Below are 57,671 nucleotides of genomic sequence, written 5' to 3' on the forward strand. Positions count from 1 at the left end.
CCAGTCACAAACGTCTTCAACAACACCGTGCGGCTGATTACCTACGAACCGAAAGGCAAAGATACCCTTGCCAAATTGGTACGCGGGGAACTCTCGGCGACTGCTGCTCGCGGGATTGTAAACCCCAACTACAGTGGTAAGACGCCAGTGCCGACAGCAACCCCTGAGCCATCTTTCACGCCGACGCCGACGCCGACACCGGAACCGTTAGCGCCTCCTGCCGTTGAAGAAACACCAGCGCCGCAGCTGAGTAAAGAAGAACCGACGTCCTCTGAAGTTGAGCCAGCCAAGCCAGCCGAGGCACCCCCAGCGACAAAACAGTTAGAAAAACCCCAAGGCGGATTCTTTAATCGTTTTCGGCGTTCAGAGGCTCCAGTTAGCCCACCACCTGCACTGCCAGTGCCTGAGGCAATTGAGGAGCCTTCTTCCTTAGCCATACCCCCAGAAAAGATTCCTCAACCAGGGACTTTACCAGAGATAACGCCAAGTCCAGAAGCAAGTCCTGAAGTAGAAACGGTTCCATCTACGCCCCCAGCGTCCCCAGCGCCAAAGCAGGTAGAGAAACCCAAAGGCGGATTCTTCAATCGCTTCCGGCGTCCAGATGCAGGTGTTGATACTCCTACGCGCAATTTACCGCCAGCCTTACCGGAAATAGTCCCATCGCCAGCGCCAGAAGAGCCGCTTCAGGTAGTACCTGCTCAACCAGATTTGCTACAACCACCGTCCTCGCCTCAGCCAACAGATTCTGTACAGCAGAAGACTGAAGAGACAACCCAATCAGCTCAATCATCCCCAACCTTCGCTCAAGCAAAACCAAAAGCCGATATCAAGGACGTATTGATTCCTAAACCTGCTGCGGCTCCACCGTTGCGGATTATCCAAGCTCCATCTGAGCCAGATATCCCCAGCCGTTTCTTCCAAAAATCAAAACCGGCAACACCGGAACTAGAAGTCCCAACAGCGGAAAATCCAGAGGATGCTCAGCTAGGGGAAGCTGCAACGCCTTAGAGATTGCTCAGGAATCCATAAATCGGTCTCAACAACAGATGTAGGGGCACGGGCTTTGTCCTTGCCCCTAGTAGCATAGATGGATATTGATTCTCTGAAAGCCCCAGGCTTACCGTGCTGCTTCGCGAATGCGTCTCTAAATATCTAAAATTCCCACCGATTCATCTTTAACCGAACAGTATCGGCTTTACAACATCCTTCTTGAGGAGCGCTCTGTTCCCATCGCGGTTAGTGAAAAAGGAGACATGATGACGCCCCGTGTTAGAGCGCCAGAATTTCCCCAAAACCAAACCTGGTTCAATACAGATCGTCCCCTTTCCTTACGTGAATTAAAAGGGAGAGTGGTAATTCTTGACTTTTGGACGTATTGCTGCATCAACTGTCTGCACGTCCTGCCAAAGTTGAAGTACCTGGAGCAGAAATACAAAGACAGCCTCACGGTGATTGGCGTCCACTCCGCCAAATTTGACAACGAAAAAGAAGTTGAAAACATTCGTCAGGCAGTTCTGCGCTACGACATTGAGCATCCAGTCGTCGTCGATAGCAATTTTGCTATTTGGAGTCAGTATGCTGTCCGTGCATGGCCCACTTTGACGATGATTGACCCCCAAGGTTACGTCATCGGCTATGTATCTGGGGAAGGAAATCGGGATGTCGTAGAGAAGCTGATTTTGCAGCTGATTCAACAACACAAAGAGAGAGGAACGATTAATTTTCAAGAACTCAGCCTTACTTTAGAAAAACAGCGGCAACCGTTGGTAACACCCCTGGCTTTTCCCGGTAAAGTGTTAGCGGATGAAACACGCGATCGCCTGTTCATCGCCGACTCCGGACATCACCGGATTGCGATCGCTACCCTTGCCGGTCAAGTGCTACAGATCGTTGGTACTGGCAAACAAGGCTTAACCGATGGTTCCTTTACAGATGCCCAATTTTTCGCTCCCCAAGGTATGGCACTCGACGCAGAAAATGACATTCTCTATGTTGCCGATACCGAAAATCATGCCCTGCGACAGATCGATCTAAAGAATCAAAAGGTTGACACAATTGCCGGTACTGGCGAACAAAGCCATCACCTTCGCTCCTACAGGGGTACGGCACGAGAAACTCCTCTTAATTCTCCTTGGGATTTAGAAAAAGTAGGAAATCGCTTGTTTATTGCGATGGCAGGAGTCCACCAAATCTGGGAAATGCAGCTGGAAAACGGCATCATTGGTACCTACGCAGGGATTGGAGCAGAATCATGCGTTGATGGGAATCTAGACGAATCTGCCTTTTCTCAACCCAGCGGCATTACCACCGACGGACAAGAGTTATACATTGCCGACAGCGAAATTAGCTCAATCCGTGGCGTCGGATTGGGTGAAAAGGCTCAGGTGCGAACAATTTGTGGCAGTGGTGAGCTATTTGGGTTTGGGGATATTGATGGTAAAAGCTTTGAGGTTCGACTCCAACATTGTTTAGGCGTTGAATACGCCCAAAAATACCTCTGGATCGCTGATAGCTACAACCACAAAATTAAGCGAGTTGACCCGAAGACCGGCATTTGTAACACGGTTTTGGGAGATGGGACGGCAGGAAACCAAGATGGTCAAGGCACCAGCACCCAATTTTTTGAGCCATCAGGAGTGAGTGCGATTAGCTCTTATTTATACATTGCCGATACTAATAACCATGCTATCCGTCGTGTCGATCTCGCCACGATGGAAGTGACAACCTTGAAGTTTCCGGGGTTGTGTGCGCCAGAGGTCTGTATTCCTACGGCTGATTAAAATAAGAGGCGAGACATGGAGAGTTTAGATTTTGGATTGTAGAAGACTTATATCGATCGCATTTTGTCAGCAGCCACTTCCAGCAATATATTTGTAGCGACCTTCAGGTGAAATAGTATTACACGGCACTCGTGTGCCTCTACTCAGTAATCTACAGCCCCAAGTACCTGCAAGACTCTCTCAATATTGTCCAAATCTCCCACAATCCGTCGCACAGGTTCGGGCCAAACTCTAACAAGGGTGGGTGTAGCAGAGATATGATTTGACTCCGCCTGTTCTGGATGTTTGAAGATGTCAATCACTTTCAAAGTGTAAGGATGACCCAGAGATTGCTCTAACAACTGATGCAGGCTTTGGAGTGTGTGTTCGGTAGAGCCATTATGACCGGAAACAAACAGGCGCAGAACATACCCAGGCGTCGAAACTGGGCGGAATGAAGGCTGGAAACCCGTGCGTTCTAAGCGCACAATCAAATCGTGATTTTCCCAAAGTTGGGGAAATTGGTGACGATAAGTTTCTAATACGATAGGATCGCCTAATTCTGAAGGCCAAGGAGCAACTTGCCAATTTTGCAAGTTGCTATTCTGGAAAATCCCATTCAGCAATGCCTGATGCCGTCGTACCGGCAAATAAACCTCAGCGGCAATTCGTAACTGCTGGGTGTAAGGATCGAGCCACCGATCGATCGTCGCGGTATAAGCTGGCACTAAAAAATGGGGAGGTTCGGGTAATCCCAGCATTTCTTGAAGTCCAGCACACAGATGTAGGTGCCAGTGGCTCTGCTTATTGGGATCGATGCAATAAATTAAGTCTCCCCCTGGCGTAAACAGGGCAATACCTTTAAAGAGCTGGGGAAGAGAGAGTGGATCTTGAGTCAAGAAAAAGCGCCAAAATAATAAAAATGAAAGAAGAAACCCTTCTTCCATTTTTAATTTTTAATTTTACATTTTTAATTGTTACACCCGACCTCGGAGGAACTGAGCCATCTCATTCGGAGTGGGCGACATTTCCAGAGCAGTCTCTTCGGTGATTCGACCCTCATGGTAGAGGTCGAGGAGGGCTTTGTTCATTGTCATCATGCCGTCAAAGCTGGAGCCTAGCATGATTCCCGTAATTTCTTCGTACTTACCCTCCTTAATGTAGTCCTTGATTGCTTCGGTATTAATCAGGATGTCGTGGAAAGCCGCACGCTTGCCATCGGTCGTTTTGCATAATCCTTGGGAAATGATCGCCACCAGAGATTCAGCGATCGCTATTTTCATCGAATGCTGCTCTTCTGCTGAATACAGATTGAGAATCCGCTCAATCGTTTTCACAGCGCTATTGGTGTGCAGCGTCCCCATCACCAAGTGACCCGTTTGCGCCGCTTTGAGAGCAGTGTTAACCGTTTCTTTATCTCGCATTTCCCCAACCAGAATCAGATCGGGATCTTCCCGCAAAGCGGCTTTCAGCGCATTGTCGAACTTTAAGGTGTTCAACCCTACTTCCCGGTGCTTAATCAGCGACTTGCGACTCGTATGAACAAATTCAATCGGGTCTTCAATCGTGATGATGTGCTTTGCCATCTCCTTATTGATGTAGTCAATCATGGCAGCCATCGTGGTGGATTTACCCGAACCCGTTGGACCTGTGACCAAAATCAATCCCTTATGGTAATGGGAAATATCCTTAAACACCTCTGGCAACCGCAGTTGCTCCAAAGTCAGAATATTGTTTGGAATCAATCGCATCACCATCGCTGGACCGCGCATCGAACCAAACACGTTAATCCGGGCGCGAGAGAATTCATACTGGGTAACGCCGTCAAAGTCTAAGCGCTCTTCAAATTCCCGAATCTGAGCATCAGTCATCACCTCTCGCAACCAGCTCATGAATGTCGCTTCATCCGTCTGCGGATAATCGGTCATCTCCATGTCGCCCCGTTTGCGGTAGCGAGGAATTTCACCGACACCTGCATGAATGTCGGAAATTCCGTTTTCATGAGCTTTGACGACGATTTCCTTCAAGGTGGGCTGTCCGGGACTAGGACCTGGACCCCTTGCAGCCGTTCGAGCCACCACCGTTGCTGCTGTTGCTGATGCTGCCGAGGCAGCTGTGGCAGGGGATCGAACTCCTGTCCCGGCGGCTGGAGGAGCTGCTTTGGGTGGAGGAGATACAGAAGCTGCCCCTGCACTTGCCGCTGCATGGGGAGAGGGCGGCGCAGTCATCTGCATCGTTTGCATGGGCTGCTGCTGAGTGGAAACGGTGGCAGCTGTATCCCTAGCCGGAGGTCGCATTCCTGGCGGGGGTGGTGGGGGAACGCGGGGTGGAGGCGGTGGTGACATGGGCGGACGCTGCGGTTCTGTCATCTTTCAACTACCACTGATTGAAAATTTGTAGGAATCGTTACAAAAAAAGCTAAGGATAGCCCGCGAATACGTTCTTTTAAGATGCAAAGCGATTCGGTGGAACACGCCACAGCTTTTATTTGAGGAGCCTTAAAAACTCCTATTCCTAGTTTTCCCAAAACTTTTGGTTCGCTAACATTCAACACCAAAAATTCTCTTACCAGCTCAAAACAGCAGCAGTGGCAACTTAGCCGTCTGGCGGCGGTTTACCCGTTAGCCCTAGATGAGCTGGTTTATGAGAATACCCGTTGAAAGTTATAAGATATGTTAAGCGTACTGAAAGCGGCTTTGGTCGTTTCCCTATGCCACTGCTTGGGCTACAAAATTGCTCGATTGGTGGAAAAGACTGAAACCTAGAACCTCTTCAAATTTCTATCTTTTGGATGATGGTCGTTTTATAAGGCAGTCTAATATAGAGCATTTGGAAAAGTTTCGCATCCATAAATCTTCTGGATTGACTGTAAATTTTGGTTAAGAACGGCTCATCTAAAGAAAAGGATTAACTATACTGATTTTCACTTAGTCGATACTAGGGGATCGATTAAAAGTCATTTTCCGCATATAAATTTGTTCTTTGACTATCAGGAGAAAAAATCGTGCAATTAAGTCACAATCAAGGTTTGGCAAAAGTGTATTCATTGTCTATGGTCAAGAGCTTTTTGATCTGGACTTTTACTTTAGGGGTTTGCTTGCTGGTGGTGGGTTTCCCCTTAGTTGTTTTGATGGTTACGGTTGGCGCTTTGTTAGCGATCGCTTTACAATCTGTACTGCCGGTTAGCGCAGTTTTGTTGGTCGCTGGAGCTTTAATTGGCGGAAATATTTTGGCAGTTGTCGCTGGTGCCGCATTGCTAACCCTAAAGGGTGTTAATCCTCAAGAAGTTCGTTGGTTGCACTGGCTGCATGGTGAAGCCAATCCGCTACATACCTCTGTCTATGCAGCTTGCCCACTAACCTGCGATCTAGATTCTTGAATGGCCTGTGAACGCTTTTAAAAAGTTAGTCTATTGTCTGCAAGAGTTCTGCGACCCGGCACCTGCCGGGTCTTTTCGTAGGAAAATGGCAAGCGTAGGATGGGAAGAGAAGCGCGATCGCGCTTCTCTCCCGATTATTCCCAATTAAGCTAAATTTCCATGCCGCCATCTCCTATCAAAGTTTGCATCACACTGGGAACCCGTCCGGAAGCTATTAAGCTAGCACCTGTTATCCAACAGTTTCAGGATTCGCTAACTTTTCAAACTCACGTAATATTGACGGGTCAACATCGAGAGATGGTCGAGCAAGTCATGCAGCTATTTGGGCTGAATGCCGACCAAAATTTAGAAATTATGCAACATCAACAAACTCTGACAGATATTACTTGTCGTAGTTTGCGAGGATTGGAAACTGTATTTAAACAGTTACAGCCTCATTTGGTAGTAGTTCAAGGAGATACAACCACAGCCTTTGCAGCAGCTTTAGCAGCGTTTTATCAAAAAATTCCGGTCGGTCATGTAGAAGCAGGATTACGCACCGACGAGCTTTTTAATCCTTACCCAGAAGAAGCCAATCGGCGATTAATTTCTCAGCTAACTCAGCTGCATTTTGCCCCCACAACCCTAGCGGTAGAAAATCTGCAACGTTCTGGCGTCACTGGCGAAGTTCACCACACTGGGAATACAGTCATCGATGCTTTATTAACCGTGGCGAAAAGTCAGCCGGATTGCCCGATTCCCGGTTTGGACTGGAGTGGATATCGCACGCTACTGGCAACAGTCCACCGACGCGAGAACTGGGGAGAACCCCTGCGGGGAATTGCGGAGGGATTTCTCCAAATATTAGATAAATTTTCGGATACTGCATTACTGTTGCCGCTCCATCGCAACCCGACTGTGAGAGAACCGCTACAAGAACTTCTCGGTAATCATCCCAGAATCTTCTTAACAGAACCGTTAGATTACGCCGAACTGGTGGGGGCGATTCAACGCTGTTATTTGGTCTTGACTGATTCTGGAGGATTGCAGGAGGAAGCACCGAGTTTGGGGAAGCCGGTACTGGTATTGAGGGAAACCACCGAACGACCAGAGGCGGTAGCCGCGGGAACTGCAAAATTAGTAGGAACAGAACCCAATCAAATTCTAGCGGCGGCAACAGAACTCCTCAGCGATCGCAGTGCTTATCAAGCAATGGCAACGGCAATTAATCCCTTTGGCGATGGTCGTTCTGCTGAGAGAATATTGCAAGTTGTTGAGAAACATTTCCAAAGCTGTTAACAAGTCGCGAATTCTTAAGGAAACAGAGCATCGCCCGTGGTGGGGTCAAAGACAAATAACTGGTTGAGGTCGAGCTGTACAGAAATGCGATCGCCGGAATGACCCCGCCAATCTGAAGCTGCCTGGATATTGATCGGTACCCCAGACGCCGGTAAATTCGCCCGAATCAGTGTCTCCCGTCCCAGCGGTTCTACAACCTTCACCTCAACCATCAGCAGTGAGTGCTGTAGAGGCAAGACCCCGTCCCGACCAAAGGCTTCGGGTTCTTGTTCGTTTTTAATCTTTAATTTTTCATTTTTAGTTGTTATATGCTCTGGGCGAATCCCTAACTCTATGCCCTGTCCCTGTCTGAGTTGCAACTTGTCCTGAAGCGCTGGAGGACAAGATAAAGCCTGATCCCCCACCTGAAAAACTTCACCCGTATAAGTCGCGTGGAGAATATTCATCGGTGGATTGCCTAAGAATGTGGCAACCATCAAATTTGCCGGTCGCGCATAAATTGTTTGCGGGTCGCCAATTTGTTGAATCCGACCGCGATTGAGTACCACAATTCGATCCGCTAGGGTCATCGCCTCTACCTGATCGTGAGTGACGTAGATCGTGGTAATTCCCACTTGTTGGTGCAATTGCTTGAGTTCTGCCCTGGTATCGTCTCGCAGCTGGGCATCCAGGTTAGAGAGGGGTTCATCTAGTAAGAATACTTGGGGTTGACGAGCGATCGCTCTCCCTAATGCCACCCGTTGCTGTTGTCCCCCCGATAGCTGCTTGGGTTTGCGGTCGAGGAGATGGACGATATCGAGCGATCGCGCGACCGTCTCTACTCGTTCCTGCATCGTTTTCGCGTCAGTTCCACGCATCCGTAGACCAAAAGCTAAATTTTTAGCAACGGTCATGTGCGGGTAGAGGGCGTAATTTTGGAACACCATCGCCACATCTCTTGCCCTAGCAGGAATCTCATTCATCAGGACATTCCCAATGTAGAGATTGCCGCTACTTTGCGTGTCCAAACCCGCAATTGTCCGCAAAATCGTGGATTTGCCACAACCGGAAGGTCCCACCATCACCCAGAACTGCCCATCCGGCACCTCGAAGGAAATATCCTCAATCGCAGTAGCATTATTAAATTTTCGGGTAATTCCTTCTAAGCGAACGTTTGCCATTGTTGTTAGAGATGAGTCAATTAGTCATTAGTTTATAGTTCAAAGCCCTAGTTTCTACTGCCCACGTTCCTCTAGCAATCTTCGTTCGCGTGGGGTACACCAAAACTCTTACTCATTAAGCATTTCAGCTTGTTATTTAGCAATTCTCATTTATTTATAAACTTCTTTCATTTTTCTTCCTTGGCGCTCTCTCCGCCAACGCGGTTCATCATAGAATGACCCAAAACCACTAATTATCACAAAGTAGGCGATCGCTTTCTCGGACTTTGGGATTGTTTTCTAAATAGTCCTGCACCCAACTACAACTGCGTGCCAGGAGATTATCGAGATCCAGATTCCACAACATCACGGTTTTGTCCTTACTGGCAGAAGCTAGAATCTTGCCATCTGGACTGAAACTCACACTGGTAACGCGATCGCTATGACCTGGGAGCGTTTTAATTAACGTGTCATCCAGTCGCCACAATTGCACCGTGTTTTCCCAGGTCGTCGTGGCTAGAATTTGACCATCCGGGCTAAAACTAACGTGAGCAACGCTATCCGTATGCCCTTTCAAAGTTCGATATAAAGAACCATCGCGCCGCCAAAGTTTAACCGTATTGTCATAACTCGCGGATGCGATTAGCTGACTATCCGGGCTAAAAGCGACATCCAAAACCCAACCACTATGTCCCGGTAAGGTTTGCAGATATTTTCCCTCGGCAGTCCAGAGTTTGACCGTATGATCGTCGCTAGCAGTCGCCAGTAATTCCCCGTCGGGGCTAAAAGCCACTGCATTAACGCGATCGCGATGCCCGGTTAAAGTTTTAATCAAATTGCCCGAAGTATCCCAAAGTTTTACCGTCTTATCACGAGAAGCCGAAGCAATCATTTTGGCATTGGGACTAAACGCCACATCTAAAACCCAATCGCTGTGCTTATTTGGCTCATTCAGGGGGTTGAGAAGCGTACCCGAGCGATTCCAGAGTTTCAGCGTCTTGTCACGAGAAGCAGAAGCAATCAACTGAGAGTCGGGGCTAAAACTCACGCTATTTACCCGATCTTTATGTCCATTCAACGTAGCGATCAAAGAACCGCTTCTGTCCCACAACTTCACTGAATTATCTTGACTGGCAGAGGCAGCCATCTGACCATCGGGACTGAAACTCACATCATATATCTGATCCGTATGTCCTCTTAAAACAGTGCGCGACATATCATTAAGTCGCCAGAATTTGACAGTTTTATCGTAACTACTAGAAGCAATCGTCTGACCATCGGAGCTAAAACTAACACTTGTCACCCCATCACTATGTCCCCGCAGGATTTTCAGCAGCTTCCCGTTGCGATGCCAGAGTCTCATTGTATTGTCATTACTGGCAGAGGCAATCATCTGGCTATTCGGACTAAAACTCGCTCCAAACACCCAGTCACTGTGTCCCTGAAGAACCCGGATCGTTTGTCCAGTTTGGTAGTTCCAAAGCCTGACTGTTTTGTCATCGCTTGCTGAAGCTAACAACTGCTTATCGGGACTGAAATTGAGGTTGGTTACTTTGCCAGTATGTCCCTTGAGGATTTTGTAGGGTTGCTCGACCGTCATGGAAGCCATGTTCCAGATTGTCACTGTTTTGTCGTCACTCGCCGATGCTAAAAATCGACCATCCGGGCTAAAAGTGGCGCTGGTAACTTTTCCGTTGTGTTTCAATGTTTTCAGCAACTTGCCGGTGCGATAGTTCCAAAGCTTTACCGTTTTGTCATCGCTTGCCGAAACTAATATTTGACCGTTTGGGCTAAAGCTGACGTGATTAACCAAACTACCGTGTGCTTTGTCAATCGTTCTTAGTAAAGTACCGTCTGTTTGCCAAAGTTTTATTGTCTTGTCAGAACCAGTCGAAGCTAAGAGGCGACCGTTAGGGCTAAAACTGACGCTGGTGACGCTCTCACGATGACCTGACAAGGTTTTCAGGATCTTGCCATCGCGCCGCCAAAGTTTTACCGTTTTATCGACGCTGGCAGAGGCAATTGTCTGACCATCGGGGCTAAAGCTGACGCTCCAAACGACATCACGATGTCCTTCCAAGCGATTGCGTTCTTGTACTCCGTAGATTGCCTGCTGCATCGCCGTAACGACGCGCATTTGGGTATCGGGTTCTACCCCAACTGCACTTTCGAGGCTTTTCCCTGCCCTCAAGGCTTCAATTAAGGCATCAAATTCTTTGTAGGAGACAAAGAGCGTTTCGGAAGAAGCACTTAGGGCGGTGAGTTGAGCATTGGTTTGCGCGATCGCTGCCAGCTTTCTTTGAGCTTCGGCTCGCAGCGCAAATCCCCCGGCAGAAACTGCCAGGATTGTCATCATAATGCCGACGCCGATCGTTCGCAATTGTTGTTTCCGTGCCTGATACAGCTTTTCCTCACTTTGTGCTAATTGGGCTTTCAAGTTCAGATCGGATTTTTGACGAATCCGATCGACTAGATAATCATGAACCAATTGGTAACGGGCTTCTGACCCTTCCCAAATTACGAAAACCAAACCAGATCCTACAAGAATTTCTAAAATTAAGTCTAGTAGAGGCATTTCCCCGCCCACTGCTCTTTCCGCCTCAAGCTGCAATACGGTTGCCAGCTCTTGCTTCGTCTTCAGGGGTCGCGTTCCTTTCTCGTTCGTCAATAAAAATAAAACGTTCCAAGCCAAAGCTTCATTTTCGATACCACAATCAGCAATGACTTTTTTCAGAAATCGCTCAACCAGTTCGGCTTTCGGATTCGCTCCCAATTGCTGATACTGTTGCATCGTGGTGATTTTGTCTTCTTCTTCCTGCAATTGGGCACCCACTAATTGCAATTCAATGGGGCGCACCTCTCCCAGTTCTTCAGCCAAATCTTCCACTAACCGATTAATTAACTGTGGCTCTAAATAAAAAAATGGAGAGCGTTCGGTTAAGCTTTTAACAATCTGCCGCGCATCCGGCTTAGAAAAATTCCCCAAATAGTAGCGAATATCTTGGTTTAAAATGTCGTTATTTATGACATCTAAATACTGGAGTCGTTCGCACTCTAGTAAATAATGCAGATAGTCTTCTCGCAGAGACAAAATAACTTTTACAAAGGGAATGTTGAGGCAGTCGCGCAAAAATTCATAAAACTGCCGCCGCATCGCTGGATTAGTACAGACGAAAAAGAATTCTTCAAACTGGTCAAAAATCAGAACGGTTAACAGATTGCGATCGCTATTGTGTCGCAACTGTTCTAGGAGGTTGGCAGCAAGTAGTGTCGGCGGAACCGCAGACATTGGCATTTCTTCAGCGCGATCGCTTTCTTCTAAGATTTCCTGTAAAGATAAAGTTTCTCCGCCCGTTCTCACTTCGCTGCTATCTTCTGACTCCTGTCCGGACGCGATCGGGACGGGAAGGTGTTGGGCGTCTTCCTCCTCTAAAGGGAGTTCTGATTCCTGGTTTCTGACTCTGAGTTCCTTCGATAATTGTCTTGCCAGCGTCCCTACCCAATCTTTATAAACTTCGATAACGACAGGTAAAACATCACGTGCGCCGATGCTTTTGAGCTGGAGTGCTGGAACTAAACCAGCAGTGATAATTGAGCTTTTACCAACTCCAGAAGGACCGTGAATCACAATCAATTTGTAGTCATTGCGGCCAATCCGGTCAATGAGGCGAGTGACATCCTGCTGCCGACCAGAAGCAGCAATTTCCTGGGGAATCGACCCTCCCAAGCGCATATCTCCTCCAGATGTGACGCCTGGGTTCAGAGCCTGCCGGTAAGGCTGTAGGCGTCCGGCACCTGTAAAAGAACGGAACCCGTATTGATGCTCCAGGGAACGCTGCTCTTGCTTCAGTTGAAAGGCTTGCAGATAATCACCCTGCTGAAAGTAGAGCGATCGCAGTGCCTTGAGAATCCGCAAACATAAATGGGGATCGTACTGATGGTTACACTTGTTGAGCGCCTGTTCCAAGTTTTGAATCGCGGCGGCAGCTTGCCGCTGTCCCAAATGTTTCTGAGACTGTGCCAGCAGCAACAAATATAAACTTTCATACTGAGATTGCGGGATTGAGGCAGAAGTTGTCTGGAACGTTTCTTCCGCCAGCGTTGAAAGTGCCAGAGTCGCTTGCTGATACGCTTCTATCCAATTGGACTGGTTAAGCGCCACCTCCGCCAGAAAGCCAAAATCTTGAGCCTGCTGGAGGTTTGCATCATAAGTTTGATGCAGGATCAAAGCTTTTTCTGCCAGCTCCTGCAAATCCGCCCACGCTTCCAAACGCCGCAGCACTTCACAAAGGAATGAAATAAACTTAGCAACCAGTTCTGGACGTTGAGCTTCCTCAAAAACTTCAATGCACTGCTGAAAATAATCTCTCGCTTGCTTCCAGTGCTGGCGGCTCATTTCCGGTCGCAAGTTAGCCAAACGGGTATAGCATTGCCCCAAATGAAACAGCAGCAAACCCACTTTTAGGACTGAGTGCTGAGGACTAACGACACACAAAGAATCGGAAATCGTGGTGCTTGCCTCTTGACCCTCATTTCTGATGTTTTCCCCAGTCCGTACTTCGTGGCGCTTTGCTAACAGTTCTGAGTCTTCAGTCCTGAAATAAGCCAGACTTCGTTGATAATGGGCGATGCTTGACTGGATTTGATCGGTGGCGTAGTCATTGCGCCCCCGCACAAATTCGAGACTTGCCTGTAGTTGAGGCTCCAATTGTTGCCCGCGACGCCGCAAATCTGTTAAGGCCGACTCCAGTTCTAGGCGATGCTGGGAACCAACAACTAAATCGAGAGCGGAATGGTGCAACAACTCAAAATTGCTAGAATCTAGCTCTCTGGCAAATAGAGAGTCCGCTTTCTGCCGCAATAATTCGATTAACTCATCCCCTGACATCACAAACCGGATCGAAGAAGCTGCCCAGCTTTTGAAATCTGGCGCAAACCGAATCAGCTTTTGTAGCACCGCGTCGGAGAGCCACAACACGAGGGGGAAAGGAAACTGAGCGCGAAATTCATCGCGTACTTGATTGGTTGAGGTCAGCAGCTGATCGAGAGCGATTACCGACTCCAGCCCTAAGATCATCGCGGCGGACAATATTTCTGTTTGTCGAGACGTATTCCCTGGCTCTTCCAGCGCTTCCAAGATGGGGTTGTAAAGCGTCTTGACCGAATCTGCTAATATCACCTCGCGCACGGGAAACGGATTTTGTTCCCGTACCTGCTGCACCATCCGCTGTTGCAACAAGCTATAGTTGCAGCGCACCAAAATTAGCGAGAATTGCCCCTGAGAAAGGGCGATCGCTCTCAAGAGCGTCTTTAATGAGCGTTGGTTGTATGCATCTGCCTCTTCTGGTCGGCTCAGATCGGTCATTGCTTCTACGTTTGGCCTGCGCGTTCGATAGACAATATTCCTCTGCCAATGCTTTAGCAGTAGCGGTATTTTAAAAACGAATAGGCACAAATACTATTTTTAATCAGATGAACCGGCTTCGGAGCTGCTTAGGTTTTGCATTTGCAATTGACTGATAATTCGCCAGAATTATCGTCAGGCAGCTTTGTTATACGTGAGTTTTATGATTCCCAGAAATCGTTGATTAAAATGAGTTCCTCCACTCATTTCTGCCAAGATGTCTCTTTTCCTAGGGGCTTAAGCCAAGAGTCTTATAAAGAATCCAGATAGGGAACCATCTGGAACTGCGTACCCAGCAGGAATTTTCGGTATTGCTCCCAGCATTGGCATCCAGGAATGGTTTGCGAACCAACCAGGTTCGCAACTCCCCCTTTAGCAGAGGTTCTTGACGGCTGTTTCGGCAACTCACATCTTATTATGTAGTTATCAGAGAATAAACGATTTTTCTGATAAAAGAAAATAGTATCTGTCCTGAGCAAGAACTGAACTCTAACCGCTCCTGATATAGTCGAGTTCCTCTAATCCGAGGTAGGCATCAGCTCATCCGGAAACTTTTGCGAATGTTTAGGACAAAGTTGTACTCAAGGGGATTCCTTGCCTACTCCGGGAAGGGAACCTCTAATCTCACGCTTCTATAGCTATGCCAGTCTTTGGCTACACAGGGCAAGTAGGAAGCCAGGGAATAAGAGCGATTGGGTAGATTTCCTGGAAAGTCGTTTGGAGTACCTTACTAAAAAAAGCTCCGAGCCAGACTCAGTAGACTGGAGACTCGGAGAAAATAAGCGCGAATAGAAGAGAAGAACAGATGATAAAAAGCGCGATCGCCGAGCGAGGAAAATTGATGCTTCTCTCTACTTCCCGCATCAGCAAGCTGAAAAATTCCCTTACCTCGATTAAAGCTTAGCTTCCAGAGACTTGAGAAACTCTGTGTTAACACCCGACTCGCGGGTAAGGGCAATTTTGCCGGTGCGAGCAATTTCACGCAAACCAAATTTATTCAGCACTTGAACAATCGCCACCAATTTGCCTGGATCTCCCACCACTTCTAAAGTGAGCGCATCCTCCGCAATGTCTACTACCCTAGCGCGGAAAACCTGAGCCAGTTCAATCACTTCCGAGCGATTGGAGCTGGTAGCATTCACCTTCAGCAACATCAGCTCTCGTTCTACACACGGAGTATCCGTTATATCCTGGACTTTTAGTACATTCACCAGCTTGTAGAGCTGCTTGGTGAGTTGCTCGATCACCCGGTCATCTCCCGGCACGACCATCGTAATCCGGGAGATTCCGAGCTGTTCAGCTGGTCCAACAGCAAGGCTTTCAATATTAAATCCCCGACGGGCAAACAAACCGGCAATCCGAGTCAGGACTCCAGCTTCATCTTCAACCAAAACTGAAAGGGTATGTTTCATTTTATACAAAACAGGCGGAGGCGCGATGTTGCTTTCAACACGCTAAGCAATATTTTGCTTCCCTACAAGAAGCTACGTGGGTTGTAAGCAGTACGTTAGCAAAGACTTACTACCTACACGGTATGCGAAGGCAATGTTAACAGAAATTACGTTAACGAAGCTACATCTTAATGTTACTGTATAGCACCCCTTGGCTACAAAAAACGGCTATCTCTGTATATTTAGGGATTTTTAGCCCCCGGAAAACCTTAAATCTTTTCATTGATAGATGTCTTGATTTAGCAATTTCATAATAATGGTGTAGTTCAGCTTAATTTGGAGCAAAAATACCTATGGGTTGGTTAAAAAGACTTTTTGGCATGGAAAAGCCGCAAAATGCACAAACTAATGCGGTACCAGCACCGACAGCTCAAGCTCCTGCCTCAACCGGCACTGCAAGTAGCAGCGAGACGATTCCGCCAGAGCGAGTGGGATTAACTGGAGAATATGACCAAAGCGGACTTGCCAAGCGGGTTGCTCTAGCTTTCGATCAAGATCCGGATCTGGATGACATTAATACGCTCTATGTAGCCCAAACCGGCGGCACAGTTGTGCTAAAAGGACAAGTTCCCAGCCAGCAAATTCTCAATCAGATGGTCTCGGTCGCCCGGAGTGTGGAGGGTGCCACGGGTGTCCAAACCGATCAAGTCACCATTGGCTAGAAGTTAGAGGCCTAGAAATTCGAGGCTAGAAGAAAAAATCGATAGGGTGGGAAGTGCCCACCCTACTTGGCGAAAAGCTAATCACTCACTGCTAACTGTTTTTGGGGTGTAGCAGAGCTATCTACCTGGTCTTCAGGCATCGTTTCAAGCCAGTTGAGGATAATCTGGTTAACTTCATCTGGACATTCGTCATGGGGACAGTGACCTGCATCCAGCTCAACCAACTGAAGCTTAGGGTTGATATCCCTAAATCGAGCCAGTACGCTAAAAGGAATCATTTTATCTTGCCGACCCCAAATCAAGAGCATGGGCGTGTTCAAGGTTGGCAGTAAGGTTTTGACACTGGGGCTAAATTTAGCACTGGTCATCGCTTTAAGGATGGCACCGAATGCTGCTGCCGAACCCCGATCTTGAGCGGGACCTGCCAGAATATCTACCAGTTCGTCGGTGACAGCATTTGGGTTAGCGTAAGCGATCGCAGCCCACTTGCGGACGAAGGACGGACGCCTGACTAGATAAAAAACATTCTGGAGAATCACGGGTGAAGCCACAACACCTTTGACCCCTGCCACAACGGGTCGCAACCAAGCGGGAATTGCCTCTTCCTCCACGGAGGGATCGGGCAAACTCATCATCACAAAACCTTTCACCATCTCTGGATGCGCGGCTGCCACTGCCAGACACACCAGCGATCCTATCGAATTTCCAACTAATACCACTGGCTGCTGAATAAAAGTCCGCCAGAAATCATAAACTTGCTCTACCCAAAGATCGACTTTGTAGTCTGCCTGCGCCTTCCGGGATGCCCCAAATCCCAGCATATCTAGCGCATAAACCGTATGAGACTGACCAAGTACCGCTAGATTGTGTCGCCAGTGTCCAATGGAAGTCCCAAATCCATGCAGCAGCAACAAGGGGGTCGTCTTTTGTGTCGGTTGAGACGTCCGGATGTACGTATAGCGAGTCTGCCAACCCCGCCAAACCCAGTCTCTTTGACTGCCAATTCGATGCTGCCAATGCTGGGTCACGATCGCTTTTGCCTCAAATTAATAAGTTTTATAAACTTTATCTTTGTCTGTTGACTTCTATTTTAGTGGTTTGCTGCTAGAGCGTGTCTCATCACGGTTTCTGAGAAGTTAAGTTAACAAACCTAGACAAAACCGATACTGTATGGCTGCACAGAAAAAGTCCCTACCCCGAACACCAGACTTGCATCGTCTGCGTAAATTGCCAATCAGCAGTCGTTGAGGGGGAGATGGGAGCGATCGCTTTTTGGAAGTTACGTGAACAACTATAGACAGAAACTCTCCCATACTCAGTAGAATGGCAGATACAAGGAAAGAAAAACTTGGTTTCTTTGGGAATGAAATTGAGAACGCCAGGAAGCAGCCTGTAGCCCTAGTGCGATCGCTCAAACATTCAATAACCCACTGCTATCAAAATTAACCTTATCAACTAACCGAGCAAACATAACCCTAATGCCTGTGATTGAGAAAAGACGCACTCGCGATCTACCCCAAATTAACGAACGTATTCGTTTTCCCCAAATTCGTGTCATTGACACCGATGGCACGCAGCTGGGAATTATGACGCCAAACGAGGCTATCCGCATCGCTGAAGAAAAAGAGCTGGATCTTGTCCTGCTCAGCGATAAGGCAGAACCCCCCGTTTGCCGGATTATGAACTATGGCAAGTATAAATTTGAACAGGAGAAAAAAGCGCGGGAAGCTCGGAAAAATCAGCATACCGCTGATGTCAAGGAAGTGAAGATGCGCTACAAGATTGAAGAGCATGACTATCAGGTGCGAGTTAATCAAGCCGAGCGCTTTCTGAAGTCGGGAGATAAGGTCAAAGCCACGATTACGTTCCGAGGTCGCGAAATTCAACACAGCGATTTAGCCGAGGACTTGCTCAAGCGGATGGCGACGGATTTACAGGAACTAGCGGAAGTGCAGCAAGCTCCTAAAAAAGAAGGTCGCAACATGATGATGCTGCTGTCTCCGAAAAAATAGCTCAGTAGTCGGCGGTCAGTAGTCAGTGGTCAGTGGTGTGGGGAAGACCAGGCGTCGCCCGAACAGTGGTCAGTGGCAAAAAAGAAACAACTGACCACTGACTACTGACAACGGACAAAATACCAATGAAACTGAACAATCGCGCTTGGTCTTGGTCCGATTGGGGTCGGGGATTACTCCAGTGGGTCAATCTTCGTCCAGAAGAAGGAGAGCGAACACTATTCATGTTCGCTTTCTATACCACAACTTCCATCGGCATCATCTGGGCAGAAGCTAGTACTGTAGCCCTCTTTCTGAAAGAGTATGGCGCAGAGCAATTGCCCCTGTTCTATATCCTCTCAGCGGGTATCGGTTCGAGCCTGGGCTTTGTCTACTCTTGGATGCAAAAGATTTTGCCTTTGCGCTGGGTAGTTGTCCTAGTAGCCTCCCTTGCAGTCATCCCCCTTGTCCTATTCCGCCTGGGATTAGATATTGTCTATTTGGCTGGCGTCACAGTCTTTCTGATGCGGCTGTGGGTGGAAGCGATTAACGTCCTCAATGACCTCAACACTTCCATTACTGCTAATCAACTTTTCAATATCCGGGAAATTAAGCGCACCTACCCCCTCATTAGTAGTGGCATCCTCGTTGCAGATGTTGTCAGTGGTTTTTCCCTCCCCCTAATCCTCGCCACCGTTGGACTGAATAACGTTTCCCTGGTTGCTGTCGTGATGATGGGGTTGGGAGCTTGTAGCCTTTTTTATCTCACCCAGCAGTACAAGCAAGCCTTTCCGGATTCTCCCGTCAGAGCCAACTTAAATCAAGAAAGCGACTTCACATCCAGGCGTCTGAGAGGCCCCTTACAGCGCTACGTCATCCCCTTATTTGGCTTCTTCATCGTCGGGCAGATTCTGTTTTTGTTAATTGATTTTCAGTATCTGAGTCAATTAGAGCTGAACTTTGACAGCAAGGAAATTGCCAGTTTCCTCGGTTTGTTTAGCGGCATCGTGGGTTTATGCGAACTAGCAACCCAGTGGTTTATCTCCAGTCGAGCCATCGAACGGCTGGGAGTATTTGTTGCCGCTATGTTGTTGCCTGTGGCAATTATTATTCTTAGCTTGGTTGCTCTCACCGGGGTTACAGGCTTTTTTCTAGGTCTGATCTTCCTCAAATTTATAGATGAACTGCTACGCTATACCCTCATGGCTGCCCTTGGGCCGGTTCTATTCCAACCGCTCCCCGATAACATTCGCAGCTCAATCATGGCTCAGGTGCGGGGCATCGCCGAATCCCTCTCAACAGGATTTACTGGAGCGGGGATTTTAGGCATCATCAGCTTGTTAGCCTTTACCTTTCACAACCTGTCGGAGAACTCGCTGCGATCGCTCCAAAGTTGGGTGTTTGTCGCCGTTATTATTATTTTTGCCCTCCTCTGGCTGTTAATTGTTTTCCTGCTTCGGTCGAGCTATGTCGGCTTGCTGGTTCAGAGCGCTCAAGGAGAACGGCTAAGCGTTTCAGATGTCGATCTGCGAGTCCTCAAGCGTGCTGTTGTCGAAACACTGGAGAAACCAGGTACGGAAGCAGATAAACGCTCTTGCATCGAACTCCTGTGCCAAATCGACTTGGAGGATGTGGGCGAAATCCTTGCTCCGCTGCTCACTCATCTCACTCCAGCCTTGCAGCGCCAGAGCCTAGAAGCAATGCTGCTGACGCCGAATCCCACTTATTTAGACCAAGTTCAGGGGCTGATTGCTCAAAAACTCAATCCAGAAGTTCTTGCTGTCGCTCTACGCTATATCTGGCTAACTCAGGAAACCCCTGATATTAGCCAGTTACAGCCCTACCTCCGCCCAAACGTAGACCCGGTGGTGCGGGGAACCGCCGCCGCTTTAATATTGCGCCGGGGCACCCCGACGGAGAAAGCCGAAGCGACCAATACCTTGCGCCGGATGCTGACTCATCAACGGGAACGGGAACGAGTCATGGGTTGTCGAGCGCTGGGAGAGGCAGATTATTTGCAGGCACTGCGACTTTATATTCCTAGTTTGTTACAAGATGAGTCTTTGCGCGTGCGCTGCGCCTTGCTAGAGGTAATTTCCTCAACCCGTTTACACGAATACTATCCGGCTCTGGTGCGAGGGCTTTACTACAAATCTACCCGCGAAGCGGCTCTCGGTGCGATTGTGCGTTTAGGAGATGAAGCGATTCCGATGCTGGTCGAGTTAGCACAAGATATCCACAAACCAGATTTGGTAAGGCTACAGGCTTGGAGTGCGATGGGTCAAATTGGCACGCCGGAAGCCCTCAATCAGTTGGTGGCTCATCTAAAAACCGGCTGGGGGACTACGCGACGCAACATCCTGCGGATTCTGCTCAAAATGTCCCACGAAACCGGAATCGAGGGGGTTCTCGACCGCTTAGGTCGCAGCGGCGTTGAAATGTTGATTGAGCAGGAAATGCTGTTTGTCGGACACTTGTATGCGGCTTTAGTAGATTTGTCGGCGGATGAGCCAATTGAGTCTTTTTTCGCCTCAACACGAGAAGCGAACCAGTCAGCGCTTTCATTGCTACAACGGGCACTTCTGGAAGAGCAGTCGGATGTGATTGAGCGGTGTTTTTTGCTGATGAAGTTTCTTTATCCGGCTAGCTCGATTCAAGCAGCAGCGTTTAATCTCCAATCTGATTCGCCATCGAATATCGCGCTGGGGTTGGAAATTTTGGATAATACTCTAGATATCGCTAAGAAGCGATCGCTCGTGGGAATTCTCGACCGGCGACCGGAGAAAGAAAAACTGCAAAACTTAGCAGAGATGTTTCCTTATCAACCGATGATTCAGAGCGATCGCCTGCGTCGGTTGCTGGATTTACGTCATTTTCTGTCAGACTGGCCTTTAGCATGTTGTTTTCATGCAGCACGTCAGGCGAAATGGAGTTTGACGCCGGAACAGACGCTGGTGTGTCTGCGCCATCCCACCGGCTTTGTGCGGGAAGCGGTTTTGGCTTATTTGAGAGCCGCTGCACCCCGCGCTTTGCAGGAAATGTTGCCCGTCCTGAAAAATGACCGCGATCGCCTTGTCGCCGCCCAAGTTCAGCAGATGATGGCAGAACTGGGACAATAGAGGGACTAGAGACTCTGGACTCTGGATGATTACCCTAATGACGATGGGCTGTTCTCAAGTCTAAAGTCTAAAGTCCAAGGTCTAAAAGTCTAAAGTCTAAAAGTCTAAAGTCCAAAGTCTAGAGTCTAGATTCCGATGTTAACCAGCGTTGAGCGCCTATTATTTGTCAGAGGCGTCCCGATTTTCCAGGAACTGCGGGATGATTTTCTGGTGCGGCTGGCTTCTGTGATGGATGAGCTATCCTTTCCAGCGCATCATACGATTTTTACCGAAGGACAAGAGGGGCGATCGCTCTATATTGTCGTTTCTGGTAGGGTACGGGTTCATTTTGGCGGGCGGGATTTGGCGCACTTAGAGCAGGGAGCCACCTTTGGGGAGATGTCGTTGTTTGATGCTGAGCCGCGTTCGGCTTCGATTACGACTTTGGAATCTTGCGAGTGTCTGATGCTGACGCAGTTGCAACTGTATGATGCGATTGATGAGACGCCAGGAATTGCGGTGAACATCATTCGTTTGCTGTCCCGTCGCATCCGCGAACTGAACAACAAGATCAACGTTTATAAGGCGGAAAGTCAGGAAGCAGATTTAAGTAAGGCGGGGAATTTGGGAGGATGAACTGCGAAGCAAGGAGAAAAAGCCAGGAAGAGACGCGATCGCATCCATTAGCCAAATTCTTTAATAGCTTAGTTAATTATCTGTACTGGCTTCCAACTATCCAACGATTTCCGAATTAAAGTTAATTCATCCATATATTCATTCAGTTGAGCTTTCCGTTCCTTTAAACTTGTCACAATTCGAGGAGGAATTACTTCCTTTTTTTGGGGTTCGGTTGCCAAATGCTCCAGGTCATTCCCTAATGCTTGAATTGGCTCATCAGTTAGCGTCTCTGTATTTTGGGAAGCTGCCTTTTCTTGAATATTTTCAGTTTCTAATTTCTCGCTTACAAGACGGGTATTCAGGGAATCTTCTATTGCTTTAGCAGCTTTATTGAGTTCTGCCAAAACTCCACTCAGGAGATTCCAACCTGAATTTTCAATAATTGTTTGAAGCACTATTTCTTGAATAACAGGAATTCCGCTATCTTTTAGAACTTTTGGCGCAACTTCTATAGGCTGGGGAACTCTAAATTCACCTTCCTCAGTTTCTTCTATATAATTTCCTAAAAATACTTGGACGAACTCTTTTGTATGATTGCTAGTTGCTGTGCTGTTTTGAATCAGTTTTGCTAAAAGTCCTTTTCTAGAATTTGCCGAATAGATAATCGGACTTGGAAAACCTAAGCCGATTAACGTTTGTTTGCAGATTTCAATAACTTCAGAAACGTCTATATGTGTGTTTTTCGGCTCAACCTCATTAATAATAAAGAAAACCTTACCTTGATTGACTGCTAAAATTTGGCGATAGTTCTCTATTATTTTTTTTAAAAAACCGGATACAGAATCATTTTTAAAATTATTCTCATTTAAAATAAATAAGATTACATCGGTATTTTCTAAGGTTTCTAAGATTATCTGTTCTTGCTCTATTGTCGGGGTGGATTTTATAGATGCTTGCTCATTTTCAACAGACAGATCGCTTAGAGTAAAGCCAGCTAGAGATGAAAGCGTGCTAATTGCTTCAATCGGATGTTCTATTTCAAAGCGGATAGTCCGAGCGGGATTATGTTGATTCCGAATAGATTGAGTATGCTCTAGGAATTTTTGGGCAATTTCGACCGCATCACCAGAAGCGATCGCAACAGGTTGCCAATGTCCTTCTCGATACTCCAGAAATCTATGCACTTGTCCAGAATCAATATGTCGGATATCAGTACGGCAGGCAGTAATCGCTTCAGCTTCACTCGGCAAAATATCTGCGCCTATTAAGGCATTCAAGAAAGTGTTTTTGCCTGCATTCGGAGGAGCAATAACCGCAACTTGATACTTCTGCTCTTTTAAAGCATATAGCGCTTTAGTAATGTCATTTTCGATGCGTTGTAACACCTTGGTATCGTCTCTCTCCCCTTCGCGTGTTGCGCGAATTTCTTGAAGAGACTGTAAGAGTAGCCTACCTGTGATGTAGATGCTGTCGTGTGCTGCTTGAAACTGTTCAGAAGACATAGCAATCGTCCGCCGAAAGGGGCTTGCGTAAGTTAGCTAAAGCTTACATCAGCTGAACGCAGAAGAAACAACCAAGAGTGACAGTTGCGATCTCAGGCTACTACACGCTCAAGTATCGCAGATACAAGTCGCGATCGCGTATAGCCCTTTGGGCATGAAAACAGCGAAGCGAGGCTTTAGTCTAGCGCCAACCAGTCGGTTCGCATCCGTCCACCCATCTTTTTTACGTCTCCCTTGACTCCTTCCCCGCTAGGGAAAAACGAAGACAATGCTTTAGAAATCGAGCCGGAATCTCCGGACAGCCGCCAAAATGAAGATGGACGTAGGAAGCATGAACGTGATGCACTGCCCATCCCTCACTGGTAACAGGACTTTTGGGATCGTACCCCCGAATTTGAAATAGCGGCGCTTCCGGTTCCTCAGTTAAGTGAGAACGGTGAAACTCATGCCCCCAAACGCTTCCCCCAGCCGGGAGGAGGGGACTTTCTTGCAGCGCGATCGCTTGCCGATACCCTAAACTCAGGCGCGAACTCATGGCGGCTGTGGTGGGTAAAACTCCTACCATCGGGAAAGAATTTCCCTCAAAATCTACAATTTTTTCAGACAAATACATTAAACCGCCACACTCGGCATAAGTGGGCATTCCCGCCAAAATAGCCTTCCGCACTGCATCACGAGTCGCGGTATTTTCAGCCAAGTTTTGGGCAAAAACTTCCGGGAAACCACCCCCAAAATATAATCCTTGGATGCCTTCTGGTAAGCTTTTGTCCGTCAGCGGACTCCAAAACACCAATTCTGCTCCCAGGGATGCAAGTATATCTAGATTGTCTTGGTAATAGAAGCTAAAAGCGCGATCGCGGGCAACAGCAATTCTTAAGGGATCGAGGATATCCCGTGAAGGCTGGGATGAAGGATGAATTAATTCTATTTGTTGCTTTTGTTCCACCTTCAGAAGCGGCAAAAGCTGTTCCCACTCAAAGCAACTATCTCCCAAGCCGGCAAGCCGATCGATTAAAGCGTCCATCTGAGACAGCTCTGCGGTGGGCACCAAGCCCAGATGTCGGTCGGGAATGCTGATATTCTCTTGCCGCCGCAAAATGCCTAGAACGGGCAACTGCAAGGGTTCTAGAGCATCTTTGAGAAGTTGCAGGTGGCGATCGCTTCCCACCCGATTTAACACCACTCCAGCAATCTTGATTCTAGAGTCAAAAGAACGATAGCCATGAGCGATCGCTGCCACCGAACCAGATAACCGGCTGCAATCTAACACCAACAGCACGGGTAAATCCAAAAGCCGCGCAATATGAGCCGTACTTCCAAAGTCAGTGCTGAGTGCAAAATTTTCCGTTTCTTGCTCAAGATTTAACTTTTCATTCTGAATTCTCTTGACTCCGTCAAATAGCCCCATGACCCCTTCCACGAGGGCATAGTCGCTTCCGTAACGATGAGCAAGAAAAGACTGCTGCACGTAAGTTTCAGAGGTCAGTACCGGGTCTAAATTCCGGCAAGCACGACCAGTCACGTACGTGTGAAACATCGGGTCGATGTAATCTGGCCCTACTTTAAAAGATTGAACCTGGTAACTCCGACGACATAAAGACGACAGCAGGGCGAGCGTAACTGTCGTTTTGCCCACCCCGCTGCGTTCTCCGGCGATCGCTAATGCCATATTTACTCATTGCTTGTTGTTCATCGTTCATCTATGTTGCGATGAACAGTTGCTATGAACAATGAACAATTCGCGATTAACCATTCGCGCTCGCTAATTTGAGAATTGCCGCCGTGATCGCCATACTTTCTACGTAAAGCATATCCCGGCTCCAACGCCGCAACTGCTGACTTAACAAGAACTCAGCTTTTTGGTCAGACATCGGCGTTACCTGTTGAATCCGGCAAGCTTGGGCACCACCACCTGCCTCCATCCGCATACAACCCGTCGTTTCGGAACACAAAACCGTACAACAGTCTGCATCCAGGTTCGTCGAACTCAGACGTAGCGCAATCAAGTCACCCGGTATATCGCCCCAGTCAGCAGTAGGAATCCCTGCCAACTCCGCTTCTATTGTCCGCTGATCGGGAGCAACAAATTCAATCCGCTTGATGTCATAATCACCGCCTTCTTTGGTATATGAAACGGGGTGCCACTGCAACCGGCTCGCCAGCCAACCAATAAACATCAATGCTTGGTCAGGATTGCCCTTTTCATAATTAATCGTCACCTTATCCACTTCCTTAAGAGCCTCGCGGCGCTCTGGTGGATCGAAAGCTTCAGCGGTTAATTCTTGCCACGGAGCCAGCCGACGCCAATTGAGGTCGGCAACCGGAATGCCTTGTTCCAGAAGGGTTTGTACCCGCAGTAAATCATCCTGTGGTTCGTTGAAAACACAGGAGTCAACGATCACAGAATTGCAGACTGCTGCCAGCCGCTTAAACAGAGCATCATTGGGATCGGGCGTACCCTTCCACCAGAGAAACTTAGGTAGACCGCCGATTAGCAGCCCACTCACAATCCCACCGATGCGTTCCAAAGCTTCGGCAGTGCCTTGCAGAGTAATGTATTCGCAGCAGATTAGCGTATTATGACTTTGCTTTTGAATCGGGCAATAGGCTGAGACTTGGGCAGTCACGCCTTCATCTTCCCCAGAGACGGGACACAGGGCAATGATGCGACAGGGGTTAGCGGCAGCGATCGCATCCGCAATTCTAAAGCTATCTGAGGAAGACTGCTGACCATTACTGGCATCTGCCTCTTTTGTATTCCCATCGGAGCGCTTCTTTGCTTGCTCTACTCGCAGTCGGTCGAGGATTCCGGCATCCGTCTTGCCCGTTACTGGCAGTCCATAAGCTTTCTGAGCCGTCTTGATCGCCGCCTCTGTCAGCGGGCCATCAATTCCATCGATCGGGCCTTTGTAAAATCCTAAAGCTGCCAACAGCTGCTGAGTTTCCTCCGGTTCGTAAACCACAAAAGTAAATGTGGTTGCCCGCGTAGCCATCGGAGACTCGCCATTATCATTGTCGCTATTGTAGCTTTGCCAAATTTGATGCAGTTCCGCCTCAATTTCTGTCATTGAGACATCTTTAGGCGGTTGTATTGAAACAATCGGAAGAGATTGTGTTGCCATATTCAGTAATTGAGGAAAAGGTAATTGGTAAAAAGGTAATTGGTAATTGGTAAAAAGGTAATTGGTAAAAAGTTTTAAGTTGTAGAGGCGCGATTGATTGCGTCTGAGTTTTGAATGGAAGAGTTTCTTCTAACTTCAAACTCAATACTTACAACTCTGATTACCCATTACCGATTACCCATAACCCAACTACAATCTGCGCCAGCGGCGTCCATCTTGATTAATCAAGAATTCTGCTTCCTCTGGCTCCCAGGTTCCCGCTTCATACTGGGGAACCGATGCTGGGTCAGTGCTTGCTTCCCAAGCGTTTAATGCCGGTGTTACTACACGCCACGCTTCTTCTACTTCATCAGCTCTCGTGAACAAAGTTTGGTCGCCTAGCATACAGTCGATTAACAGCCGGTCATAAGCATCGGATGTTGCCATCCCAAACGAGGAACCATAGCTAAAATCCATATCTACCGAGCGCGTCCGCAGTTCTGTTCCCGGCATTTTGGCTTCAAAACGCAGAGAAATCCCTTCATTCGGCTGAATCCGCATCGTCAGCACATTCGGACTTGCTTGCTGGGCGGCAGATTGAAAGATTAAGAAAGGAACTTCGCGGAAGTGGATGGAAATCTCGCTGACCTTCTTGGGTAGACGCTTGCCGGTTCGCATATAGAAAGGAACTCCTTGCCAGCGCCAGTTATCAATTAGCAGCTTCATCGCTACATAAGTTGGCGTCGTGGAGTTGGGATTGACCCCCGGTTCTTCTCGATATCCAGGCACCGGCTTACCCTTCATCCATCCAGCAGAGTATTGACCCCTAACCGCTGATAATTCCAGGTTATGCACGTCTGCCAGGTGAGTTGCTTGCAGAACCTTCATTTTTTCGGTGCGGATACTATCGGCATCTAGGGAATTGGGCGGTTCCATTGCCGTGAGGCAGAAAGTCTGCATCAGGTGGTTCTGCATCATATCCCGCAAGGCTCCGGAGCTTTCGTAGTACCCGGCACGGTCTTCGACGCCTACGGTTTCTGCCACCGTAATTTGAACGTGATCGACAAACTGTCGGTTCCAAATCGGCTCAAAAATTGCGTTAGCGAAACGGAAAACCAGGAGATTCTGAACCGTTTCTTTACCCAGATAGTGGTCGATGCGGTAAACCTGTTTTTCTTGGCAAACCTGCTGCACTACCCGGTTTAGGGCTTGGGCGGAGTTGAGATCCCGTCCAAAAGGTTTTTCAATCACCAGACGGGTTTTCAGTGGGTCATCGAGCATGCCCGCCGTACCCAATTGGCGAAGCGCTTCTGGGAAGAAATTTGGAGAAACGGAGAGGTAAAATACGCGGTTTCCTCGCGTTCCGCGCTGACCATCCAATTCTGCTAAGAAGGCTTTCAGTTTCTGGTAACTTTCGGGCTTGTCAATATCACCAGGGCAGTAGTATAGACCTTGGGCGAAGTCGTGCCAGAGTTCTTCTGAGCCAATCCCATCGCTAAATTCTTCGATCCCCTCGCGCATCTGCTCCCGGAAGTAGTCGTGGCTCCACTCCCGACGCGCCACGCCGACAATGGTCATTTCCGCTGGCAGGCGTCGTTGCAGCTTCATCTGATAGAGAGCTGGCACGAGCTTCCGTTGCGTCAAGTCTCCGGATGCCCCGAAGATTACCAATATCTGCGGCTCTGGTATCCGTTCCTGCCGCAACCCAACACGTAAAGGATTTTCTAGCAGTGTGACCATAGAAGGATAGTTTTGAATTTTGAATCTTGAATTTTGAATTTTGAGTTTTGAGCTTTGAGTTTTAAATTCCTAGCTGAATTGATAACTTTGAATTATCAGACCCCTTTCTTAACTTAAAACTCAGCACTCAAAACTCAAAACTTTCTTACACGGGTTGCAGATGTTTGATTTTCTCTTCCAAGGATGCGGTTAGAGATTCAAAGGGCTTCACAAATTTCTCAATTCCTTCGACTAGCAATTCGTCCATCACTTCGTCTAGATTGATGTCGATGTCGGGGTCTTTGAGACTTTCAATCAGCTGATAGGCTTCTTCCACCCCAGTTTCAATGCGAGAAGCAACGTCGCAGTGGTCGGCGCAGGCTTCGATGGTATTCGGTGGCAAGGTGTTTACTGTGTCTGGGCCAACCAGCTCATCCACATACATGACATCGCTGTAGCTGGGGTCTTTGGTGCTGGTACTTGCCCACAACAACCGCTGGACATTTGCACCTTTTGCTGATAGGGCTTTCCAGCGATCGCTCGTAACGATCTCTTTGTACTTCTGGTAGGCAATTTTGGCGTTAGCGATCGCGATTTTGCCCTTAATTGCCATCAGTTCTGCCTTTTTCTCGATTCTATCAACGCCTGCTTTCAGCTTGGCATCAATGCGAGCATCAATATTAATATCGATGCGGCTGAGGAAGAAACTCGCTACCGAGGAGATTTTGCTGATGTCTTTGCCTTCCGCTGCCCGCTTTTCTAAGCCGCGAATGTAAGCCCAAGCAGTCTCAACATAGCTCTCAACGGAGAATAGCAGCGTCACGTTGACGTTGATCCCCTCTGAGATGACTTGCTCGACGGCTGGCAAACCTGCCGTGGTGCCGGGAATCTTGATCATGACGTTATCTTTACCAATTTCTTGGTAATAACGTCGGGCTTCCTCAATCGTGCCTTGGGTGTCGTGGGCGATGTTTGGCGGTACTTCAATGCTGACGTACCCATCCAAACCTTCAGAGGAGTCATAGACAGGGCGGAGGATGTCGCAGGCATTGCGGATATCCTCAAACACCAAGGATTCGTAAATCTTTTCAACGGGCAATCCAGCTTTGATCCCGGCTTCAATATCGGCGTCGTAGATGGCATTTCCAGCGATCGCTTTTTCAAAGATGGCTGGATTAGAGGTGATCCCGCAGATCCCTTTATTCTCAACCATATCTTTGAGTTCGCCGCTTTGAATCAAATCACGGGTCAAGTTATCCATCCAGATACTCTGACCGTATTGTTTGATTTCTAATAGATGATTGTTTGGCATATCTGTCATTTTTTGGCTCCTAACAATTGTCTTTGTAACGCTAGATCGAGAATGTTCCCGTTGAGCAGCTTGAAAGGTCAATGCGGGAATTTTTCAAGAAAGCAAAACCTTATTGAGGCACGCGCGATCGCGCGATCGCGTTTTTATCCTCATCCCATGCCCGTTTCTGAATAAAAGATTCCACCAAGGTGACATCTTCTTTGCTACCGATCAGCAATGGCGATCGCGCATGAAGGGCATTTGGCACTACGTCCAAAATCTCTTGCGTACCCGTACTTGCTCGACCCCCGGCTTGCTCTATTAAAAAGGCTAAGGGAGCCGATTCATACAGCAACCGCAATTTTCCTTCTGGTTTTTTCACAGTACCGGGGTAAAGGAAAACACCTCCTTGGAAGAGAATCCGGTGAATATCGCCCACCAGCGCCCCTCCGTATCGAGCCGTATAGCCTTCCTGTCGATGAACATAGCGGATATAGTCTCGCAAGGGTTCTTCCCACTGCCAGAAATTTCCCTCATTGACACTATAAATAGAGCCGTGATTGGGAATCTGAATGTTTTCACTTGAAAGGATAAACTCGCCTAAGCTGGGATCGAGGGTGAAAGCATGAACCCCAGTACCAATCGAATAAACCAGCATCGTGCTAGGCCCGTATAGCACATAACCTGCGGCGATTTGTTTGCGCCCGTTTTGCAATAAATCACCGCCGGTTTGATTTTCATCCGTTCCTTCTTGTTGGCGAATTGCGAAGATGGAACCCACGTTGATATTGATATCTACATTCGAGGAGCCATCAATCGGGTCATAGAGCAGGGTATAGCGCCCGATGGGGCAATTTTCGGGAATATAGTAAGGCTTCTCCATTTCCTCGGATGCCAAACGGCAGACTAAACCGCTTTGCTTAAATACCGAGATAAATACGTCATTGGCATAGACATCCATCTTTTTGACGGATTCCCCTTGCACATTCACATCACCCGTAAATCCCAGCACGCCTTCGAGTAATCCTGCCCTGCTGAGTCGTCGCGCAATCAACTTTGCCGCGAGGGCAATGCGATTCATAATCGCGCTCAAGTCCTGGGCATCTGCCGAAAAGCTGTGGAGTTGCTGCAAAACGTGACGAGATAGCGTTGTGCAGTCGCGATCTAGGGCTTGTTCCTGAACGACGAAAGGCTGTTCCACGTTGGACATAGTTTTCGTCCTCCCTTTCAATAAATGCTTTGTTAACAGGGCAGCTCTCATTGAGCTACTGCCCCAACATATCAAGACCTGGTCGCTCTACCTTCTATCTTAGGGAGCCATTTCTCAGGATGGTGTTTAACTTTATATCAACTAAAGAAATAAAATCTTTAGACGCGCTTTATTGTCTAAAAGGCAACAAGGCTGAAATTAGATAATTACCGCTCGCAATCCAAAAAAACAAGATGGGAGAATACAAACGGATCGGAATCCTGACCAGTGGGGGTGACTGTGCGGGGCTAAATGCTGTGATTCGGGCAGTTGTCCGCTGTGCAAATGGTAAGTACGGCTGGGAAGTGTGGGGGATTTGCCGGTCTACGCTGGGCTTAATGAGCAGTCCGCCAGAAGCAATCAAGCTGGAGTTTGATAAGGTAGACCACTTGCTCACGATGGGCGGTACAGTGCTGGGAACGACGAACAAAGGAAATCCCTTTGCGTTTCCAATGGCGGATGGAAGTTTGCGCGATCGCTCAGAAGACATTATTGCGGGCTACCATCAACTAGGCTTGTCAGCTTTAATTGGAGTTGGCGGGGACGGCAGTTTAGCGATTCTCCGAAAACTCGCGCAACAAGGCGGGATCAACTTAGTCGGGATTCCCAAAACCATTGATAACGATGTTGGTAGCACTGAGCGTTCTATCGGATTTGATACCGCCGTCAACATCGCCACCGAAGCCCTCGACCGATTGCACTTTACTGCGGCTAGCCACAATCGAGTCATGATCCTGGAAGTGATGGGGCGCGATGCCGGTCATATTGCCCTGAATGCGGGGATCGCCGGGGGAGCCAATGTGATCTTGATCCCAGAAATTCCTTACACCATTGAAAATGTCTGTCGCAAAATTCGGAATCGTCAAGCGATGGGAAAGAATTTCTCGATCGTCATTGTCTCAGAGGCGGTTTGCACGGCTGAAGGCAATCCAGTTAAGAATATGGATCGATTCGGCGAATGTCGATTAGGCGGAATCGGGCAGTACTTGGCGGAGGAGATTTCGATTGCCAGTGGTGCAGAAACTCGCGTGACTGTTTTAGGTCATGTTCAGCGAGGGGGACTGCCTTCGCCTCTGGATCGGTTACTGGCAACTGCCTTTGGGGTGGCGGCTGTCGATCTGATTGCTGAGGAAAAGTACGATCGCGTTGTTACCTGGCAAAACCGCGAAATTGTCAGCGTGCCAATTGCTGAAGCGATTGGACAATACAGAGCCGTAGATACTAACGATACTCTGGTCAAAACTGCTAGAGGTTTGGGGATTTGCCTGGGAGACTAAACGGCTAAAGTTCTGCGATCGCGGTGTAGAAATATTGAACAGAGCAATCTGCGATCGCGAAGCTTTCTGTTTCGCTCTACCAGCTTAGAGACTTAACTTAGGAACTTAACGAGCCGCCGGATTCTCCACCGCCACGACTCGTCTCTTGTGTAAGCCATCAGCATCGATTCTGCTCAGTGTTGAGAAGCGGTGGCAATGTGTGACAAAACCAGCACGGTTGTCCTTTTTCAGGAGTGTTTTTCAAACAACCGTGCTGATTTCGCCCTATCTCTCCTTAAAATCTGCTTCGCCTCGCGCCGCCGCGATCGTCCTCCTTGGGTCGTGCTTTATTCACTCTAAGCTGACGGCCCATCCATTCAGCCCCATCTAATTCTGTGATGGCTGCGTCTTCTTGGGCATCATCTGTCATTTCAACAAAAGCAAATCCGCGCATACGTCCCGTTTCGCGGTCTGTCGGTAAGACAACTCGCTTCACCGCGCCGTACTCTGCAAAGACTGCTGTCAAATCTTCTTCGGTCGCTTGGTAAGACAGGTTTCCAACGTAAATGGTCATGTGGATCGATAAAGCTGAACGAGGAACTAAAGTTCAGAACCCCTAGATGGCTAGATGTGACCCCTAATGCCAGGTCAAGACTTATTTACCAATGGTGAATTTTCATCAACCCAGCCCACAAATGTGGCTGCACGAGTCCCAAATCCGACCATTAATAGGACTGAACTTTTAGGTTTCGTCCTATCATAGCCTACTAATTTCATTGTGGGAGAGGATCTAGGGTACACGCTGAGCGGTTCTCTAATTATTAAAATTCCCTGACTTTTAGCAGTGGCTCAGAAGACATTGCCCAAGGGAGAATTTCAAAGATTAGGGAGGCTAAATTTCTCAGAAAAATCGACCGAACCGCTGCCAACTTTCCAGCCGTCTTTATCTTTAGCCTCATTCAGCTTTCGATGCCAAGTTAGTCAATAGAAATTGACTGTGGGCCACTACCTTTGCCGTTACCACTGCCGTTGGAAGAAGCTGTAGGGGAAGGAGCTACACCTGCCTGTCCGTCAAGCCAGGTTTTCACGGGGTCATCATTCAGGTTGATGCGGAGTAAACCAGAAACCAATCCGCCTAAGAAAGCGCCTGGGTGCTGAGTGAATTCTTTAAAGAGCGGGGTTAGTTCATCGAGAAACATTGAGAGTCTCCTGTTGCTGCCTGATAGTAACTGATGTCTATCCGTCGATCGTAGCGTGTCCGATTGCGGGTAGTGGTATGGGAAGATGCGATCGCTTCTTCCCAAAAACAAGGTTTACGCCTCTAGCCAGACTTTTGGTCGGAGAATAAGCACTTATCCGAGTCGCACCCAGCGGGACCGACTTCCATTAAATAGCCTGAATCGTAGCGACTTAAGGCAGCATGAAAATTTTCGGTCTGGCGTCGCTTTTCGACTTCCTGGACTATCTGCTCATACTGCTCTTTGGCGATTGGCTCAAACGGCAAGCGCGGAAACGTCTGATGATCGTCGAAGCGAGCTAGAAGCGCTGCTGAGATGTAACCCTGATCGTCTCGGATTGCTTCGTAAATCCGAGTGCCTAACGCTTCGATCTCGCTCTCGCGCAACTCGATGGTCGCGGAGGTGTTGTGACGCACAAAGAATTTTTGAACTTGCATATAAAAATCCACTTGCGCGATCGCGTTAAACTTGCCAATCTCGATTTGATCGGCTCCCGGTAAATCCGCCCAAGCGACAGCAACGGGGATTTCTACCAGCCATTCCGAGCATCTGGGATCGAAGGGATCGTTCAGGAGATTGCCGTTTTCATCTTTATCAGACTGAGACGGAATCACGTTGTACCCGTAGTCAATACACGCCAGAGCAACTGGGTCATTCTTTCTGAAGGTGATCCGGCGCAGAAAACGTTGAGCTTTTGGCGGATGCCAGCCCGGTGAAGCGCCTGTCAGCAAGGATTTTGTCCCGGAAGGCTGAACCGTGGTGCAGCGGTTGGGGCGTTTGATGCCGTGGCGATCGCAATAATCCCACACCACTTGATGCACCGTTTCCCGCCAGCGCGTCAAATATTCCTGCTCCTGTTTCTTAAAGCTTAGTCCTGCCTCTGTTTCCGGTCTCCCTGCTTCCCACCAGCGCAACCAATCCACACCAAAGGCATTCACAAAGAAATCAAATAATCCTGTGAAAGAAACTCCCACAATTGGATCGAGTTCCCGTGACTTTCGATAGCGTTCTTCGACAAATTCGTGATTGAGCAGTGAGGCGACTGATAATGCTCCAGCCGTGAAAGCTTCCTCTTGTTCTTTATAGTTATGTGGGTCAATTTGATTGAGATGAACCTCCGAAAGGTTGCAGTGGAAGTTTGAGCCGATGATTTCCGGTTTTGTTATCCACTATTTCTAGTGGTCTCGGACTATATCTTCACCTGGTCTAGGTGGAGGGCGCTATCTGACCATTATTGGTTTCCCGCAGGTCTAGTCTCTGAACCTTCTCCAGCTCTGGGGCTACCTGCCTTACATCTGGAGCTTGGCTGCTGATTACCTTGCACCTTTTTGGGTGTTTAGGCTTCCAGCAATTCACCCTCTGACTATCTAACCTGTTCCCAGGTTAGGCGGCAAAATCTAAGCTACCGCAAGGATTCAAACCAACACGAGCTAATCGATGCTCTATCTCATCAGGAGATAGGTCGGGGTAGTGTTCTCCTAACCACTGTTCAGCGCTACCTTGACTATAAGCTTGCAGAAAATCAGTTTTCAGCTCAGGGGTTTCTAATAGATCGCAGTTGGCTCTTGCTACTGCTTCTCCTGCCCATTGAATTGCGCCTTCCCCGGAATAATGCTGCTGACGAACGGAGGCAAGGCATTCTTCTAGAGTGGGTTTGTGGTGAAAAACTCTAGTGTGATTTGCCATGCGAAGCGCATCCCGTTCTGGATCGATGCGCCAGTTGCCGTTTTCATCTTGCTGCCAAAGATTGCCTTTCGCGTCGGCAAATTTTTCATCATCGCTAGAACCTTGCCTCATTCCAGCTGAGCGCCTGACGTTGCCAGCAACCACGACAACGGCGGCTTCATCTATTAATAAACAGCACTCAACCGAATTCAGACGCCTTCCTAGAGCTTTATTTAAAATTGACGCGCAACGTTCGTAAAGACCTGACAACTTCACGGGATTGGCAACGCCACCAAAGCCTTTGAGGGGTTCTCCAGCTGCTCGGACATCGCTGAGGTCGATGGATACCTGTACTTCTGCTGTGAAGCGCTCATCGCTCGATAATTCCAGCAAAGTTTGATAAGACTTAACCCAGCCTTGGCGACTGTCTCCGACGTAAATTTTGACTTTTTCGCCCTCTACTTTCACTTCTGTCAGTTCGCGGCGCTGCAACGCAGGAGTAGAGCCAATCTCACCTTGTACCGTCACCACAAGGCGATTGCGAATTTGTGGCAGTTGCTTAATGTATTTTGGTTCGAGAACGGCTCCAGTGCCACACCCCATCATTGCCAAATCCATCATCAGACCGAAGGCACGCCAGTCTACTACATTGGTGCTGGTGCAGTTGTAGGCTCCTGAGAAGTTTTCGGGTCTTTCAATCCACTCGCTGCCGCCCACCCACAGCCAACGTCCAGAGGCAAGAGCTTTCATCTGGCGCTGCATGCGATCGATCGTGTCAGCTTCTTTAGGGGTGAGCTTGCCAAGCTTCGTCAACGCCCTAATCGTGCGATCGCACACTTCATCCCAAGTCTCGCGCCCCGATTGGGTGCGACGGCTGTACGTCCTAAAAAATACAGGATTCGCAGCCGGTGCCGTTTCAGGAAACCGGCTCGTCTGGATTACTCGCTCAAGCTCTCGAACCATAGGTCAAGTCTGATTGGTTTTGGGAAAATTCACAGATCACTTACTATACGCGATCGCAGATATGGGGTCAAAGCTTGAAAAATCGAGGAAATTGCGCTATCCGTGTGGCTTTCTAGATAAAATTGGTACAGTAAAATATCCCATTGAGCGGCTCAATTGGTCACAGTCGTAATAGTTACAAGAGCGTCAAAAGGCAAAAATTAAGGGCGATTGTCAGCCGCCCTTTCCCATCGTTTGAGATTACTGTCTTGCTTTCAATTGCCTTTTTGAGAGGCGGTGCAAACGTTCAACAGCAAACTTATTTCACGAGCGCAACAGACAGGATCTTCCCAGTGACAAATACTCCCTGTCGCAGTCATTTGGCTCATCAAATTCGGAGGGCAGCAAGTCGCAAAGTTACCAGATTGCGATCGCGTTAATTTTTCCAAATCCGTTAAAGGAGCGCTAGGAAACGGCAATTAAACAACTCAAGATACTAAACTGATATTTTGGAAAATGGGTAATTGGTAATGGGGATGAACTCTTGACGATGATGCTTGCTCCCTGGCGATCGCTTCTTTCGGGTGCCCTACACCGTAACCGTAGCGAACCCCATTCTCGCTACTTACAGCTAGCCACCATCCAGGCTGATGGGCGTCCTGCTAACCGCACGCTCGTCTTTCGGGGATTTTTAGACAATACCAACCAATTAAAATTTGTCACCGATTCTCGCAGCCAGAAAGCCGATCAAATCGAGCATCACCCTTGGGCAGAAGCTTGCTGGTACTTTACCACCACTCGCGAACAATTTCGCCTCGCTGGGACGCTGACGCTGGTAGGAGCCAATTATCCTGATTCTCTGCTCCAGCAAGCGCGTCAGGTGTCTTGGCAAGACCTTTCCGACGCCGCTCGCCTGCAATTTGGTTGGCCCCATCCCAGAGAAAGGAGAGCCGATGTCAGCACTTTTTCTCCGCCGCCACCCGACCCCCAAAAGCCGCTAGAGAGTTTTTGTCTCCTACTACTAGAACCCGTACAGGTCGATCATTTGGAGTTGCGAGGCGATCCCCAAAACCGATGTCTTTATCGCCTCGATAGTTCTCAAGCTTGGTCTATTCAAGCCGTAAATCCGTAAGAATTAAAAACGCAAAATTCCAAATTGAGAAATTCCATTTTTAATTCCTAATTTTTAATTATTCAAATCCCAGAACCATCTAAGAATTGCCGGATCAATCCATCTTGCACACGACAACTGGGTGCGGCGGCGGCTGGGATATCCGATACATGATGTCCGGCTCCTAAGGGAACAGGCATTGAGGCATGAGCCGGTTGTTGTAACTCTTGTACCTGTTGTTCTAGTGCTTCCAGACGGTCAACCAAAGCCCGAATTACCGCAGCCTCAGAATCGGGAAGGCTTCCATGTTCTAAGGGATTCACGCGGACGCCGGAACGATAAAGAATCCGACCCGGAACGCCTACTACCGTACAATCCGAAGGAACATCGCGCAATACAACCGAGCCAGCACCAATGCGGACATTATTGCCGATTTGAAGATTGCCGAGAACTTTGGCACCAGCACCGACTACGACATTTTCCCCCAAGGTAGGGTGACGCTTGCCACTTTCTTTCCCAGTACCGCCTAGCGTAACGCCCTGATAGATCAGAGCATAATCTCCCACAATGGCGGTTTCACCAATTACCACACCCATGCCGTGGTCAATAAAAACGCCCCGCCCGATTACGGCACCAGGGTGGATTTCAATGCCGGTAAAAAAGCGAGCTAAGTGGGAAATCAACCGGGGGATGAAGGGGATTCCCAGTAGTCTTAGCCAGTGTGCAAGGCGATGAAATAGCAGCGCTTGCAAACCGGGATAGCAAAATAAAACCTCCAGCCAGTTACGGGCTGCTGGATCGCGCTCGAAGATGATGCGAAAGTCAGCTAGAAGCGTAGATAGCACGAGTGGATATCCATTTTGGCACTACAGACCACTCACTATCATATCGTTCCGAGTGAGTTTCTAAGGTAGGGGAACCGCACCGAAGTTTTAAATTTTGGATGGCGGTGTGAGAATGATGACAGGTCAAGACTTAGACTCTAAATCATCTAAAAAATCTGGGGTTCTATTCTGGTTGCACAGAAAGCGTATAATCCCATCTTTGCCGCTCTTTGATGGAACCTACCCAAATACTATAGTTGCCTGATTTCCAGTCTGAGTCTGTGATACTCGCATCTTTGTTGGAACCCGTGTCATCGCCACAGCGAATGGTACCATCAGGCCCCTTGATGACTAGAGTGCTGTCCTTGCCTCCAGTATTTACTTTTACTGTCAGATTGGGGAAACCTTTCTTCACCACCATGATATGGTCGGGAGTTTCGTCGCCCCCATAACCAATACAGGGGTTGTTCTGGCGATCGCGATTCGCGATCGCTGACAGGGAGAATGCTCCGCTGGTATAACCAGTCACAGATGCCTTGCCACTTCCATCAACAATCAAACGGTCAAAATTTGCTTCTTTTGCTAAAACGGCTGTAGCGCTGAAAACGGTCAGTAAAGCGAGAATTCCAAAACGCCTAAATTGCATGGCAAGTACCTCTTCTCAACTACGGTATTTATTTTCTCTCCGTAGATGAGTACGGAATATAGATAAGCCTACTTATAGTTGTAATCAAAACGGTTCTCTCTATTGGCAGTATAGGTGCCAGATGTATGTCTGCCACATGAATCACCAATTTTTTGTTGCAGTATTTTGTTGCCCTATTTTGTAGGAGGTTGTGTGCCCCTCGTTATCTTGATGATGCTGCTGTTTGTCACCAGCTGGTTCTTCTCGGAAGTTTTAGTGTTATTTCCTTTGAGCATTTTGAATTTAGTATCAATCCCCCACTGGTTGATGATGGTAGGGATCTTGATCTTTTTTGCCTGGTGTTTTGGGGAATAATGCTCAACTGTGTGCGTGTTAGCTCAAAAAATCGAGAGCATCTTCAGCCTTTTAAAAAATGCAAATTAAAGAACTCCACCCCAGCGGGAAGGTTTGGGGTGGGGTTCTTTAAAATTCCGCTACTAATGCTCTAGCACCGGCTAGCAAGCAAGAGAATAGCCAATTAACTACTACTTAAAAGGGAGAATCAGCTAACTCGCGCTCAAGCTCAGCGTCTGTCACTAGAGGCAGTACAACCTGCTGTTCCGAATAAGGGAGAGAGTGGGGACTCTTAAAGGTTTTCTGAGCATCCGCTTTTTGACACGCCATCATGGTTTTGACGTGTTCGCCTTCGTCATCCCGGATGTTGACGAAAACGTCATAGAGGTTATCAACCGCAGGGCGGCGAGATTCGGGGACTACGCCGGTTTGAAATTCATCAAATAGGTAGAGATCGCCGTCCCGGTAGTAGTTGATCGCAACTTGGGGCGCGGGTTTGGTTTTCAATTCGGCTTCATGCTCGCGCAAGAAGGCGTCGTAGGTATGATGGGCGTGTTCTTCCACCATTTCCATGAAGTTATAGGCGGTGCGGGGCGACGCGATGTAAAGTCCTACAACTACCCAGTAGTAGAACAGGGCTGTGGTTTGGGCAAGGAAGCGATCGCTCCAATGTTGGTTTCCCCCTAACGATTCCATAATCAGCAGGTGGTGCATTTCATTCCAAGATTCCGCAAAGTGAACCTTGAGCCAGTCCGCTTTTCGCCACCAGCCAAGAGTTTCGTAAAGGTGTAAAACCGATAGGAAGGAAAAGTAGGGGACGCGAGCCACTGTTTCTAGCACGTAGAAGCGCTGGTAAGGGCGATCGCGATAAAGCGTGTCGATCACGAACACAAGCACGCTAACCAGAAATCGAATCATTAAGTCCTCCCTTAGGAGTGAGAAGAATGGCTGAAAATTCAGCCTGGAGGAAGATGCTGTTGGGTTTTTCTTTCCTCTTACTTTGATCGTAGCGTTCCCCGGAGCGATGGGTATCGCCTGAGTGGGTGAACTAGGGTGAGAAGTCCGAACATTAGGGTTCGGGTTGCACTTACCTAACCCTCCAGCCATCTTCAAAGCCCCGCTCCGCTTCGGAGAGGCGTTTGGAGAGAGTTCTGCCAACTTCTACACCGTAGGGAACGCGATTAGGGGGCTAAGTTCCTACAGCACCAAGCTCAAGTGAGAACCGCTGGGGGTTTTATACACTTCAATCCGAGTCTGGAAGGCTTCTTTGAATTGCGGCATATGGGTGACGGTGAGGATGCAGGCGAAGTCAGGCGCGATCGCATTAATTGCGGCAATCAAGCGATCGCATCCTTCCGCATCTTGGGTGCCAAATCCCTCATCGATAATCAGCATTTGCAATGCCGTTCCCGCACGCTGCGCCAACAATTTCGCTAAAGCTAGACGAATCGCAAAGTTAATCCGAAACGCTTCCCCGCCAGAATAAGTTTCATAAGGGCGGGTGCCGCGAGCATCGGCAATTAAAATATCTAAAGTGTCAATCATTTTGGTAGCTTTTTTTGCAGAGCGTCCACTCCGCCCTGCTTTCTGAGTAACAAACTGTACGTGTAACTGGTTCCCACTGAGCCGAGAGAGGAGAGTATTCGTTTCTGCTTCCAATTGAGGCAGAATATTCTCAATCATCAGCGTCTGGATACCATTTTTGCCAAAAGCTTGCCCTAGTTCCTGGTAAACGCGATATTGCTGCCGCACCTTGGCGTGTTGAGCAGTGAGTGCGTCATGCTGATTTTGGAGCGTTTCTAGATAATGTTGTTGTTGTTGCAAGCTTCCTAACTGGCGTTGCTTCTCGTCGAGTTGCAGACGCCGCCGCTGTATCTGCTGTTCAATCGTTGTAATTTCGGCTTTCGTATCCGGTGTTTGTTGCAACTGTCGAACGCTGGTGTCTATCTGAGTCGTCATCTGTTGCAAATCTTGCGATCGCATTTGCAACGATTGCTCCAAATCTTGCGATCGCTTTAACAAAGAAGGATATTGCTGTTGCGCGGAAGCAAGTTCCTGATAGCGGACTTGCCACGACTGAGACTTGCGTAAAGCGGTTCTGAGGGCGTCGTGCTGCGATCGCTCGTAACCAATTTCCGCCATCTCTCGATCGAGTGCTTCAATCTGCCGCGATAATTCCGAATTCACTTGCAGTTGTTGCATTTGCGATTGCAGATTCGCAATTTTCGCCACCAATTCTGGCATCTGAGCGTCTATTTGAGCTTGACGCCGCTGGGCTTGTTTAATTTCTGCTTGCTTAATTTCTGCCCAGCGCCACCGCTCTACCTCACCTCTGGCGAGGGCATGGTCTTGCTCATTGTAGTTAAGTTGTTGCAACTGTTGCTCAAGGTGGCGCAGTTCTTCTTGTCGATCGGGTGCATAGTTACCGGAGGAAAGCGATCGCTCAATTTGTTGCTTTTCTACCTCAATTTGTTGCAGGCGCGTCTGGATTTCAGCCATCGCGGAACTTTCCGCTGCTAACTGTCCCCGTTGTTCGCGCAAGGAATCGTAGTTTGCCAGTGCTTGGGCAATTTCGGTAATTTCCTTCCGCAACCCCTGTAGCTGGTACTCACAGACCGCGAGTAGCCCCTCTACATCCCAGAATTGATCTTGAATTCCCTGTTGCTGATCGTGGGTTTTTTGCACCACTAGCTGCCAGTGGTGTTCGTCAAGAGGGCGATCGCATAAAGGACAACTCGCATTTGGCGTCTGGATCAGTTGCAGCTTTTGGTCGATTTCTGCAAGTTTAGTTTCGCATTCTTTTTGAGCCGCCTGAAGGCGATCGCGAGAACTCCGCTGTTGCAGTTCTTTCTCCTGCACCCTTTCCTGATAGACGCGCTTTTTGTCAAGTTGCTGAATTTGACTTTGAACTTGTTGTAATTGCTGTTGCAATTGAGGTAAGCGTTTTTGCCTGTCTTGCAACTGAGCGGCGGATTTGCGAAGTTCTTCTAATCTGGCAGATAATCGCGCTTGAGAGCGATCGAGTTCCATCTGCACCTGTCCGCGACGTTGCACCAAAGGAGCAACTTGTAACTGCAACCGATCGAGATAACTGACGTAACCCCGCGCCTCTTGGAGTTGTTTTAATCCGGCTTCTACTTCTTCGGTGCGGCTGAGGATTTGCTGAATATCTGCCCTAGATTGCCGTACCGCTTCTAGTTGTCCTTGAGCTTGTCGCAGTTGCAGGTTAAGTTCGTTAATTTGCCGCTCAAGCTGTCGTTGGAGTTGTTGCCGTTGCTGTTGGGCATCTTGGTAAGCTTGTGACTTCGCGGTGAGCGTTTCTTCCTGGGTTTGCAAATCTTGGTAGTGAGCATACCCAGCGGTAATTTGGTCTTTTTGATTCAGTAAAGCTTCTAATTGTTGCTGTTGCAGTTGAGTTGTGGCAATTTCTTGGCGATAGCGATCGCAATCTTTGGTGAGATTTTGATATTGCTGGCGAACAAAGCTTAGTTGTTGTTCCCAAGTTTGCCGCTGATGCTGGATTGCGAGCAGACTTTGGACTTTTTCATTGTCAACAGCTTGGGCTTGCTGTAATTCTGCCAGTTGAGTTTCCAGAATTGGTTGTTGTTGAGCGATCGCATCTTTTTGTTGCAGTTGTTGCTTGATCGTCTGCAAATTCTGATCCAATTGCTCCGCCTGTCCTTTTAATTGGCGGGATAAATCTTTCGCCTGTTCTGCCAATTCTTCATATTGAGACAGTTTCAGCAAATCCGCGAGAATTTCTTTCCGTTCGCTGGGACGCTTGAGCATAAACTCATCCGCCCGTCCTTGACGCAGATAAGCCGAATTCACAAAAGTGTCGTAATCCAGCTTGAGGTGATGGACGATCGCTTCCTGCGTCGCCCGGATTCCGCGCCCGGTTAAAGAGCGAAAATCGCCGGATGATTGGACTTGAAATTCCAGCGATCCACCTTGTCCCCGGATGCGGGTGCGAATGATGCGATAGGTTTGGCGATCGCATTGGAAGGTGAAATCAACCCGAACTTCTTTCGCCCCGGCGTGGATGACATCGTCTTCTGTTGCAGCGCGGCTTTCACCCCAAATCGTCCAGGTGATCGCTTCCAAGAGGGAAGATTTACCCGCACCATTAGAACCGCAAATACAGGCGGTATGTAGACCGCTAAACTCTAAGGTAGCCTCGCGGTAGCTGAGGAAATTTTTGAGAACCAGTTGCTGTGGGATCATTCAGGCTATAGCGCCATACCTTTTATGAGAAGTAGCAGTACATCTGCACTATTGTTTAGTTTAACGGTTGAAAAATCAGGTTTTTGGCAATTAAGACCGAATTTGATGTAAAAATTTCTGCTGAATCAAAATATTCGTGGCGAATGAAATTCGCGCCTATACAAACGAAACCCGCCTGCGCGGGTTTTAGAAATGCTGTTAGCTATTGCTCTATCTCGGCTTTGCGCCTATCCTTCTGTTCTATTTCTTCCCGAATCATCCAAGAAGCAACTGCAATGATTTCCAAGCCTTCTTCATATGTAGGGGAGATGCGATCGCAAAGTGCTAACTTATCAATTCGCGCTTTTAAGGCTAGGTTACGCGATCGCGTCCTACCGATCATCCTAAAAAACTCAAACCCGCGCAGGCGGGTTTCGTCTGTGTAGCCGCGAATTCCATTCGCCCGGTTGATTATTTGCGCGATCGCCATCTGATATAGAGACAAAACCACAACACCGAAATCCGGTGTCTGACAGCCTTACTTTTTTTAAGCTTCCGGAAGCCTGCCTTAGCAGACTCTTCAATCAGCATTACAAGTAAGACATTAAGTATAAATGCTGTCATAAATTCACCTTCCAGCTCGTTTCTTACATCATCTCGATACGATGGCTGCGATCCAGTGTGTGTAACAGTTAGAGAAGTTATGACTTTGTGTATGAGTTGTATGAGTTTGGCAATTGGCACCGATTGAGGTGAGTAAAATAGACGAAAGATTTTTAGTAGCAATATGACAGGGCGATCGCTTCAGGCATCACCAGACGGCATTGAGAAAGCAAAAAGAGCTTTGAAACAGAAATCTTTGACTCAGATGGCTTTGGCAGAAGATTTAGGAATGAGTCGCCAAACTGGTGACAAATTCTTTAAAGGTAAGCGAATTGACCGCAACAATTTTAAGCAGATTTGTGAAAAGCTGGGTTTTGAGTGGGAAGAAATAGTCGCCCAGCCACCCAGAGAACCAGAAATAGCAGCTAATCAAGATAACAGCATTGATATCGCCGCACTGGTGCAAGAAGTACGCGAAAAGATAAAACCCAACATTCAAGAAGACTGCGGGACAATGCGGGTGCTGGATATGACTCACCCCATTGGGTTGAATGATATCTACACTAACGTCAACATTCTGGAGAAAATTACTGGGCGCACGCGCAAAGATATTTCTGAATTACTGCAAGAGTGCAACTTTGAGGATGTTGATCGCTTTGGACTGGGCAGAATCACTGAAGAACGAGTCCCAGGACTAGAGGCAGTCGAGAAATATACCAAGCTGATGATCTTGGGGAAGCCTGGGGCTGGCAAGACCACATTTTTGAAGTATTTAGCGATTCAGTGCAATCAGGGCGAGTTTCAGGCTGATCGCGTGCCAATTTTTATTACCCTCAAAGAGTTTGCTGAAGCCGCTAATAAACCAGGCTTATTAGAATACATCACTCAGCAATTCGCGAGTTGCGGGGTTGTAGAGACGCAATTAATCACGTCTCTACAAAATGTAATTAAACACAGCAGAGCATTGATTTTACTGGATGGGCTAGATGAAGTTAGAGAGGAAGACAATAAGCGCGTCTTAAAGGAGATTCGGGTTTTCTCCGATCAGTATCGTGAAAACCACTTTGTGATGACCTGCCGTATCGCAGCACGGGAATATACATTTGAGAAGTTCACAGAGGTAGAAGTTGCTGATTTTGATAGCGAGCAAATTGCTACCTTTGCAAGCAACTGGTTTAAGAATAAAGCTGTAAAATCAGAGACTTTTATCGAACGCCTCGAAGACAATGAGCGGATCAACGAACTCGCCACAAGTCCGCTGCTGTTAACGCTGCTATGTTTGGCATTTGAAGAATCAGGGGATTTTCCAGCGAATCGTTCTGAACTATACAAAGAAGGACTGGATGCATTGCTGAAAAAATGGGATGCCAAGCGCGGGATTCAACGCGCTCAAGTTTATAAAAAGTTATCAGTTCAGCGTAAGGAAGATTTACTCAGCAAAATTGCCCTGGCTACGTTTGAGCAAAGTGACTATTTCTTTAAACAGAAAGTAGCCGAGCAATATATTACAAATTACATCCGGAATTTACCTGGTGCTAATACTGATGAGGAAGCATTGCAACTGGACAGTGAGGAAGTTTTACGCTCAATTGAGCATCATCATGGTCTAGTAGTGGAACGAGCTAAAGCGATTTACTCGTTTTCCCATCTAACATTTCACGAGTATTTCACTGCTAGAGAAACTGTTGTTGTAAAACAGTCATCAGAAGAGGCGTTGCAAAGTCTAGTTAATCACATTACTGAAAAACGCTGGCGAGAAGTTTTCTTTCTAGCGGTTGGGATGTCGCCAAGTGCAGATCGGTTACTACAGTTAATGCAACATCAAGTTGATGGGATTGTAGCTACTGATGAGAAGTTGCAGCAGTTCCTAATGTGGGTAAGTAAGAAATCTCTGTCAGTCCAAATTCCATATAAGTATAAGTCAGCAGTCCGCGCTTTTTACGCCGCCCGCGCCCTCGACCTCGACCTCGACCTCGCCCTTGCCCTCCACCTCGACAGCGCCCTTGCCCTCCACCTCGACACGTCCCTTTACCTCGACAGCGCCCTCAACCGCGCCCTCGCCCTTGCCCTCCACCTCGACAGCGCCCTCAACCTCGACCACGCCCTCGACCACGCCCTCAACCTCGGCGGTGAGCCAGAACTAGAGAACTTGCTGCAACAACTTAGAGATCAATTACCTAAATTACCTAAATCGAAAGACTGGGCACCAAATAAGCAATGGTGGAAAGCAAACGCTATAGCTTGGGCTGAAAAATTAAGAGAAGTGATGATTAAGCATCGTAATATTGGTCACGATTGGCAGTTTAACGAAAACCAAATAAAATTACTTTCTCAGTATTACGATGCAATTTGGTTGCTGGTGCAGTGCCTAAATAGCGATTGTTATGTGAGCCGTGAGGTGCGACAGGAGATAGAGGATAGCTTGTTGTTACCCATTGCTGAGATTGAGAAGCGGAAAAGATGGTAACTGTAGTGCGATCGCATTCTTTCTCCACCTCGCCTAGAAAGTGCGATCGCATTTTTTACAATTCTTCCCGAACAGCGCGATCGCACATTGAAGATAGATTGTTTTACCTGTTTCAGGAATTGATACAGCTAATTAAGGCTTAATATCTCACCGAAAAAAGTTTTATTTTGCAGAAACTTTTTGAACCCACGAACTTCTAAGAAGGTATCAGTGAAAATACACAAAGTTCGTGAGTTCCCTATTTATGACTTCCTTAAACAACTTAAAGGCTGGCGTTTTGGTATTGATGGCTCTGGGCACATTTGCCGGTTCTGTTGGCGCTGTACCCATCAATGTTCCTGTCCCTACAGTCCCTCGTGCCAGCAACCCATCTCAGACCAAGACTGTAATTTCTTCTGGAGCTTCTATTCCTGTTAGATATGACGGAACGGCTGAAAAAATCTTGCTATCTCGAACCGAAAAAGTGCCTTTAACTTTAACAGTTTCATCAACGGTTAAAAGCAGTTACGGGACAACTTTGATTCCAGCAGGAACAAAGATTCTGGGTCAATTAGAACCCGCTGGTCAAGGCTCTCGATTTGTTGCTACACAAATTGTTCTCCCCTTAGATGGGACTCGGGCAATCAATGCCACTTCTCAAATTGTGACGAGAACTGAACAAATCAAAAAAGGTTCTAGAACTAACACAATTTTGAAAGGTGCCGCCTTGGGTGGAGCCGCTGCATCCGCGATCGCAGCACTGGTTGGCGACAAAGCGATCGCGACTGAAGAAGTCTTGGGTGGCTCAGGCTTGGGCGCTTTAGCTGGGCTATTTTGGGGACGCAAATCGGTTGATGTCATCTCCGTTAATCCCAGCCTTGATTTGAGGACTGTCACCCTGGGTTCTCAGCTGCCAGTCACAGTCGCTCTGCGCTAAACATTGATCGATCCCCCTAAATCCCCCTTAAAAAGGGGGACTTTGACTTTATTTCCCCCCTTTTTAAGGGGGGTTGGGGGGATCAAAACGGGACTTGCAAGTTCAAGAAGACTTGTGTGTACACAGTAACCACTTCGGAGAGGAGTTTTTTCCCCATCGCCCTCTATTTTTCCTTCGTAATGCACTAAATTAGTGCAATTGTCAAGAAACAAATTCAGCCGCAAAGCGTCTTGACCCTTATCCGTATAATTGCTGAGAGTGTTCCCTATGTCTCGCTTCAATCGCTGGAAATCAGGAACCGCTGCACTCATGGCATTGACAATGACCGCCGGTGCAGCTGCCCCCTTCGTCGTGCCTGCGCCTGCTGCTGCCCAATATTACGAATTTCCGCCTCCACCCGTCTCCCAAGTCAGCATTCCTTCAGGCACAACCCTCCCCTTGCGCTATAACAAGGCAAATAAAATCGTTGTGTCTCCGAAGGAAACGATGCCTTTAACGCTGACGGTGGCAACAAATGTCAGAAATACTCGCGGAACTATCTTAATTCCGGCAGGAACTCAGGTGATTGGTCAACTGCAACCCGCGACGAGAGGCGGTTCCCAGTTTGTTGCTAGAGAATTAGTTTTCAACAACGGGAAACGGCAGTATATCAATGCCTCTTCCAGAGTGATTACTCGCACCGAACAAGTTAGCCGGGGAACGAATACCAGTTCCATTTTGAAAGGTGCCGCCGTTGGTGGAGCCGCCGCAGCCGCAATCGGTGCTTTGACTGGAGACAGAGCGATCGCAACTGAAGAAATTTTGGGAGGTGCTGGTTTGGGTGCCTTAGGCGGACTGCTGTTAGGCAAAAAACGAGTTGATGTTGTTGTCGTTAACCCCAACACCGATTTAAATGTCACCCTGCGCTCGGCTCTAGCACTGCGCTAGCCTTTTTTCGAGCCGCTGCGCTAGCCTTTTTTCGAGCCAAGGTGTTTTATCTCGTTGTCTCCAAAAATAACGCTGTAGGGCAGGGTATACCCCTGCCCTACGTTTGTATAAGCGGTAAAGACGTTGAACGCAATGTCTCTACAATCTTTATAGGTTTTCTAAAAATTTTCCTGTTAGAGAGTTACGCGCTAGGCTTGCCTACACCGGGATTTGCCTCTTTCTTAACTTCAGGCACAATATCCGGGCGCTCTTTATCTTCCCAACCCACAGGGCGCTTAGAGTTATACCACGCAACGGAACCGATACTTACAGCGGCAATAAAACCTACCGCGTACACAGCAGTAGCAGAGACTGGAAAATGGGGCGTATTCGTAGCAACTTCCATCAATAAATGCATTCTTTGTAACCCTCTTATCGATTTTTGGTTATCGTACCAAAACTCAGGGGATCGTCTATCACCCCTGAGTTTGATCCCCATTGTTTTCGCGATCGCGCCTGAGAGTTAGGAAGTGGATTCTGACCGTGCCTAATTATTCCTTCCGCGCTGCTGGCGGAGCAGGAGGTGGGGCGGCATCCGCTGTTCTCCTCGGTGCCCGTGGAGCGGTTGGCGCAGAATTGTAAGTTCGTCTTCTCCTTGGCTGTGCAGTGCTAGAAGTAGAATCTGATGATGCCCTTCTGCGAACAGAACGCCGAACGGGTGCCGACTCCTGAGAGCTTGTGCTTGCTTGGCGACGAGAACGGCGGTAGCGACGGCTGCTATTGCTTGAACTCTCTTGGCTTTGAGAATTGGTACTTACTTGGCGGCGAGAACGACGGTAGCGAGGTCTAGATTCTTCTTGAGGCTGGACTTCTTGGCTGCGACGCCGTCTCCGCCGAGGCGCGCTCTCGGAGCTTTGGACGCTGCTAGTACGGTAGCGTCTACGCCGGGGAGTTTCTTCGCTAGAGCTATCATCGCTATCCGTAGGCCGACGAGATCGGCTACGCCGGGGTGTGTCATCGTCGTCACTGTTTTTGGAGATGATGCTTCCAGAGAAGATGCTTTTAGGCTTGATAGGCTTGATCGTGAGCTGGGCTTTACGTCCTTCCAGATCGGTGGGTCGATCTGGAAACTTCTCGACCGGGATATCTTTTACTACTTCCACCATGAATTTATTCCAGGTGTAAGCGGCTGTACTGCTCGCGCCCCAAGTCGGTTTGTTGTCATCGTTGCCCAGCCAGACACCTGCAACTATTTGGGGGATGTAGCCAATAAACCACAGGTCACGCGCCTCGTCCGAGGTGCCCGTTTTCCCAGCAACGGGTCGATCGTTTAGAGAGGCGGCGCGACCCGTCCCCTCATTCACGACACCCCGCAGCAACCAGGTCATAATCGCAGACGTATCTTCTTGGAGGACACGGTCGGGCTTAAACTTCGCTTCGTAGATAACGTTCCCGCGTCGGTCAAGAACGCGACGAATGCCGTAATTTTTGGTATGCATCCCTTTTGTCGCAAAGGTGCCATACGCACTGGTGAGTTCCAGCAGATTCACTTCAGAAGCACCGAGGGCGGTGGAATAGGTCGGCTTCAGTTCTGATTCAATGCCCATTTTGTGGGCAACATCGATCACCGTATCCCATCCCACATCGACCAAAACTTTGACAGCAACAGTATTGATTGAGCCAATCAGGGCATCACGCATGGAGATCCAGCCCCGGTACTCTTCGCTGTAGTTTTTGGGGGTATAGCCGTCTACTTTGTAGGGAGCGTCCAGGTAGCCGCGATAGGGCGTGAAACCGGCAGCCATTGCTGTCGTGTATACAAACGCTTTAAATGTCGAACCGGGCTGGCGCTGTGCCTGAGTAACGCGATTAAACTGTTGCTTATAAAAATCTTTTCCCCCGACCATTGCCCGAATCTCGCCGGTACGCGGATCGAGCGCCACAAGGGCGGCTTGCTCGAAGTTTTGACCGCGACCGCGGTTTTCAACGGTTTCGATAACGGCCTTTTCCGCCGCTTCCTGCCATTCTGGCTTCAGGGTGGTTTCTACTGTTAATCCTCCAGCCTTAATCGCTGCTGGCGAGACGTGCTTGGGCAGTTCTTGTTGGATGTATTCGGTGAAATAAGGGGCAAACCTTTCGAGCCGCTTAGGACGGCTGGGTTTTGTTATCAGGGTGTCAGCGATCGCTTTCTCGGCTTCGGCGGCTGTAATGAACCCTGCCTGCTGCATCTGTTGTAATACCAGATTGCGGCGCTCTTTAATCACTTGTGGATTTTTAATGGGCGAATATTGATTGGGTGCTGGTGGGATGGCGGCAAGTGTCGCCATTTCCGATAAGGTTAGTTCGTACACCGGCTTAGAAAAGTAAACCCAAGCCGCATCTGCCACGCCATAAGCACCTTCTCCCAAATAGACCAAATTTAAGTAACGTTCTAGAATTTGATCTTTGGTGTTTTCATTTTCGATTTTTTGAGCGGTTCGGACTTCCTTCAGCTTGCGCCAGACGCTACGCTCCTGATCGAGAAAAACCATCCTCGCCAGCTGTTGGGTGATGGTACTACCGCCTTCTACAACATCTCTTGCTATCAAGTTAGAAAAGGCTGCCCTTAAAACTCCCTGGTAATCAACTCCCTGGTGTTTGTAAAAGCGTCTGTCTTCTATCGCAATGAAAGCTTGAATTAGCTGCTTGGGAATTTTGTCAATTTTGAGGGTTTCGCGAGTCGCTGGGCCGATTTGTTGAAGTATTTTGTTGTTTGAGGCTTTGATCGTCAAAGTCTCTGGTCGCATCAAGGTTAAGGCATCGCTGGTATCGGGTAAGCTACTCTCCAGCGACCACGCAGCAGTCAAAAGCGCGATCGCTCCTCCTCCCACACCTAAACCAATCCAAAATCGACGCTGATGATGGAGTGGGTTTTCTCCAGTGAATGGCTTCTTGACAATTTTAGGAAGCTCCTGAGTGGAGAAGCGCTTCAGCCGCAAGAGATTTCGCTTCAATTCCCGACGATGTCGTGATGCGTCTGCGTGTCCTTCGTCTTGTTCCTTGCCATCAATCGGAGTATCGACTGGTTCTTCTTTATTACCTACAGGAGTCTCGACTGGTTCATTTGACACCCCCGCATTGAACTTGCCTGATAAATCCTTCAGTCTTGAGATGAACTTGGTCACGTCAACTCCTCAATCACCAAAAACTTCTGGCGCAAAATTCCCTGCTTATTGTTGCCTATTTTATGGCTTGAATCCGGGATCTGTGCCTACACAATGTGAACTTATTCGCTTTTTGTCAAATTGTTATTTTTTTATTCCGTCAAAGAATACACCTAAAGTCATCCAGTTCCAAGCTTTGTTCTAGACCTTGTTGGTTGATAGCTTAAGTAACTTCAAGAAATGGGGCAAATCTCAAGGCATTTTCTACCAAACTCCTAATTATCAGCTTCTTGCTCTCTGGCTGAGCTTATTAGAGGAGCGGACGTGGTATTTGATAAAAATCTAGCTTTGAGAGGAGCGGGTTAGCGCTGAAGTCGGCGATCCCCCCTGAAAAATGTTTGCCAAGAACATTTCTCAGGGGGATCGCTTTTTGGGAACTTATCTGGAAAACAGTAACTTCGGTTTGTAGCTCAAAATATCCTTCCTAAGACAGATGCACCCGCTGGGATCAGTATAAGCGATCGCCCTTCTGGTGCCAATCCATCATGGACAATTTGCTTAACGTTTGTGCGTAATCTTCAGCCACCAAGCAGATAAATACATAAGTTATGAAGATTGCGAGCAAAACTACTGGGTGCAGTAAGTTCTGTCAGTCAATTGATTGTTGATTTTATTTCGTTTTGGGTTGCTGTATTACCGCCTTATCGAGGTCAAGCGATGTTAATTGAAACAATTCTGACCGATACTATACTCTTTCTAAGAATTATCATCCTTGTTGTGGCTTCAGTGACGCTACACGAACTCGCTCATGGTATAGCTGCTTTAAGTCAAGGTGATGACACCCCCAAAAAAAGCGGACACATGACCTTGAATCCAGTGATTCACATGGGATGGGAGTCAATTATTTTTCTTTGCATTGCTGGTATGGCGTGGGGACAAATGCCTATCAATCCCGCACGCTTTCGCCATAAGAAAATTAGCAATATTTTGGTTTCTATCGCTGGCCCTTTATTAAATCTAGGCTTGGGCATTCTGTTTCTTTTAATTCTAAAATTGGATTTCAGTTTGTTCTCGACAAAAATTCTGAGTTCTGAATTTCTCTACCTGGGTGCGTCTATCAATTTGAGCTTGTTTCTCTTTAATATGCTGCCTATTCCTCCTCTGGATGGGTTTCATGTATTCAGTGAATTTTTCCCGTCATTAAAACCTTTAGAAAGTAGCCCTTTTGGATTATTAGCTTTAACAATCCTCTTGGTTAGTGGTTTTTCTTTAGGTCTGGGTTTTATCGCGAATGCAGTCATCTGTGCGGTTGTTCCCTCAATGCAGGGATGCCAAGTTGTATTTTAGATGGATGCACTGCTTCCATCAGACTTTAGTCTGCGTCTATACAGAATAAGCCTGCGGACGCAGGCTTATTGTTTTCTAGTCAATTCCGGATTTGAGATTCATTGAACACAATCTCTATTAACGAACCGCATTGGCGGAGCCTGCGCGTTAGCGCTTAGACGCCTTAGCGTTCGCGAAGCGGCGCGGATGCGCGTTAGCGCTATAGGACGCGAAGAAAGAGAAAGAAGAGAGATTACAAATCACTTCAGAACCCCGACTTCTTAAAGAAGTCGGGGTTCTCGCATTCACGAATCATATAGGACTGCTATAGTTAAATCTTATCTATAATTTTTTTTGCAAATCAATTGGCAGTAGCATGGATTTTGTGACGGGTTTGGGATTTTTGGCGGCAACTTTGACCACTGTAGCTTTTTTGCCTCAATTGTTTAAAGTATGGCAAACAAAATCAGCCAAAGATGTTTCCCTGGAAATGTTGATTATTTTCTGTTCGGGAGTGTTTTTGTGGTTGGTGTACGGTTTTTACATTCAATCTTTTCCGGTTATTGCTGCCAACTTGTTAACCTTAATTTTTAATCTGATAATTTTATCGCTTAAAATTAAATATGAATAGGATAATCTTTTAAGGTTTTACTTGCCTGTGATGTCTGGAGTTTTTGCCGCAGAACGTCTTTTATTTACACCCGCGACGCCTGACACCGACGCCATCCGAACTATATTTGCCTTCCCGAATGAGTACAGCGTTGGCATCACTAGCCTAGGCTATCAAGTGGTGTGGGCGTCTTTGGCAATGCGCTCCGATCTTGAAGTCAGCCGCCTATTTACAGATACTCATGAGCCGCGGCTGCGATCGCCTGAATTAGTCGGATTTTCCCTTTCTTGGGAATTGGATTATGTCAATATCCTCAATTTGTTGGAATTGCTAGAGATTCCGAATCGAGCATCTGCGCGTGATGACAATCATCCCCTCGTATTTGGAGGAGGACCCGTATTAACTGCCAATCCAGAACCTTTTGCTGACTTTTTTGATGTCATTTTGCTGGGAGATGGTGAAAATCTACTCGGCAATTTTATTGATACGTATAAAGAAGTTAGAAACGCTACCCGACAAGCTCAACTAAGGCGTTTGGCGCAAGTACCAGGAATCTATATTCCTAGTTTGTATCAAGTTGAATATCACTCGCCGGATGGCTCGATCCAGTCAATTTTGCCCGTAGATGCGGAGATTCCCGCCGTCATTGAAAAGCAAACCTATCGGGGAAATACGCTTTCCGCTTCCACTGTGGTGACAGAGAAGGCGGCGTGGGAAAATATTTATATGGTGGAAGTGGTACGGAGTTGCCCGGAAATGTGCCGCTTCTGTTTGGCGAGTTATCTAACATTGCCGTTTCGGACAGCGAGTTTGGAAACTTCGCTGATTCCAGCCATCGATCGGGGATTGGCGGTGACGAATCGGCTGGGATTATTGGGGGCGTCTGTTACGCAACACCCAGAGTTTGAAACCCTACTGGATTATTTGAGCCAGCCAAAGTACGACGATGTCCGCCTCAGCATTGCTTCGGTGCGGACGAATACGGTGACGGTACAGCTAGCTCAAACTTTAGCAAAACGAGACACGCGATCGCTCACCATTGCCGTAGAAAGCGGTTCGGAACGATTGCGGCAGATTATCAATAAAAAGCTGACGAATGAAGAAATCATCCAAGCTGCAATCAATGCCAAAGCAGGTGGATTAAGCAACCTCAAACTCTATGGAATGGTGGGAGTTCCGGGGGAGGAACCCGAAGATTTAGAAGCAACTGTGGCGATGATGCGATCGCTCAAAAAAGCCGCACCTGGGTTACGCTTGACACTCGGATGCAGCACTTTTGTCCCTAAAGCTCATACACCGTTTCAGTGGTTTGGAGTGAATCGGGACGCCGAAAAGCGGCTGAAAAGTTTAGAGAAGCAATTGCGCCGCGAAGGCATTGAGTTTCGACCGGAAAGCTATAATTGGTCAGCAATCCAAGCTTTAATATCGAGAGGCGATCGCCGACTTTCCCATCTTTTAGAACTGACGCGACACTACGGCGACTCTCTAGGCAGCTACCGCCGTGCCTTTAAAGAACTGCGAGGACAACTGCCGGATCTCGATTCCTACATCCACGCCAGTTGGTCGTTAGATCAAGTTTTGCCTTGGAACCACTTGCAAGGGCCATTACCAGTCGCAACCCTCCAGAAGCATCTAGCCGACGCTAAGGCTCATTTTCGGGAGGCTTCACCCTGCTTAACCTAGCCTACGGGGTGATTACGACCGTAAGGACACGGATAAGCCGATTCTGGCATTTTATGAAAACAGCGATCGCACAGATGTAGTTGTTAGAAAGTCCAGTGAGACTCTAAGAAGAGTTTTATTCTCCCAAGGCAGGCTAACAGATGGTATTCGTAAAACCTCAATTTAATCGTAAATTTGCTTTTAAACTCACTCTAGTAGGTGCAGGAGCGCTTTTGTGCTTGATTCCCTCTGTAGAAGCGATCGCCAAAACCGTAACTTCCACAGGTGCTGCGGCAGTTGAACCAACTGTTTTGGCAGCTCAACCGCAAGGTCGCACCCAGCGGGTTCGATTTGCAAAAGGGAAAAGCTCAGCAGTTGTAGAATACTCAGTCGTGCGAGGAACGAGAGATATTTATCTGCTGGGTGCCAAGGTACGCCAGAAAATGACGATCGGCATTACCTCTCTTGAAGACAACGCTGTTTTTGATATCGTAGCTCCGAATGGGCGAATTATTGCACAAGAGGCAACTAGCTGGAGCGGCACATTGCCTAGAAGCGGGGACTATAAGATCGTTGTTGGCGGGACTAGAGGAAACGCCAGTTACAGAATGCAAGTGGGAATTAAATAATCGTTCCATTTATCAGATTTTCCCCCACCAGACGCTGTACTGGTGGGGATTTTTTTTTATAAATTGAATAGAGCAAGCAACCAAGGATAAGCAGATGTTAAAACAAGCTTTGGCGGGCGTAGGAGCATTTTTATTCCTGACCTCTTCGGTGTACGCTGGAGAACAGAGTGCCGAGAGCGATCGCTTTGAATTTTCCCTGCAAAACACAGCAGAAATTCTCCAGGTTAAACCCTTATCAACTTCCAATTCGATTGAACTTGCTCAACTTCTGAACACCCGCTGCCCACCGAATACATCTTTATACCGTGCTGCTGAAACTAGAAATTATTTCGCCCATATCTGTGCGGCTAAGGGGGGTACTTTAGCCTTTGTTGGGGGTGCCAAAAATGGAACCCAAAACAGCATTAATGTGACGATTCCTAGTAACAGTAGTGGTCAGTTTGTTGCTGTTCAAGGTAATACCCGTTATATTCTTACCCAAAGCCAGCTACGCATTATTCAAGGGAATCAAACCATCGTTAATGAAAGAGTGTTGCGATGGACTCAATAACGATGATTAGAGGAATAAATTAAATGCAATCAACATCTGAGTATTTTTGTGCCTATTGCGGCGAACCAAACGTTACATTTGTTGACCTAAGTGCTGGGGGTCAGCAGTCGTATATTGAAGATTGCCAAGTTTGCTGTCGCCCAAATATTCTCTACATCCGATTTGATGAAGAAACCCTTGACATTGAAATCGATAGCGAATACGAAGGCTAAAAATCAAGATTTATTGCTTCCTGCCTAGTTTACTCGCAAAAGATTTCTGGGATTTCTGGAAATGCCTTGCGCCCTTCTGAAGATAAAACTATCGACAAACAGATAGTTCCCCAAAAAACAACCGTAATCTTACGGTTATTATCTTACAAAGAAGGTCAAATTAATGGTATTTACGAAATCTGAATTCAATTGCAAACAGGCTTTGAAATTAGCTTTAGCTAGCACAGGAGCATTATTATTCTTAGCACCTTCAGTAGGTGCTGTACAACTAACTGAAAAAAGTGCCGAGAAGGTTGCTTTCACTTCTCAGCAACCTGCATCTCAAACTTTATCGACTTCCCACTCTATCGAACTAGCTCAAACAGAGGTGGGTTGTCATAGAGATGAAAGTACTTTCGTTGCTGCTGAAACGAAAAACTACTTAGTGTATATTTGCGGCGGAGATAATCCCCACACTTATGTCGGTTATGCCAAGAATGGGCGTGGTGGTATAACTGTTCCTCTTACTTCTTACAACCGTAATGTATTTACGGCTAAAAACGGTCCGTACACTTACACGGTGGACATGAGTAAGAGTCAGCTCGTTATTAAGCTCCCAAATGGCAGACGTTCTATTGAAAAGTTAATTAATAGTTTGGAGTAATACTATAGCAGCAACTCTCACTATTTAGTTGTTAGTTTTGTTTCAGGCATAATAGTGGGTGTTCAGCTTTTAGTTTTAGTACGAAAATTCATTTTTTCAGCTAATCCTTAAACAAAACGATTACTCACTTGATTACGCTCTGTCAAAGGAAGAAAATGAAATGGCATCCGTGAAACTTGGATTGAATGGCAAACAAGCATTGAAACTCGCTTTAGCAAACGCGGGAGCATTATTATTTTTAGCACCAACAGTACAAGCAGCAGAACTCACAAAAAGTGCTTCCGGTGCAAGCGATCGCCCAATCCAAATAGCTGCTTCTAACGATTGCATCAACGACATCGCAGAAGGTTTCTCTGTCGAAACAACCAATCATTATGTAGGGATTTGTTACACTCGCAAAGGCACCTTCTACGTGGGTCGTGCGAAGAATGGCAAAGGTAGCATTCTTCTCCCTGTTTCTTCTCCAAAGAGGAATGTTTATGTCGCCAAAAACGGTCGGTACACTTATACTCTAAATTTGAATACGAATCAATTAATTATTACCTTGCCTAATGGCAGACGTTCTATCGAAAGGGTAGTCAAAATTATCGATTCCTAATTTTTTACCTGATGACTTTTTAATTTTGATTGAATCCCTGCCTTTTCACACCCAAATGAGGACATTTGGGTGTTTTTTCACGATTACGAATGAGTTTCCCGCGTCTGTCCCTCGATGACAGCACTCCAGTCGTCGTTATTCACTGCCGCTTCTAGCTTTTGCTGCCTCTTGGCATCACTTTCCTCGGCATCTGCCAGATCCTTAGTGAGCGTGCTATCTGCCATCGCCTTGCGAAGTTTGAGCTTTTTCTCCTCATAGGCGTTGCGCTCTTCGGGCGACATGGCTGCTTTTGCAACTTCGCCCACCGTGCTAGCCCACATCTCACTGACCTCAGCGTTACCAGGCGGAACGCTGCCGAGTTCGGAAATCCACGCCTCTCGCAAATTTTCCATGTCCGTGCGTTTCGGGAACTTGAACGCCTGCACCCGCACAAACGCGCAAGTTTCTCTCCCATTTTGAGCGACATGACCATTCAGGGAAAGCAGTACATTCCGCGAGTAGCCGATATATTGCGTCTGGTATTGGGTATCTAACACAGCGTACACCC

At 47.8% G+C, this 57,671-nt stretch carries 46 protein-coding genes and 2 pseudogenes (2 of these 48 cut by a window edge); 24 read left to right on the forward strand and 24 right to left on the reverse strand.

Going from position 1 to position 57,671, the window contains the following annotated elements; all coding sequences use genetic code 11:
• Nucleotides 1–1,008, forward strand: the 3' portion of a protein-coding gene (locus NDI33_RS07495) for a hypothetical protein (protein ID WP_190410334.1). Its footprint begins 795 nt before the window's first position; only the last 1,008 of its 1,803 coding nucleotides appear in the window; its start codon lies off the left edge, out of view; it ends in the stop codon at nucleotides 1,006–1,008.
• Between the two features lie 248 nt (nucleotides 1,009–1,256).
• On the forward strand, nucleotides 1,257–2,780 hold the full coding sequence (locus NDI33_RS07500) for a thioredoxin-like domain-containing protein (protein ID WP_190677378.1): 1,524 nt from the start codon (nucleotides 1,257–1,259) through the stop codon (nucleotides 2,778–2,780).
• Nucleotides 2,781–2,923: 143 nt separating this feature from the next.
• On the opposite strand, the gene NDI33_RS07505 is transcribed toward NDI33_RS07500, so the two are convergent.
• Both NDI33_RS07505 and NDI33_RS07510 read right to left on the reverse strand, forming a co-directional pair.
• A complete protein-coding gene (locus NDI33_RS07505; RefSeq protein ID WP_190437783.1) occupies nucleotides 2,924–3,706 on the reverse strand; it encodes a circadian clock KaiB family protein in 783 nt (260 codons plus the stop codon).
• 30 nt (nucleotides 3,707–3,736) lie between these two features.
• Nucleotides 3,737–5,128, reverse strand: coding sequence for a type IV pilus twitching motility protein PilT (locus tag NDI33_RS07510; protein WP_190429287.1), 1,392 nt, complete (start codon nucleotides 5,126–5,128; stop codon nucleotides 3,737–3,739).
• Nucleotides 5,129–5,763: 635 nt separating this feature from the next.
• Here NDI33_RS07510 and NDI33_RS07515 point away from each other — a divergent pair.
• Genes NDI33_RS07515 through wecB form a run of 3 tightly spaced genes read left to right on the forward strand, consistent with a single transcriptional unit; the run spans nucleotide 5,764 to nucleotide 7,416 of the window.
• A complete protein-coding gene (locus tag NDI33_RS07515) occupies nucleotides 5,764–6,138 on the forward strand; it encodes a hypothetical protein (RefSeq protein WP_190410337.1) in 375 nt (124 codons plus the stop codon).
• Nucleotides 6,139–6,145: 7 nt separating this feature from the next.
• A complete protein-coding gene (locus NDI33_RS07520; protein ID WP_190437777.1) occupies nucleotides 6,146–6,286 on the forward strand; it encodes a hypothetical protein in 141 nt (46 codons plus the stop codon).
• A gap of 11 nt (nucleotides 6,287–6,297) precedes the next feature.
• The gene (gene wecB / locus NDI33_RS07525; RefSeq protein ID WP_190677252.1) at nucleotides 6,298–7,416 is read left to right on the forward strand and encodes a UDP-N-acetylglucosamine 2-epimerase (non-hydrolyzing); all 1,119 of its coding nucleotides are present in this window, start codon (nucleotides 6,298–6,300) and stop codon (nucleotides 7,414–7,416) included.
• Nucleotides 7,417–7,430: 14 nt separating this feature from the next.
• On the opposite strand, the gene NDI33_RS07530 is transcribed toward wecB, so the two are convergent.
• The 3 genes from NDI33_RS07530 to ilvN all read right to left on the reverse strand — a co-directional run bounded on the left by NDI33_RS07530 (nucleotide 7,431) and on the right by ilvN (nucleotide 15,371).
• Nucleotides 7,431–8,576: an ABC transporter ATP-binding protein gene (locus tag NDI33_RS07530; protein WP_190677254.1), complete on the reverse strand. Its 1,146-nt coding sequence runs from the start codon at nucleotides 8,574–8,576 to the stop codon at nucleotides 7,431–7,433.
• A gap of 229 nt (nucleotides 8,577–8,805) precedes the next feature.
• Nucleotides 8,806–13,920 (reverse strand): hypothetical protein, encoded by a 5,115-nt coding sequence (locus NDI33_RS07535; RefSeq protein WP_190526126.1) that lies wholly within the window; start codon nucleotides 13,918–13,920, stop codon nucleotides 8,806–8,808.
• A gap of 932 nt (nucleotides 13,921–14,852) precedes the next feature.
• Nucleotides 14,853–15,371 carry an acetolactate synthase small subunit gene (gene ilvN / locus NDI33_RS07540; protein ID WP_190410342.1) on the reverse strand — a complete coding sequence of 173 codons (519 nt, stop codon included), beginning with the start codon at nucleotides 15,369–15,371 and terminating at the stop codon, nucleotides 14,853–14,855.
• A gap of 332 nt (nucleotides 15,372–15,703) precedes the next feature.
• Here ilvN and NDI33_RS07545 point away from each other — a divergent pair, with 332 nt between their 5' ends.
• Complete coding sequence (locus NDI33_RS07545; protein ID WP_190410343.1) at nucleotides 15,704–16,072, forward strand: BON domain-containing protein; 369 nt, start codon at nucleotides 15,704–15,706, stop codon at nucleotides 16,070–16,072.
• Between the two features lie 77 nt (nucleotides 16,073–16,149).
• Here NDI33_RS07545 and NDI33_RS07550 read toward each other — a convergent pair whose 3' ends face one another.
• Nucleotides 16,150–17,100: an alpha/beta fold hydrolase gene (locus NDI33_RS07550; protein WP_190677255.1), complete on the reverse strand. Its 951-nt coding sequence runs from the start codon at nucleotides 17,098–17,100 to the stop codon at nucleotides 16,150–16,152.
• A 450-nt stretch (nucleotides 17,101–17,550) separates the two neighbouring features.
• Between NDI33_RS07550 and infC the strand changes: the two genes are divergently transcribed.
• The 3 genes from infC to NDI33_RS07565 all read left to right on the forward strand — a co-directional run bounded on the left by infC (nucleotide 17,551) and on the right by NDI33_RS07565 (nucleotide 21,797).
• Nucleotides 17,551–18,084, forward strand: coding sequence for a translation initiation factor IF-3 (gene infC, locus NDI33_RS07555; protein WP_190429293.1), 534 nt, complete (start codon nucleotides 17,551–17,553; stop codon nucleotides 18,082–18,084).
• A 125-nt stretch (nucleotides 18,085–18,209) separates the two neighbouring features.
• Nucleotides 18,210–21,182: a HEAT repeat domain-containing protein gene (locus NDI33_RS07560; protein ID WP_190437768.1), complete on the forward strand. Its 2,973-nt coding sequence runs from the start codon at nucleotides 18,210–18,212 to the stop codon at nucleotides 21,180–21,182.
• Between the two features lie 135 nt (nucleotides 21,183–21,317).
• Nucleotides 21,318–21,797 (forward strand): Crp/Fnr family transcriptional regulator, encoded by a 480-nt coding sequence (locus tag NDI33_RS07565; RefSeq protein WP_190429295.1) that lies wholly within the window; start codon nucleotides 21,318–21,320, stop codon nucleotides 21,795–21,797.
• 68 nt (nucleotides 21,798–21,865) lie between these two features.
• Here NDI33_RS07565 and NDI33_RS07570 read toward each other — a convergent pair whose 3' ends face one another.
• The 6 genes from NDI33_RS07570 to fbp all read right to left on the reverse strand — a co-directional run bounded on the left by NDI33_RS07570 (nucleotide 21,866) and on the right by fbp (nucleotide 30,602).
• A complete protein-coding gene (locus NDI33_RS07570; protein WP_190677257.1) occupies nucleotides 21,866–23,164 on the reverse strand; it encodes a dynamin family protein in 1,299 nt (432 codons plus the stop codon).
• Nucleotides 23,165–23,504: 340 nt separating this feature from the next.
• Nucleotides 23,505–24,950: a cobyrinate a,c-diamide synthase gene (locus NDI33_RS07575; protein ID WP_190677259.1), complete on the reverse strand. Its 1,446-nt coding sequence runs from the start codon at nucleotides 24,948–24,950 to the stop codon at nucleotides 23,505–23,507.
• Nucleotides 24,951–25,026: 76 nt separating this feature from the next.
• On the reverse strand, nucleotides 25,027–26,403 hold the full coding sequence (gene opcA / locus NDI33_RS07580; protein ID WP_190410350.1) for a glucose-6-phosphate dehydrogenase assembly protein OpcA: 1,377 nt from the start codon (nucleotides 26,401–26,403) through the stop codon (nucleotides 25,027–25,029).
• A 189-nt stretch (nucleotides 26,404–26,592) separates the two neighbouring features.
• Nucleotides 26,593–28,122 carry a glucose-6-phosphate dehydrogenase gene (zwf, locus tag NDI33_RS07585; RefSeq protein WP_190526116.1) on the reverse strand — a complete coding sequence of 510 codons (1,530 nt, stop codon included), beginning with the start codon at nucleotides 28,120–28,122 and terminating at the stop codon, nucleotides 26,593–26,595.
• Between the two features lie 145 nt (nucleotides 28,123–28,267).
• Nucleotides 28,268–29,413 carry a transaldolase gene (tal, locus tag NDI33_RS07590; protein WP_190429307.1) on the reverse strand — a complete coding sequence of 382 codons (1,146 nt, stop codon included), beginning with the start codon at nucleotides 29,411–29,413 and terminating at the stop codon, nucleotides 28,268–28,270.
• Between the two features lie 109 nt (nucleotides 29,414–29,522).
• A complete protein-coding gene (gene fbp, locus NDI33_RS07595) occupies nucleotides 29,523–30,602 on the reverse strand; it encodes a class 1 fructose-bisphosphatase (protein WP_190410352.1) in 1,080 nt (359 codons plus the stop codon).
• A gap of 233 nt (nucleotides 30,603–30,835) precedes the next feature.
• Between fbp and NDI33_RS07600 the strand changes: the two genes are divergently transcribed.
• Nucleotides 30,836–31,918 carry an ATP-dependent 6-phosphofructokinase gene (locus tag NDI33_RS07600; protein ID WP_190677261.1) on the forward strand — a complete coding sequence of 361 codons (1,083 nt, stop codon included), beginning with the start codon at nucleotides 30,836–30,838 and terminating at the stop codon, nucleotides 31,916–31,918.
• Between the two features lie 274 nt (nucleotides 31,919–32,192).
• Here the strand turns inward: NDI33_RS07600 and NDI33_RS07605 are convergent, their stop codons facing one another.
• The 4 genes and pseudogenes from NDI33_RS07605 to nrdJ (NDI33_RS07620) form a co-directional block, all read right to left on the reverse strand.
• Nucleotides 32,193–32,471 (reverse strand): RNA-binding protein, encoded by a 279-nt coding sequence (locus NDI33_RS07605; RefSeq protein ID WP_190410354.1) that lies wholly within the window; start codon nucleotides 32,469–32,471, stop codon nucleotides 32,193–32,195.
• A 403-nt stretch (nucleotides 32,472–32,874) separates the two neighbouring features.
• Complete coding sequence (locus NDI33_RS07610; protein WP_190410355.1) at nucleotides 32,875–33,096, reverse strand: hypothetical protein; 222 nt, start codon at nucleotides 33,094–33,096, stop codon at nucleotides 32,875–32,877.
• Between the two features lie 122 nt (nucleotides 33,097–33,218).
• Nucleotides 33,219–34,289, reverse strand: a pseudogene (nrdJ, locus tag NDI33_RS07615) (ribonucleoside-triphosphate reductase, adenosylcobalamin-dependent); the annotation flags it as partial.
• A 244-nt stretch (nucleotides 34,290–34,533) separates the two neighbouring features.
• A pseudogene (gene nrdJ, locus NDI33_RS07620) lies at nucleotides 34,534–35,763 on the reverse strand (ribonucleoside-triphosphate reductase, adenosylcobalamin-dependent); the annotation flags it as partial.
• A 529-nt stretch (nucleotides 35,764–36,292) separates the two neighbouring features.
• Here nrdJ (NDI33_RS07620) and NDI33_RS07625 point away from each other — a divergent pair.
• Nucleotides 36,293–36,874, forward strand: coding sequence for an Npun_F5749 family FMN-dependent PPOX-type flavoprotein (locus NDI33_RS07625; RefSeq protein WP_190526112.1), 582 nt, complete (start codon nucleotides 36,293–36,295; stop codon nucleotides 36,872–36,874).
• 62 nt (nucleotides 36,875–36,936) lie between these two features.
• Here the strand turns inward: NDI33_RS07625 and cysE are convergent, their stop codons facing one another.
• Both cysE and NDI33_RS07635 read right to left on the reverse strand, forming a co-directional pair.
• On the reverse strand, nucleotides 36,937–37,698 hold the full coding sequence (gene cysE, locus NDI33_RS07630; RefSeq protein WP_190410358.1) for a serine O-acetyltransferase: 762 nt from the start codon (nucleotides 37,696–37,698) through the stop codon (nucleotides 36,937–36,939).
• A gap of 163 nt (nucleotides 37,699–37,861) precedes the next feature.
• Complete coding sequence (locus NDI33_RS07635; protein ID WP_190410359.1) at nucleotides 37,862–38,323, reverse strand: hypothetical protein; 462 nt, start codon at nucleotides 38,321–38,323, stop codon at nucleotides 37,862–37,864.
• Nucleotides 38,324–38,515: 192 nt separating this feature from the next.
• Between NDI33_RS07635 and NDI33_RS07640 the strand changes: the two genes are divergently transcribed.
• Nucleotides 38,516–38,677: a hypothetical protein gene (locus tag NDI33_RS07640; RefSeq protein ID WP_190429304.1), complete on the forward strand. Its 162-nt coding sequence runs from the start codon at nucleotides 38,516–38,518 to the stop codon at nucleotides 38,675–38,677.
• 174 nt (nucleotides 38,678–38,851) lie between these two features.
• Here NDI33_RS07640 and NDI33_RS07645 read toward each other — a convergent pair whose 3' ends face one another.
• From NDI33_RS07645 to NDI33_RS07655, 3 genes are all read right to left on the reverse strand, one after another.
• On the reverse strand, nucleotides 38,852–39,574 hold the full coding sequence (locus NDI33_RS07645; protein ID WP_190437738.1) for an alternative oxidase: 723 nt from the start codon (nucleotides 39,572–39,574) through the stop codon (nucleotides 38,852–38,854).
• A gap of 279 nt (nucleotides 39,575–39,853) precedes the next feature.
• Nucleotides 39,854–42,880: an exonuclease subunit SbcC gene (sbcC, locus tag NDI33_RS07650; RefSeq protein ID WP_190677267.1), complete on the reverse strand. Its 3,027-nt coding sequence runs from the start codon at nucleotides 42,878–42,880 to the stop codon at nucleotides 39,854–39,856.
• Between the two features lie 202 nt (nucleotides 42,881–43,082).
• Nucleotides 43,083–43,370, reverse strand: coding sequence for a hypothetical protein (locus tag NDI33_RS07655; protein ID WP_190677269.1), 288 nt, complete (start codon nucleotides 43,368–43,370; stop codon nucleotides 43,083–43,085).
• A 276-nt stretch (nucleotides 43,371–43,646) separates the two neighbouring features.
• On the opposite strand from NDI33_RS07655, the gene NDI33_RS07660 reads away from it, so the two are divergent.
• The 4 genes from NDI33_RS07660 (at nucleotide 43,647) to NDI33_RS07675 (ending at nucleotide 47,772) form a co-directional block, all read left to right on the forward strand.
• Entirely contained in the window at nucleotides 43,647–45,929 is a 2,283-nt protein-coding gene (locus NDI33_RS07660) for an NACHT domain-containing NTPase (protein WP_190677273.1), read from the forward strand.
• Nucleotides 45,923–46,072, forward strand: coding sequence for a hypothetical protein (locus NDI33_RS07665; RefSeq protein WP_190677276.1), 150 nt, complete (start codon nucleotides 45,923–45,925; stop codon nucleotides 46,070–46,072). Before NDI33_RS07660 ends, NDI33_RS07665 begins: the two co-directional genes overlap by 7 nt.
• A gap of 101 nt (nucleotides 46,073–46,173) precedes the next feature.
• Complete coding sequence (locus NDI33_RS07670; protein WP_206753689.1) at nucleotides 46,174–46,845, forward strand: hypothetical protein; 672 nt, start codon at nucleotides 46,174–46,176, stop codon at nucleotides 46,843–46,845.
• A gap of 267 nt (nucleotides 46,846–47,112) precedes the next feature.
• A complete protein-coding gene (locus tag NDI33_RS07675) occupies nucleotides 47,113–47,772 on the forward strand; it encodes a hypothetical protein (protein ID WP_190677280.1) in 660 nt (219 codons plus the stop codon).
• Between the two features lie 181 nt (nucleotides 47,773–47,953).
• Here NDI33_RS07675 and NDI33_RS07680 read toward each other — a convergent pair whose 3' ends face one another.
• Together NDI33_RS07680 and NDI33_RS07685 are read right to left on the reverse strand one after the other, a co-directional pair.
• On the reverse strand, nucleotides 47,954–48,169 hold the full coding sequence (locus NDI33_RS07680) for a hypothetical protein (protein ID WP_190410367.1): 216 nt from the start codon (nucleotides 48,167–48,169) through the stop codon (nucleotides 47,954–47,956).
• Nucleotides 48,170–48,302: 133 nt separating this feature from the next.
• The gene (locus NDI33_RS07685; RefSeq protein ID WP_190677281.1) at nucleotides 48,303–50,915 is read right to left on the reverse strand and encodes a PBP1A family penicillin-binding protein; all 2,613 of its coding nucleotides are present in this window, start codon (nucleotides 50,913–50,915) and stop codon (nucleotides 48,303–48,305) included.
• A gap of 636 nt (nucleotides 50,916–51,551) precedes the next feature.
• Here NDI33_RS07685 and NDI33_RS07690 point away from each other — a divergent pair.
• From NDI33_RS07690 to NDI33_RS07725, 8 genes are all read left to right on the forward strand, one after another.
• On the forward strand, nucleotides 51,552–52,241 hold the full coding sequence (locus tag NDI33_RS07690) for a site-2 protease family protein (protein WP_199302536.1): 690 nt from the start codon (nucleotides 51,552–51,554) through the stop codon (nucleotides 52,239–52,241).
• A gap of 355 nt (nucleotides 52,242–52,596) precedes the next feature.
• Entirely contained in the window at nucleotides 52,597–52,851 is a 255-nt protein-coding gene (locus NDI33_RS07695) for a SemiSWEET transporter (RefSeq protein ID WP_190410369.1), read from the forward strand.
• A gap of 27 nt (nucleotides 52,852–52,878) precedes the next feature.
• Nucleotides 52,879–54,513, forward strand: a complete 1,635-nt coding sequence (locus NDI33_RS07700) for a radical SAM protein (protein ID WP_190526093.1) — start codon at nucleotides 52,879–52,881, stop codon at nucleotides 54,511–54,513.
• A 140-nt stretch (nucleotides 54,514–54,653) separates the two neighbouring features.
• On the forward strand, nucleotides 54,654–55,121 hold the full coding sequence (locus NDI33_RS07705; RefSeq protein ID WP_190410371.1) for a hypothetical protein: 468 nt from the start codon (nucleotides 54,654–54,656) through the stop codon (nucleotides 55,119–55,121).
• A 94-nt stretch (nucleotides 55,122–55,215) separates the two neighbouring features.
• Nucleotides 55,216–55,671 carry a hypothetical protein gene (locus tag NDI33_RS07710; protein WP_190677283.1) on the forward strand — a complete coding sequence of 152 codons (456 nt, stop codon included), beginning with the start codon at nucleotides 55,216–55,218 and terminating at the stop codon, nucleotides 55,669–55,671.
• Between the two features lie 23 nt (nucleotides 55,672–55,694).
• A complete protein-coding gene (locus tag NDI33_RS07715; RefSeq protein WP_190410373.1) occupies nucleotides 55,695–55,883 on the forward strand; it encodes a CPXCG motif-containing cysteine-rich protein in 189 nt (62 codons plus the stop codon).
• Nucleotides 55,884–56,046: 163 nt separating this feature from the next.
• Nucleotides 56,047–56,526, forward strand: coding sequence for a hypothetical protein (locus NDI33_RS07720; RefSeq protein ID WP_190677285.1), 480 nt, complete (start codon nucleotides 56,047–56,049; stop codon nucleotides 56,524–56,526).
• 160 nt (nucleotides 56,527–56,686) lie between these two features.
• The gene (locus NDI33_RS07725) at nucleotides 56,687–57,124 is read left to right on the forward strand and encodes a hypothetical protein (protein WP_190677287.1); all 438 of its coding nucleotides are present in this window, start codon (nucleotides 56,687–56,689) and stop codon (nucleotides 57,122–57,124) included.
• Nucleotides 57,125–57,207: 83 nt separating this feature from the next.
• On the opposite strand, the gene NDI33_RS07730 is transcribed toward NDI33_RS07725, so the two are convergent.
• A protein-coding gene (locus tag NDI33_RS07730) for a GIY-YIG nuclease family protein (RefSeq protein WP_190677380.1) crosses the window boundary here: on the reverse strand, nucleotides 57,208–57,671 show its 3' portion. Its footprint extends 199 nt past the window's final position; the window shows 464 of its 663 coding nt (coding positions 200–663); the start codon falls outside the window, past its right edge; its stop codon occupies nucleotides 57,208–57,210.

The organism is Trichocoleus sp. DQ-A1 (assembly GCF_039961955.1).
Taxonomy (GTDB): domain Bacteria; phylum Cyanobacteriota; class Cyanobacteriia; order Cyanobacteriales; family FACHB-T130; genus FACHB-T130.

Bases quoted from the DNA above. Each gene is read 5' to 3' on its own strand.
- NDI33_RS07665 (WP_190677276.1), top strand. From the start codon at position 45,923: ATGGTAACTGTAGTGCGATCGCATTCTTTCTCCACCTCGCCTAGAAAG.
- fbp (WP_190410352.1), bottom strand. From the start codon at position 30,602: ATGTCCAACGTGGAACAGCCTTTCGTCGTTCAGGAACAAGCCCTAGAT.
- NDI33_RS07505 (WP_190437783.1), bottom strand. From the start codon at position 3,706: ATGGAAGAAGGGTTTCTTCTTTCATTTTTATTATTTTGGCGCTTTTTC.
- NDI33_RS07605 (WP_190410354.1), bottom strand. From the start codon at position 32,471: ATGACCATTTACGTTGGAAACCTGTCTTACCAAGCGACCGAAGAAGAT.
- NDI33_RS07705 (WP_190410371.1), top strand. From the start codon at position 54,654: ATGGTATTCGTAAAACCTCAATTTAATCGTAAATTTGCTTTTAAACTC.
- NDI33_RS07710 (WP_190677283.1), top strand. From the start codon at position 55,216: ATGTTAAAACAAGCTTTGGCGGGCGTAGGAGCATTTTTATTCCTGACC.
- NDI33_RS07645 (WP_190437738.1), bottom strand. From the start codon at position 39,574: ATGATTCGATTTCTGGTTAGCGTGCTTGTGTTCGTGATCGACACGCTT.
- NDI33_RS07545 (WP_190410343.1), top strand. From the start codon at position 15,704: ATGGGTTGGTTAAAAAGACTTTTTGGCATGGAAAAGCCGCAAAATGCA.
- NDI33_RS07695 (WP_190410369.1), top strand. From the start codon at position 52,597: ATGGATTTTGTGACGGGTTTGGGATTTTTGGCGGCAACTTTGACCACT.
- NDI33_RS07575 (WP_190677259.1), bottom strand. From the start codon at position 24,950: ATGGCATTAGCGATCGCCGGAGAACGCAGCGGGGTGGGCAAAACGACA.
- ilvN (WP_190410342.1), bottom strand. From the start codon at position 15,371: ATGAAACATACCCTTTCAGTTTTGGTTGAAGATGAAGCTGGAGTCCTG.
- NDI33_RS07560 (WP_190437768.1), top strand. From the start codon at position 18,210: ATGAAACTGAACAATCGCGCTTGGTCTTGGTCCGATTGGGGTCGGGGA.
- NDI33_RS07625 (WP_190526112.1), top strand. From the start codon at position 36,293: ATGATGCTTGCTCCCTGGCGATCGCTTCTTTCGGGTGCCCTACACCGT.
- NDI33_RS07565 (WP_190429295.1), top strand. From the start codon at position 21,318: ATGTTAACCAGCGTTGAGCGCCTATTATTTGTCAGAGGCGTCCCGATT.
- NDI33_RS07725 (WP_190677287.1), top strand. From the start codon at position 56,687: ATGGCATCCGTGAAACTTGGATTGAATGGCAAACAAGCATTGAAACTC.
- NDI33_RS07600 (WP_190677261.1), top strand. From the start codon at position 30,836: ATGGGAGAATACAAACGGATCGGAATCCTGACCAGTGGGGGTGACTGT.
- NDI33_RS07610 (WP_190410355.1), bottom strand. From the start codon at position 33,096: ATGTTTCTCGATGAACTAACCCCGCTCTTTAAAGAATTCACTCAGCAC.
- NDI33_RS07675 (WP_190677280.1), top strand. From the start codon at position 47,113: ATGTCTCGCTTCAATCGCTGGAAATCAGGAACCGCTGCACTCATGGCA.
- NDI33_RS07670 (WP_206753689.1), top strand. From the start codon at position 46,174: ATGACTTCCTTAAACAACTTAAAGGCTGGCGTTTTGGTATTGATGGCT.
- NDI33_RS07715 (WP_190410373.1), top strand. From the start codon at position 55,695: ATGCAATCAACATCTGAGTATTTTTGTGCCTATTGCGGCGAACCAAAC.
- NDI33_RS07660 (WP_190677273.1), top strand. From the start codon at position 43,647: ATGACAGGGCGATCGCTTCAGGCATCACCAGACGGCATTGAGAAAGCA.
- infC (WP_190429293.1), top strand. From the start codon at position 17,551: ATGCCTGTGATTGAGAAAAGACGCACTCGCGATCTACCCCAAATTAAC.
- NDI33_RS07500 (WP_190677378.1), top strand. From the start codon at position 1,257: ATGACGCCCCGTGTTAGAGCGCCAGAATTTCCCCAAAACCAAACCTGG.
- tal (WP_190429307.1), bottom strand. From the start codon at position 29,413: ATGCCAAACAATCATCTATTAGAAATCAAACAATACGGTCAGAGTATC.
- opcA (WP_190410350.1), bottom strand. From the start codon at position 26,403: ATGGCAACACAATCTCTTCCGATTGTTTCAATACAACCGCCTAAAGAT.
- NDI33_RS07530 (WP_190677254.1), bottom strand. From the start codon at position 8,576: ATGGCAAACGTTCGCTTAGAAGGAATTACCCGAAAATTTAATAATGCT.
- NDI33_RS07635 (WP_190410359.1), bottom strand. From the start codon at position 38,323: ATGCAATTTAGGCGTTTTGGAATTCTCGCTTTACTGACCGTTTTCAGC.
- wecB (WP_190677252.1), top strand. From the start codon at position 6,298: ATGCCGCCATCTCCTATCAAAGTTTGCATCACACTGGGAACCCGTCCG.
- NDI33_RS07510 (WP_190429287.1), bottom strand. From the start codon at position 5,128: ATGACAGAACCGCAGCGTCCGCCCATGTCACCACCGCCTCCACCCCGC.
- zwf (WP_190526116.1), bottom strand. From the start codon at position 28,122: ATGGTCACACTGCTAGAAAATCCTTTACGTGTTGGGTTGCGGCAGGAA.
- NDI33_RS07535 (WP_190526126.1), bottom strand. From the start codon at position 13,920: ATGACCGATCTGAGCCGACCAGAAGAGGCAGATGCATACAACCAACGC.
- NDI33_RS07720 (WP_190677285.1), top strand. From the start codon at position 56,047: ATGGTATTTACGAAATCTGAATTCAATTGCAAACAGGCTTTGAAATTA.
- NDI33_RS07680 (WP_190410367.1), bottom strand. From the start codon at position 48,169: ATGCATTTATTGATGGAAGTTGCTACGAATACGCCCCATTTTCCAGTC.
- sbcC (WP_190677267.1), bottom strand. From the start codon at position 42,880: ATGATCCCACAGCAACTGGTTCTCAAAAATTTCCTCAGCTACCGCGAG.